At 71.8% G+C, this 57671-nt stretch carries 46 protein-coding genes, 1 tRNA gene and 2 pseudogenes (1 of these 49 running past the window's edge); 31 read left to right on the plus strand and 18 right to left on the minus strand.

All coding sequences use genetic code 11. The features are described from left to right. From AB0G35_RS20580 to AB0G35_RS20590, 3 genes are all read right to left on the minus strand, one after another. On the minus strand, positions 1-799 hold a 799-nt coding region (locus AB0G35_RS20580; protein ID WP_360951111.1), incomplete at its 3' end, for an AMP-binding protein. Positions 800-946: 147 nt separating this feature from the next. Further along, positions 947-3277: a SulP family inorganic anion transporter gene (locus AB0G35_RS20585; RefSeq protein ID WP_360951114.1), complete on the minus strand. Its 2331-nt coding sequence runs from the start codon at positions 3275-3277 to the stop codon at positions 947-949. 300 nt (positions 3278-3577) lie between these two features. Continuing rightward, positions 3578-4564, minus strand: coding sequence for an ATP-binding protein (locus tag AB0G35_RS20590; RefSeq protein WP_360951117.1), 987 nt, complete (start codon positions 4562-4564; stop codon positions 3578-3580). A 101-nt stretch (positions 4565-4665) separates the two neighbouring features. On the opposite strand from AB0G35_RS20590, the gene AB0G35_RS20595 reads away from it, so the two are divergent. After that, the gene (locus AB0G35_RS20595) at positions 4666-5523 is read left to right on the plus strand and encodes an oxidoreductase (protein ID WP_360951120.1); all 858 of its coding nucleotides are present in this window, start codon (positions 4666-4668) and stop codon (positions 5521-5523) included. A 390-nt stretch (positions 5524-5913) separates the two neighbouring features. Here AB0G35_RS20595 and AB0G35_RS20600 read toward each other — a convergent pair whose 3' ends face one another. Next, the gene (locus AB0G35_RS20600) at positions 5914-6798 is read right to left on the minus strand and encodes an HAD-IB family hydrolase (RefSeq protein WP_360951123.1); all 885 of its coding nucleotides are present in this window, start codon (positions 6796-6798) and stop codon (positions 5914-5916) included. 525 nt (positions 6799-7323) lie between these two features. On the opposite strand from AB0G35_RS20600, the gene ssd reads away from it, so the two are divergent. The 7 genes and pseudogenes from ssd to AB0G35_RS20635 form a co-directional block, all read left to right on the plus strand. After that, the gene (ssd, locus tag AB0G35_RS20605) at positions 7324-8523 is read left to right on the plus strand and encodes a septum site-determining protein Ssd (RefSeq protein ID WP_360951126.1); all 1200 of its coding nucleotides are present in this window, start codon (positions 7324-7326) and stop codon (positions 8521-8523) included. Further along, entirely contained in the window at positions 8520-9686 is a 1167-nt protein-coding gene (locus tag AB0G35_RS20610) for a TadA family conjugal transfer-associated ATPase (RefSeq protein ID WP_360951129.1), read from the plus strand. Before ssd ends, AB0G35_RS20610 begins: the two co-directional genes overlap by 4 nt. Further along, positions 9683-10702 (plus strand): type II secretion system F family protein, encoded by a 1020-nt coding sequence (locus AB0G35_RS20615; protein WP_360951132.1) that lies wholly within the window; start codon positions 9683-9685, stop codon positions 10700-10702. The genes AB0G35_RS20610 and AB0G35_RS20615 overlap by 4 nt, the downstream gene beginning before the upstream one ends. Then, a complete protein-coding gene (locus tag AB0G35_RS20620; RefSeq protein WP_360951135.1) occupies positions 10699-11637 on the plus strand; it encodes a type II secretion system F family protein in 939 nt (312 codons plus the stop codon). Before AB0G35_RS20615 ends, AB0G35_RS20620 begins: the two co-directional genes overlap by 4 nt. Positions 11638-11895: 258 nt before the next feature. Beyond that, the gene (locus tag AB0G35_RS20625; protein WP_261956479.1) at positions 11896-12087 is read left to right on the plus strand and encodes a DUF4244 domain-containing protein; all 192 of its coding nucleotides are present in this window, start codon (positions 11896-11898) and stop codon (positions 12085-12087) included. Next, complete coding sequence (locus tag AB0G35_RS20630) at positions 12074-12472, plus strand: TadE family type IV pilus minor pilin (protein WP_360951138.1); 399 nt, start codon at positions 12074-12076, stop codon at positions 12470-12472. The genes AB0G35_RS20625 and AB0G35_RS20630 overlap by 14 nt, the downstream gene beginning before the upstream one ends. Beyond that, positions 12447-12719, plus strand: a pseudogene (locus AB0G35_RS20635) (Rv3654c family TadE-like protein); the annotation flags it as partial. The gene AB0G35_RS20630 and the pseudogene AB0G35_RS20635, both read left to right, overlap by 26 nt. A 564-nt stretch (positions 12720-13283) precedes the next feature. Here AB0G35_RS20635 and AB0G35_RS20640 read toward each other — a convergent pair. Further along, positions 13284-15740 carry a DEAD/DEAH box helicase gene (locus AB0G35_RS20640; protein WP_360951141.1) on the minus strand — a complete coding sequence of 819 codons (2457 nt, stop codon included), beginning with the start codon at positions 15738-15740 and terminating at the stop codon, positions 13284-13286. Between the two features lie 80 nt (positions 15741-15820). Between AB0G35_RS20640 and bldG the strand changes: the two genes are divergently transcribed. From bldG to AB0G35_RS20675, 7 genes are all read left to right on the plus strand, one after another. Next, positions 15821-16162 (plus strand): anti-sigma factor antagonist BldG, encoded by a 342-nt coding sequence (gene bldG / locus AB0G35_RS20645; protein ID WP_004571875.1) that lies wholly within the window; start codon positions 15821-15823, stop codon positions 16160-16162. A gap of 109 nt (positions 16163-16271) precedes the next feature. Further along, positions 16272-16712, plus strand: a complete 441-nt coding sequence (locus AB0G35_RS20650) for an ATP-binding protein (protein ID WP_360951145.1) — start codon at positions 16272-16274, stop codon at positions 16710-16712. 576 nt (positions 16713-17288) lie between these two features. Beyond that, on the plus strand, positions 17289-19697 hold the full coding sequence (locus tag AB0G35_RS20655) for a sodium-translocating pyrophosphatase (RefSeq protein WP_360951148.1): 2409 nt from the start codon (positions 17289-17291) through the stop codon (positions 19695-19697). Positions 19698-19915: 218 nt separating this feature from the next. Continuing rightward, positions 19916-20509: a small secreted protein gene (locus tag AB0G35_RS20660; RefSeq protein WP_360951151.1), complete on the plus strand. Its 594-nt coding sequence runs from the start codon at positions 19916-19918 to the stop codon at positions 20507-20509. 99 nt (positions 20510-20608) lie between these two features. After that, positions 20609-22159 (plus strand): methyltransferase, encoded by a 1551-nt coding sequence (locus AB0G35_RS20665; protein ID WP_360951154.1) that lies wholly within the window; start codon positions 20609-20611, stop codon positions 22157-22159. Between the two features lie 104 nt (positions 22160-22263). Further along, on the plus strand, positions 22264-22461 hold the full coding sequence (locus AB0G35_RS20670) for a hypothetical protein (protein ID WP_360951157.1): 198 nt from the start codon (positions 22264-22266) through the stop codon (positions 22459-22461). Between the two features lie 164 nt (positions 22462-22625). Next, the gene (locus AB0G35_RS20675) at positions 22626-23030 is read left to right on the plus strand and encodes a hypothetical protein (RefSeq protein ID WP_360951160.1); all 405 of its coding nucleotides are present in this window, start codon (positions 22626-22628) and stop codon (positions 23028-23030) included. A 12-nt stretch (positions 23031-23042) separates the two neighbouring features. On the opposite strand, the gene AB0G35_RS20680 is transcribed toward AB0G35_RS20675, so the two are convergent. Together AB0G35_RS20680 and AB0G35_RS20685 are read right to left on the minus strand one after the other, a co-directional pair. Continuing rightward, positions 23043-23459: a DUF2752 domain-containing protein gene (locus AB0G35_RS20680; RefSeq protein WP_360951438.1), complete on the minus strand. Its 417-nt coding sequence runs from the start codon at positions 23457-23459 to the stop codon at positions 23043-23045. Between the two features lie 5 nt (positions 23460-23464). Further along, positions 23465-24061 carry a hypothetical protein gene (locus tag AB0G35_RS20685; RefSeq protein WP_360951163.1) on the minus strand — a complete coding sequence of 199 codons (597 nt, stop codon included), beginning with the start codon at positions 24059-24061 and terminating at the stop codon, positions 23465-23467. Between the two features lie 441 nt (positions 24062-24502). Between AB0G35_RS20685 and topA the strand changes: the two genes are divergently transcribed. From topA to AB0G35_RS20710, 5 genes are all read left to right on the plus strand, one after another. Next, on the plus strand, positions 24503-27361 hold the full coding sequence (gene topA, locus AB0G35_RS20690; RefSeq protein ID WP_360951166.1) for a type I DNA topoisomerase: 2859 nt from the start codon (positions 24503-24505) through the stop codon (positions 27359-27361). A gap of 120 nt (positions 27362-27481) precedes the next feature. Then, positions 27482-30931: a dTMP kinase gene (gene tmk / locus AB0G35_RS20695; RefSeq protein ID WP_360951169.1), complete on the plus strand. Its 3450-nt coding sequence runs from the start codon at positions 27482-27484 to the stop codon at positions 30929-30931. Between the two features lie 500 nt (positions 30932-31431). Then, complete coding sequence (locus AB0G35_RS20700) at positions 31432-32703, plus strand: DNA polymerase III subunit delta' (RefSeq protein ID WP_360951172.1); 1272 nt, start codon at positions 31432-31434, stop codon at positions 32701-32703. A gap of 413 nt (positions 32704-33116) precedes the next feature. After that, the gene (locus tag AB0G35_RS20705; RefSeq protein ID WP_360951175.1) at positions 33117-34706 is read left to right on the plus strand and encodes an alpha/beta hydrolase; all 1590 of its coding nucleotides are present in this window, start codon (positions 33117-33119) and stop codon (positions 34704-34706) included. A 117-nt stretch (positions 34707-34823) separates the two neighbouring features. Then, a tRNA-Thr gene (locus AB0G35_RS20710) sits at positions 34824-34897 on the plus strand. A gap of 70 nt (positions 34898-34967) precedes the next feature. Here AB0G35_RS20710 and AB0G35_RS20715 read toward each other — a convergent pair. The 6 genes and pseudogenes from AB0G35_RS20715 to AB0G35_RS20740 form a co-directional block, all read right to left on the minus strand. Beyond that, on the minus strand, positions 34968-36674 hold the full coding sequence (locus tag AB0G35_RS20715) for a hypothetical protein (protein ID WP_360951178.1): 1707 nt from the start codon (positions 36672-36674) through the stop codon (positions 34968-34970). A gap of 3 nt (positions 36675-36677) precedes the next feature. Next, positions 36678-37616, minus strand: a complete 939-nt coding sequence (locus AB0G35_RS20720; protein WP_360951181.1) for an ATP-binding cassette domain-containing protein — start codon at positions 37614-37616, stop codon at positions 36678-36680. 8 nt (positions 37617-37624) lie between these two features. Further along, entirely contained in the window at positions 37625-38323 is a 699-nt protein-coding gene (locus AB0G35_RS20725) for a hypothetical protein (RefSeq protein WP_360951184.1), read from the minus strand. A 227-nt stretch (positions 38324-38550) separates the two neighbouring features. Next, positions 38551-39975: an ATP-binding protein gene (locus AB0G35_RS20730; RefSeq protein WP_360951187.1), complete on the minus strand. Its 1425-nt coding sequence runs from the start codon at positions 39973-39975 to the stop codon at positions 38551-38553. 194 nt (positions 39976-40169) lie between these two features. Next, positions 40170-40847 (minus strand): response regulator transcription factor, encoded by a 678-nt coding sequence (locus AB0G35_RS20735; RefSeq protein WP_360951190.1) that lies wholly within the window; start codon positions 40845-40847, stop codon positions 40170-40172. Positions 40848-41705: 858 nt separating this feature from the next. Continuing rightward, positions 41706-42047, minus strand: a pseudogene (locus AB0G35_RS20740) (hypothetical protein); the annotation flags it as partial. A 66-nt stretch (positions 42048-42113) separates the two neighbouring features. Here AB0G35_RS20740 and AB0G35_RS20745 point away from each other — a divergent pair. From AB0G35_RS20745 to AB0G35_RS20755, 3 genes are all read left to right on the plus strand, one after another. Beyond that, complete coding sequence (locus AB0G35_RS20745; RefSeq protein WP_360951193.1) at positions 42114-42998, plus strand: glycerophosphodiester phosphodiesterase family protein; 885 nt, start codon at positions 42114-42116, stop codon at positions 42996-42998. 580 nt (positions 42999-43578) lie between these two features. Further along, positions 43579-44910: an acyltransferase family protein gene (locus AB0G35_RS20750; RefSeq protein ID WP_360951196.1), complete on the plus strand. Its 1332-nt coding sequence runs from the start codon at positions 43579-43581 to the stop codon at positions 44908-44910. Positions 44911-45351: 441 nt separating this feature from the next. Then, a complete protein-coding gene (locus tag AB0G35_RS20755) occupies positions 45352-46194 on the plus strand; it encodes an arylamine N-acetyltransferase (RefSeq protein WP_360951199.1) in 843 nt (280 codons plus the stop codon). 189 nt (positions 46195-46383) lie between these two features. Here the strand turns inward: AB0G35_RS20755 and AB0G35_RS20760 are convergent, their stop codons facing one another. Together AB0G35_RS20760 and AB0G35_RS20765 are read right to left on the minus strand one after the other, a co-directional pair. Continuing rightward, positions 46384-46776, minus strand: coding sequence for a RidA family protein (locus AB0G35_RS20760; RefSeq protein WP_360951441.1), 393 nt, complete (start codon positions 46774-46776; stop codon positions 46384-46386). A gap of 251 nt (positions 46777-47027) precedes the next feature. Beyond that, a complete protein-coding gene (locus AB0G35_RS20765) occupies positions 47028-47981 on the minus strand; it encodes a spheroidene monooxygenase (RefSeq protein ID WP_360951202.1) in 954 nt (317 codons plus the stop codon). Positions 47982-48147: 166 nt separating this feature from the next. Here AB0G35_RS20765 and AB0G35_RS20770 point away from each other — a divergent pair, with 166 nt between their 5' ends. Beyond that, on the plus strand, positions 48148-48744 hold the full coding sequence (locus AB0G35_RS20770; protein WP_360951205.1) for a TetR/AcrR family transcriptional regulator: 597 nt from the start codon (positions 48148-48150) through the stop codon (positions 48742-48744). A gap of 231 nt (positions 48745-48975) precedes the next feature. Here AB0G35_RS20770 and AB0G35_RS20775 read toward each other — a convergent pair whose 3' ends face one another. From AB0G35_RS20775 to AB0G35_RS20785, 3 genes are all read right to left on the minus strand, one after another. Further along, on the minus strand, positions 48976-50139 hold the full coding sequence (locus AB0G35_RS20775) for an alpha/beta hydrolase (protein ID WP_360951208.1): 1164 nt from the start codon (positions 50137-50139) through the stop codon (positions 48976-48978). A 232-nt stretch (positions 50140-50371) separates the two neighbouring features. Beyond that, complete coding sequence (locus AB0G35_RS20780) at positions 50372-52054, minus strand: bifunctional 3'-5' exonuclease/DNA polymerase (RefSeq protein WP_360951211.1); 1683 nt, start codon at positions 52052-52054, stop codon at positions 50372-50374. A gap of 138 nt (positions 52055-52192) precedes the next feature. Beyond that, entirely contained in the window at positions 52193-53341 is a 1149-nt protein-coding gene (locus AB0G35_RS20785; protein ID WP_360951214.1) for a crosslink repair DNA glycosylase YcaQ family protein, read from the minus strand. 309 nt (positions 53342-53650) lie between these two features. Between AB0G35_RS20785 and AB0G35_RS20790 the strand changes: the two genes are divergently transcribed. The 7 genes from AB0G35_RS20790 to AB0G35_RS20820 form a co-directional block, all read left to right on the plus strand. Beyond that, positions 53651-53896 (plus strand): chaplin, encoded by a 246-nt coding sequence (locus AB0G35_RS20790; RefSeq protein ID WP_360951217.1) that lies wholly within the window; start codon positions 53651-53653, stop codon positions 53894-53896. Positions 53897-54139: 243 nt separating this feature from the next. Next, a complete protein-coding gene (locus AB0G35_RS20795; protein ID WP_360951220.1) occupies positions 54140-54547 on the plus strand; it encodes a rodlin in 408 nt (135 codons plus the stop codon). A gap of 362 nt (positions 54548-54909) precedes the next feature. Continuing rightward, positions 54910-55143: a chaplin gene (locus tag AB0G35_RS20800; RefSeq protein WP_360951444.1), complete on the plus strand. Its 234-nt coding sequence runs from the start codon at positions 54910-54912 to the stop codon at positions 55141-55143. A 272-nt stretch (positions 55144-55415) separates the two neighbouring features. Continuing rightward, on the plus strand, positions 55416-55703 hold the full coding sequence (locus AB0G35_RS20805) for a hypothetical protein (RefSeq protein ID WP_360951223.1): 288 nt from the start codon (positions 55416-55418) through the stop codon (positions 55701-55703). A 209-nt stretch (positions 55704-55912) separates the two neighbouring features. Further along, positions 55913-56320, plus strand: coding sequence for a rodlin (locus AB0G35_RS20810; RefSeq protein WP_360951226.1), 408 nt, complete (start codon positions 55913-55915; stop codon positions 56318-56320). A 472-nt stretch (positions 56321-56792) separates the two neighbouring features. Beyond that, positions 56793-57200 carry a rodlin gene (locus AB0G35_RS20815; protein ID WP_360951229.1) on the plus strand — a complete coding sequence of 136 codons (408 nt, stop codon included), beginning with the start codon at positions 56793-56795 and terminating at the stop codon, positions 57198-57200. 144 nt (positions 57201-57344) lie between these two features. Continuing rightward, a protein-coding gene (locus tag AB0G35_RS20820) for a chaplin (protein WP_360951232.1) crosses the window boundary here: on the plus strand, positions 57345-57671 show its 5' portion. The gene runs 288 nt beyond the window's last position; the window shows 327 of its 615 coding nt (coding positions 1-327); the start codon lies at positions 57345-57347; its stop codon lies beyond the right edge, outside the window.

Raw genomic sequence — 57671 nt, forward strand, 5'->3', positions numbered from 1 at the left:
TGTAGAGGATGAACAGCGGGTGCTCGGCGTCGAACGCCTCGGGGGTGTGCGTCTCGCTCTGCCGGTCGACGATCTCGTGCCACCACACGTCGCGGCCCTCGTGCCAGGCGATGCCCTCCTGGCCCGTACGGCGCACCACGAGCACGCTGCGCACGTTCTCCGTGCCGGGCCTGGTCAGGGCCTCGTCGACGGCCGGCTTGAGGGCGGACGGCTTGCCGCGGCGGTAGCCGCCGTCGGCGGTGATCACCACGCGGGCGTCGGCGTCGTTGATCCGGGTCGCCAGCGCGTCCGCGGAGAAGCCGCCGAAGACGACCGAATGCGGTGCGCCCAGGCGGGCGCAGGCCAGCATGGCGACGACCGTCTCCGGAATCATCGGCATGTAGATGGCGACCCGGTCGCCGGCCTGCACACCGAGCTCGGTGAGGGCGTGGGCGGCCTTGGAGACCTCGCGCTGCAGCTCGGCGTAGGTCAGGGAGCGGCTGTCGCCCGGCTCGCCCTCGAAGTGGAGGGCGACCCGGTCGCCCAGGCCGTTCTCCACATGGCGGTCGACGCAGTTGTAGGCGACGTTCAGCTTGCCGTCGGCGAACCACTTCGCGAAGGGCGGGTTGGACCAGTCGAGGGTCTGGGTGGGCTCGGTCCCCCAGGACAGGCGTCGGGCCTGCTCGGCCCAGAAGGCCAGCCGGTCCGCCGCGCCCTGTTCGTACGCGGCAGCCGTGACGTTGGCATGCGCGGCCAGCTCGGCGGGGGGCGCGAACCGCCGTTCCTCTTTGAGCAGGTTGGCCAGGCTTTCGTTGCTCACGACTTCTCCCAATCAGGGGTGTCCGATGTGTCCCAGGCCATAGCTCATCAGCCCGCACCGGGCCCTGACAAGGGCTGTGGATAAATAATGGTGTAGACCTGTTGACTGCCAGTCTGGTCCGTGCCGACGCACGGGCTGCTACGCAGGTCAGACCCGGATCGGGGCCGCCTCGCCGCGGACCGCGCGGAACCGCCCGGTGGCCTCGTCGAGCACGTACGCCTGGGCCTCGCCGACGTGGAAGTACATCCCGTGCAGGGTGAGGCCTCCCTCGGCCACCCGGCGGGCCACGCAAGGGTGCGCCCGGAGGTGGTCGAGCTGCTGCATGACATTGACGAGCGCCAGTCGCTCCTGATCATCGCTCACCGGACGGCCGCACAGCGCGACTTCGCCCCGGCCCAGCCGCCCGATGCGCTGCATCCGGGCCAGGCTCGGCAGGCCGTGCCGCAGCCAGCGGGAGAGCGGGGTCGGCTCGCCGTCCTCGGGCGCCGTGGAATTCAGCAGGGCTCCCATGGCGCCGCATCCGGAATGCCCGCACACGGTGATCGAGCCGACCCGCAGGACCTCGACCGCGTACTCGATCGCCGCGCCCACGGAGTCGCACGAGGTGTCCGAGCCGGGCGGCGGCATCAGATTGCCGACGTTGCGCACGGTGAACAGGTCGCCCGGGCCGCTGGAGGTGATCATGCTCGTGACCAGCCGGGAGTCGGCGCAGGTCAGGAACAGCTGGGTGGGCCGCTGCCCCTCGCGCGCCAGCCGCGCCAGCTCCTCGCGCACCAGCGGAGCCGTATGGCGCTGGAACGCGCTGAGCCCGCCCAGCAGTTGGCTGCCGCTCGCCGGGGCCGGCCCCTGGTCCGGGTCCGGCCGGGTGCACTCGTGGTGGCGCCACGGCGTCCACGGCCGGCAGGAGTGCGCATCGTCCGGCTCGGTGACCGGACGGGCCGAGCGGCCGCCGAGGGTCACCCAGCCGCCGTGCGCCCGATGGGCCGCCGACCAGGACTGCAGCGCCTCGTAGGCGGCGTGGTCCATGAAGGAGCCGCACAGTTCGATGACGACGTCGGTGTGGGCCGGGACCAGCGCCAGCGCCCGGGTCAGCCGCGGCACCGCCAGGAAGGTCAACTGGCCGCTGATGCGCACCCGGTAGCCCTCGTCCTCCTTCGTGACCGTGACGCGCGTGTGGGTCAGCCGGCGCAGCGCGAGGAAGCCCGCGACGGCGATGCCGGTCAGTACGCCCTGGAGGACGCCGAGCAGGACCACGCCGCCCAACGTGGCCGCGTAGACCGGGAATTCCCGGTGCCGCTGGACGTGCCGGATGTGCGCGAAGCTCACCATCCGTACGCCGACCACCATCACCAGGGCGGCCAGTGCGGCCAGCGGGATGAGCTCCAGGGCGGCCGCCGTCAGGCCGGCGCACAGCAGCACCCACACGCCGTGCAGCACGGTGGCCCGGCGGGTGGCGGCGCCGGCCCGCACATTGGCCGAGCCGCGGATCGCGCCCCCGGAGACGGGCAGCCCGCCCAGCAGGCCGGAGACGGTGTTGGCCGCCCCCTGGGCGGCCAGTTCGCGGTTGAGCCGGAGGCGGCCGGTGGGGGCTTCGGGCCGCTCGGCGGCGAGCCGGTCCACGGCCACGGCGGACAGCAGCGACTCCATACTGGCGACGAAGGTGACGGTCAGCACCGCGGCGGCCAGGGCCGGAACGGACGCCTCCGGCACCACCGGGAGCGCCGGTACCTGCCAGGACGGCAGCGCCACGCGCGGCACCGCCGAACCCGCGCCGACCGCCGTCGCGGCGGCCACCGCGACCAGCGGCGCCGGCAGCGCCCGCGCCCACCGTCCGGCACGTCCCGGGAGCCGCCCCCAGCCGGCGAGTACGGCCACGGTGACGGCGCCGATCAGCAGCGCGGTGGTGTGCGGGTGCGCCAGCTGGCCGGGGAGGGCGGCGATGTTGTCGAGCGCCGAACTGTCGGGCCGGCCGCCGAGCACCACATGGAGCTGACCGATGGCGATGGTGGCCCCGATGCCGGCCAGCATGCCGTGCACGATCGCCGGGCTGACGGCCAGCGTCGCCCGGGCCACCCGCAGGGCGCCCAGGGCGAGTTGGGTCAGGCCGGCCAGGACCGTGATGGCGCAGGTGGCCCGCCAGCCGTAGCGCTGGACGAGGTCGGTGGTCACCACCAGGAGGCCGGTGGCGGCTCCACTCACCTGTAGGGGCGCGCCGCCGAGCAGACCGGCGACGATGCCGCCGACGACCGCTGCGATCAGCCCGGCCTGGAGCGGGGCTCCGGTGGCCAGCGCGACGCCGAGTGACAGCGGGACGGCGAGCAGGAAGACGACGGCCGAGGCGGAGAGGTCCCGGAGCCAGGCGGCCCGGCCGGTCCGCTTCGTGCGGGGTTCCCCGGGGTGGATGCGGGGGTCGGGAGGAACGGCTTCCTGGTACGGGGAGCGGGGCGGCTGCGGCGGCGACTTCTCGATCTGCGACATTCCCGTCTCCTCCGGGGCGACGCGGTCGCGCGGGGCGCGATCGTGGGCGGCGGTGTACTGCGGCGGGTCGCGAGCCGGCCGGCGGTCGTCGCGGTGGGTGACGTTCCGGTGACTCTCAAGCGGCGGTAAACGAAGCGTAATGACGCGTAAAGGTTCAGAGAAGACTTTGCGGGCATTTGCCCCAATTCGCCCCTCCATCGGGTGAAGATCTGGGCGCCGTGGTTGCCGGGGCCGGGAAACCGGGCCGACCGGCCCGGTGGGCCCGGCGCGAGCCGTGCGACGACTCGCGCCGTCCGGCGATCAGGCCGGCTGCGGGGTGGCCGTCCCCTCGAAGAGGACGAACGCCGGGTCGACCTGGGCCGCGAGGTCGACGCCCGTCTTGGCGTTGCCCCAGCTCTCCGCGTTCTTCAGGTGGAAGTGCACCATCTGGCGCGTGTAGCGCTCCCAGTCGCGCTGTCCGTAGGCGGCATCGGCCGTGTCGTGCAGCGTCTCCAGGGCGCGGCGGTTGGCCTGCTCCAGATAGGCGAAGCGGGCCGGGCGGCCCTTCTCCAGGGCGCGCACCCACTCCGAATGCCCGACCGTCACCAGCAGGTCGTCGCCCACCGCCTCGCGCAGGAACGCGAGGTCGTCCGGGCCCTGCACCTTGTTGCCCACCACCTTCAGGGGGACGCCGAAATCCCGGGCGTACGCCTTGTATTGGCGGTAGACCGCGATGCCCTTACGGGTCGGCTCGGCGACCAGGAAGGTCATGTCGAAGCGGGTGAACATCCCGGAGGCGAAGGAGTCGGAACCGGCCGTCATGTCGACCACGACGTACTCCTCACGGCCGTCAACGAGGTGGTTCAGGCACAGTTCGACGGCGCCGACCTTGGAGTGGTAACAGGCCACGCCGAGGTCCGATTCGGTGAACGGTCCGGTCGCCATGAGCCGGACCGGAGTGCCGTCCAGCTCCACCGTCCGCGCGCACGCGTCGTAAACGGGGTTGTCCTCGCAGACCCGGAGGAGGCGCGAACCCTCACCGGGCGGGGTCGTCTTGATCATGGCCTCGGCGGACGGGATCCGCGGGTTGCTGCCACGCAAGTAGTCCTTGATCAGCGGGAGGTGGGCGCCCATCGCGGGGAGCGCGGCGGCCTCCGCCTCGTCGAGGCCGAGGGCGGCGCCCAGATGCTGGTTGATGTCGGCGTCCACGGCGACCACGGGGACCCGGGCCGCGGCCAGATGACGGATGAACAGGGAGGAGAGGGTGGTCTTGCCACTGCCGCCCTTGCCTACGAAAGCGATCTTCATGTTCACGAAGGGTAATCCGGCCGTTCCTCTGAGTGAGAGGTCTGCGTGAAGAAGACCACTCCTTCGAGGGGTTCGGGCCGCCGGTGCGTAGGGTCGTACCCATGGCTGGAAACTCCCGGGGGACGACCCCCGCACCCCCGAAGGCGGGCGACGATCCGCTCGCGACCCTGGCCTCGCTCCCGGGAGTCGCCGACTCCGTGGACTCCGTGCGCAAGGGCGTCGACCGGGTCTACGGGCACCGGATCATGCGGCGCCGCAGCAACGAGGTCAGCTCCGAGGCGGCGCTGCGCGGAGCGCGCGGTTCCGCGGCCCTGGCGGGCGCCGACTGGGCGCTCGAAGAGGTCAGGCGCCGGACCGACTTCGGCGTCGGGGGGGAGCCGCGGACGGTCGGCGCGGCGCTGCGGCTGACCGCCGAGGCCGGCCAGCTGCTGAGCGTGTGGCGGCAGTCGCCCCTGCGGGTGCTGGCGCGGCTCCATCTCGTGGCGGCCGGCAAGGAGGCGGCGGACGACACGGTGGGGCGGCCCCGGCTCGCCGCGGAGCCCGTGGACGAGCCGCTCATCGAGCTGCCGCTGCCGGACGCCGACGAGGTGGCCGGGCGGCTGGACGGGCTGTCGCGGCTGCTGCTGGCCGGTACGGAGGCGCCGGCTCTGGTGCTCGCCGCAGTGGTGCACGGCGAGTTGCTGGCGCTGCGGCCGTTCGCCTCGCACAACGGGCTGGTCGCCCGGGCCGCGGAGCGGATCGTGCTGGTCGGCAGTGGACTGGACCCCAAGGCGATCTGCCCCGCCGAGGTGGGGCACGCGGAACTGGGCCGGGCGGCCTACGTGGCGGCCCTGGAGGGCTATGTCTCGGGCACCCCGGAGGGCGTCGCCGGGTGGATCGCCCACTGCGGGCGCGCGGTGGAACTCGGCGTACGGGAGAGCACGGCGGTCTGTGAGGCCCTTCAGCGTGGCGCGGCATGAGCGGCCGGGGCGCGGTATCCGGCCGCCGAGGGCCGCGGTATCCGACTCGGTAGCCGGAATTCCGGAACGCATTGCTTGATTCGGGCCCGAACACAGGGTTGCGGCGGTACCAATCGGTGGTACCGCCGCTGGCACGTCTGCCGGGTTACCAGTGCGTGCTCGAATATGTGCCCATCAGGTCGGAATCTTCGTCCGGTTACCTGGTGTGGCTGGCCCGTAATCGACGGGTCGGCGTCGCGTGGGTGCCCGGCATTCATGCATCGGTCCGTGGGCCACTTGCTGATTAAAGGTTTTCCTCTCGGATGTCCTTGGTCTCGCGGGCCGTTAAGTCCTTTGTACTACTCGTGCCGGGCAAGCGGAACCCCGGGTCGCAGATCTTTACGTTTGGCTTCAAACGCGGTCAATACGGGCGGCGCGGCCGATCCGGCCGATACGAGCGAGGCGCGGCTTCGAGGTTTTCCGCCGGCTCGCATACCAGACCAGGGTGGCGGTGGCGGCCGCCGCGCTCACCGCGGCCATGGCGGCGAGCACCGGCCGGGAGGGCATGGACAGCGCGGGCAGTCGCTGCTTGAGCGGAACCGGCCGGTTGAAGGAGAGGATCGGCCATCCCCGGGTGACGGCCTCGCGGCGCAGCGCACGGTCCGGATTGACCGCGAACGGATGTCCCACGGCCGACAGCATCGGGACGTCGGTCGCCGAATCGCTGTACGCATAACAGCGTTCCAGGTCGTAGCCCTCCGAGTCGGCGAGCTCCCGGACGGCCTCCGCCTTGGTGGGGCCGTAGGCGTAATACTCCACCTCTCCGGTGAATCGGCCGTCCTCGCCGACGACCATACGGGTGGCCACGACACGGTCGGCCCCGAGGAGTTCCCCGATCGGTTCGACGACCTCGGCGCCGGAGGTGGAGACAATGACGACATCACGGCCCGCGGCGTGATGCTCCTCGATGAGCGAGGCCGCCTCGTCGTAAATGATCGGGTCGATCAGATCGTGCAGTGTCTCGGCGACGATCTCCCGCACCTGGGCCACATCCCAGCCGCGGCACAAGGAGGAGAGATATTCCCGCATCCGCTCCATCTGATCGTGATCGGCGCCGCCCGCGAGGAACACGAACTGGGCATACGCAGTGCGCAGTACGGCCCGCCGATTGATCAGGCCGCCTTGGTAGAACGACTTGCTGAAGGTCAGCGTGCTCGACTTAGCAATGACGGTCTTGTCCAGGTCGAAGAACGCAGCAGTACGGGGCGTCGAGTGAGGCACGGAGTGGTTTTCCACGGGGCGAGCATAGGCGGCCCACCATTCGGCGTAAGGTGTGGCGCGTGGGTTTGCCTGAGAAGGCTCTCGGGTACACCATGGAAGTCACGGATCGTTCGCGACCGTGCTAACCCGGTCCGGCTCCTCCCCCCCCGAGTCGGCCGTGGGGACGACCCCCGCTCTCCCCCCCGGCGGGGGTCGTCGCATGTCCGGGGGCCTTTTCCGCCGTGAGGCATTGATCCGCCCCTCTTTGCGCCCGTTCGGCGCCGGCGTTCACGACGCCTTCCTCCCCTTACGCACCGTAGTCAACGCGCTGCTCTGAGGAAGCCCAGGCGGGTCGCCCCTCGTGCGCCCCTGGAGTGCCTCGCGCGGCCCTCTTCCGTCACGGAAGTGGCCGCCGGTCGCTGGAATAGGTGACGGGGATATTCACAGGCGCGGAGTTGTCCACAGATTCAGACCAAGATCCACACGGATTTCCCGACCCCTGCATCGTAAAAGTCCGCGAGTTCGCGGAGTGCGAGTCGCGTAGCGATAGGGGGACGGGACATGGCTGGAACGACGCCATCGGAAGGGCCGGTCCGGGCCGGCGGAGAGTGGGGCGGCCCGCTGATCATCACCGAGGACGAACGGCTCCTCGACGACCTGCTGCGGCTGTGCGCGGCGGCCGGTGCGCTGCCCGAAGTGGCGCACGGCCTGCCGGCCCGCAAAGGGAGCTGGGAGGCGGCGCCCCTGGTGATCGTCGGGGCCGACTGCGCGGGCCGGTTACGCGGTGCCGCACGCCGCCCGGGAGTGATCCTCACGGCGCCGGGTACCGACGATCAGGAGACCTGGCGGCAGGCCGTCGCCCTGGGCGCCGAGAGGGTTCTGGGCCTCCCCGACGGGGAGCGCTGGCTGGTCGACCGGATCGCCGACGCGGTCGAGGGGGACGGGCCGCCGGCCCTGACGGTGGGCGTCATCGCCGGCCGCGGCGGTGCCGGGGCGAGCACCCTGGCCGCCGCGCTGGCCGTCACCGCCGCGCGGACGGGGCGGCGCACGATGCTCGTCGACGGCGACCCGCTGGGCGGTGGGCTGGACGTCCTGCTGGGCGGGGAGAAGGAGAAGGGGCTGCGCTGGCCGGCCTTCGCCGAGTCGCGCGGCCGGGTGGCCTGCGGCGCCCTCGAAGAGTCCCTGCCCCGGCTGCACTCCCTGCGGGTCCTCAGCTGGGACCGGGGCGCCGAGGTCGCCGTACCGCCGCCGGCGATGCGGGCGGTCGTCTCCGCGGCGCGCCGGCGCGGCGGGGTCGTGGTCGTGGACCTGCCGCGCCGCGTCGACGAGGCGACGGCGGAGGCGCTGGCCCAGGTGGACGTGGGGCTGCTGCTGGTTCCCACGGAGCTACGGGCGGTGGCGGCGGCCCAGCGGGTGGCCGCCGGGTTGCAGCCCCTGCTCGGCGATCTGCGGCTGGTCGCGCGCGGAACCCCCGACCGCCATGGACACGGCCTGCCCCCGACCGACATCGCCCGGCTCATGGATCTGCCGCTGGCCGGTGAACTCCCCTGGGAGCTGGGCCTGTTCGCGGACCTGGCGCGCGGTCTGCCGCCGGGCTCCCAGGCGCGCGGGCCGCTGGCGCGCTTCTGCGGGGAGTTCTGGTCCCGGGCGACGCCGGGCCGGGAGGGCGCCCCGCCTCCGGGAGCGGACCGGAAGGGCGCGCCCGGTGGCGCAGATCCGGGGGCCGCGCACCCGGGCGGAGCGGACGGAGGCCGGCCGTGAAACAGGGCGAGGGCCTGCTGGAGGCGGTGCGGCGGCGGCTCGCCGAAGAGGGGGCGGAGCCGACGCCGGCGCGGGTGGCGGTGGCGCTGCGCGAGGAGGGACGGCTGCTGGGGGACACCGAAGTGCTGGGTGTGGTCGGGGAGTTGCGCTCCGAGATGGTGGGCAGCGGACCGCTGGAGCCGCTGCTGGCCGCGCCCGACGTGACGGACGTGCTGGTCACGGCGCCGGACGAGGTGTGGGTGGACCGCGGCGCCGGCCTGGAGCGTACGGACGTCCGCTTCCGGGACGGCGCGGAGGTCCGCCGGCTCGCCCAACGGCTCGCGGCGGTGGCCGGGCGGCGGCTGGACGACGCCCGGCCGTGGGTGGACGCCCGGCTTCCGGACGGCACCCGGCTGCACGCCGTCCTGCCCCCGGTGGCGGTCGGCGGGACCTGCCTGTCCCTACGGGTGCTGCGGCCCAGAGCCTTCACGCTCTCCGAACTGGTGGCGGCCGGCACCGTCCCGCCCGGCGGCGACCGGCTGCTCCGGGCGGTGCTGGGGGCCCGGCTGTCCTTCCTGGTCAGCGGAGGTACGGGCTCCGGCAAGACGACGCTCCTCAGCACGCTGCTCGGCCTGGTCGGCCCGGCCGAGCGGATCGTCCTGGCCGAGGATTCGGCGGAGCTGCGCCCCGACCACCCCCATGTGGTGCGGCTGGAGACCCGGCCCGCCAACCAGGAGGGTGCGGGACGGGTGACGCTGCGGGACCTCGTACGGCAAGCGTTGCGGATGCGGCCGGACCGGCTGGTGGTGGGCGAGGTGCGGGGCCCGGAGGTCACGGACCTGCTGGCCGCCCTCAACACCGGCCACGAGGGCGGTTGTGGCACGGTCCATGCCAACGCCGCCTGCGACGTCCCCGCGCGCCTGGAGGCGCTCGGCTCGACCGCGGGCCTGGACCGGGCCGCGCTGCACAGCCAGTTGGCGGCCGCGCTCTGTGCCGTCCTCCACCTCGTACGCGACCGGGCCGGCCGCCGCCGGATCGCCGAGATCCACGTCCTGGAGCGCGATCGCGACGGCTGCGTGGTGACCGTCCCGGCGGCCGTCTGGAGCCCGGACGGCTTCCAACGGGCCCCAGGCTGGGACCGGTTGAGCCGCCTGTGCGAGCGCGGCGGAGGCGAGTGGCCGTGAACGGCTCCGTGACGGCGCTGGTGGGCGCGGTGCTGTGTGCGGGCGCCGCGGCCCGGCTGGCGGCCGGGAGGCGGGAGGAGGTACGGCGGCGGGCCCGCGCGGTCCTCGGGGGCGAAGCCGGCGACCGGCCTGCCCCGGGGCGGGCCCGGTGGCCGGCGGAGGTGCGGACGTGGTGCGCGGGACGGGTGACCGACGGGGAACGCCGCTGGCGCATCGGCCGCCGGGCCGACGTCGGACGGGAGTTGTGGTGCCTGCCCGCCGGGCTGGCCTTGGGCGTCCTGGGCGGGTCCGTACTGCCGGTGCTCGCGACACCGGTGGCGGCCCATCTCGTCCGGCGGTGGCTCGCCGGCCGTCGGGCGGAGCGGGCCCGCGAGCGGCGGACCGCCGAGCTGATCGGGCTGTGCGCCGCAGTGGCGGGGGAGTTGCGGGCCGGCCGGCAGCCGGCCCAGGCGCTGTGCGTCGCGGGCGCACCGCCGGCGCTGGGCCCGGCGGGCGGGGCGGCGACGGCGGCCGCGCGCTACGGCGGGGACGTGCCCCGGGCGCTACGGGCCGCGGCGCGGCAGCCCGGGGCAGAGGGGCTCACCGCCGTGGCGGCGTGCTGGCAGGTGGCGGTCGAGGGCGGTGCGGGGCTGGCCTCCGGACTGGAGCGGATCGCGGCCGGCCTCCGCGCCCGCCGGGAGCTGGGCGCGGAGTTGCGGGCCCAGTTGGCCGGGCCCCGGACGACCGCGCTGATGCTCGCACTGCTCCCGGTGGGCGGCCTCCTGATGGGCACCGCCCTGGGGGCCGACCCCCTGGGGGTACTGCTGCACACCCCGGCCGGCTGGGGCTGCCTGGTGCTCGGCGGGCTCCTGGAGTGGGGCGGGGTGGTGTGGACGGCCCGGATCGTCGCGGAAGCGGAGGGCGTCGCGGAAGCGGAAGGAAAGGACGGTGCGGAACGTGCGGATGGCGCGGGTGGCGCGGGAGTGCGGAACGACGGCGCGGGCGTACGGAACGTCCGCAGAAGGGACATGTCGTGAGTGCGGTGGTGGGCGCGGGGATCGATGCCGCGGACGTTGTCCACAGGGTGGGGATGACGGTGGCCGTCGCCATGGTGGCGCTGTGCGCGATGGCGACGGGGTGCGGAATGGCGGTGTGGGAGGAGGGGCGTCGCCGCCGGGCGCTACGGAGACGGGCGGCGGCCGTCCTGGGCCACATCCCGGACGGGGACGCCGGTCGCGGCGGCGGCGGTCGTGGCGGCGGCGGTCGTGGCGGCGGTGAGGGGCCCGGCGGGGCGGGCTGGCTCCCGGGGAGCGGATGGCGCGCAGGGCGTCCCCGAGCGCAGGCCCGGGGACGTCCGGCTGGAACGGGCGGGCCGGCGAGATGGGCCGGGTCCCTCGGGGCCGCGGTCTTCGTGGTCCTCCTCATCGGCGGGGCGGCAGGCGCAGTGGCGGGACTCGTCGCGGGCTTCCTCGCGTACCGCAAGCTGGCGCGCCATCAGGAGGCGCAGGCCGCACGGTCGGCGGCCGAGGAGGTGCACCGGCAACTGGCGTCGGCCGCCGACCTGTTGGCCGCCTGCCTGGCAGCGGGGGCCGGACCGCGGGAAGCGGCCGAAGCGGTCGGCCGGTCCCTCGACGGGCCGGTGGCCGAACGACTGCGGCGAGTGGCGGCGGAGCTACGACTGGGAGGCGAACCGGCCGTCGTCTGGCGGCGGTTGGCCGCACTGCCCGGCGCCGAGGAACTCGCCCGCTGTATGGAGCGCGCCGGGATATCCGGCGTGCCGGCGGTGGAGTCCGCGTCCCGGATCGCTGCCGATCTGCGCGCCGAGCGGGACCGAGCCGCGGCCGCCCGGGCCCGGCGGGCCGGAGTGCTGGTCACCCTCCCGCTGGCCGGGTGCTTTCTCCCGGCGTTCCTCCTGCTCGGGGTGGCACCGGTGCTGATCGGACTGGCGGACGGCCTGCTGGGGCGTAACTGACCGCGAAAGCTGACCGCGAAAGCCGAGCGCGAGGGCTGACGAAAGGGCCTGACAGCGAGGCCTGCCAGCGGGGCCTCACAACGAGGGAGGACGTGAGGCGACGCCGCCAACAACGACAACAACAACGCCCGACAACAACAACGCCCGACAACAACAACGACGTCCGACGACAACAACGACGAACCAGACGACGACAACAACAACGACCCAGACAACGACGACGACCGGCCGGGAGGCGGCCGGGGAAAGGGGGTTGGAATGTTCCGGCGATGGAGGAAGCGGCTGCGCGGGAGGGCGGCCGATGACCGTGGGATGGCCACGGCCGAGTACGCGATCGTCACGCTCGCGGCCTGTGCGCTGGCCGTCGTGTTCTACCGGCTCATCACGAGCGGCACCGTGCGGGCGGCGCTGCGGTCCTTGATCGAGCAGGCGCTCCATGCACCGTCGTGACGGTGGAAGGACCCTCCGGGGGGCCCGTGCGGCCCCGCGGAGGGGGCGCGACGCGGGCTCTGTGACCGCGGAGACGGCTCTGGTGCTGCCGGTGCTGGTGGTGGTCGTGGCGGTGCTCATCTGGGGGCTGATGGCCGCCTGTGCCCGCATCGAATGCCTGGACGCGGCGCGGGCCGGAGCCCGGGCGGCGGCCCGGTCGGAACCGCGGACGGCGGTGCTCGCGGCCGCGCGGCGCGTGGCGCCCCGGGGCGCACGGGTGGCGCTGGCCCGGGAGGGCGATCTGGTGCGGGTGCGGGTCGAGTCCGCACTGCCCGGTGTCGGGGAGCTGACGGTACGGGTCGGAGGGGAGGCGGTGGCTCTTGCGGAGGAAACGACGGGGCGATGAGGGCTCGGCGACGGTCTTTACGGTCTTCGCCGCCGCCGCGCTGTGCGCGGTCTTCCTGGCCCTGATGGGGCTGGGCCAGGCCGTCGCGGCACGCCATCGGGCGGGCGGCGCCGCCGACCTGGCCGCATTGGCGGCCGCGGACCTCGCCGTACGGGGCCCCGCCGCAGCCTGCGCGGCGGCGGGCCGGGTGGCGGCAGCGCAGTACACGCGGCTGGTGCGTTGTGCGGTCTCCGGCGCGATCGCGGACGTCTCGGTCGAGGCAGGCAGCACACCCTTTACCTCCCGGTCACGCGCCCGCGCCGGACCGGCGACGCCAACGACGCCCCCTGCCCGTACGGGGGCCCGGGGGTCTGCTGCTCCTACAGAGGCGCAGACCTACAGAGGCGCAGAGGACGTCCGCTGCCCACCCGGCGGCGCCCGAGACGTCCTCCGCCCGCCGGGTGGCATGAGCACCGGCCTTCGCCCACCCGCCACACATGCGGCCCGACGCCCCAAGGGCCACGCACTGCCCGTCCAGGGCGCCACCCACTGCCCGTCCAGGGCGCCACCCACTGCCCGCTCAGGGGACGCCCTGGGCCTCTGCGGTTCGTACGGCGGCGCAGGTCAGCAGGGGACGTGCACCGCCCCCGGAGGGACGCGCACCGCCCCCCGGAGGGACGCGCACGGCCCACCGGGCGGCACGTGGAGCCCCCGTCGCCCGCCTGGTGGTACGCAACCCGGGCCCGGGCCCGGGCCCGAGCCGGGGCCGGTGCTCGTGCAGGCGAGCGGAGGGCACCGCTTGCGTCGTCGGGAGGGCGGTGGCTCCGCCCCGCTACCCGCCCTCCGCCGGCGGCGTCGGTGCGCCGCGGAGGAGTTCGGCGAGGAGGCGGATGGCGGCGCGTTTGTGGAGGGGGTCGTTGCCGTTGCCGCATTTGGGGGACTGGATGCAGGACGGGCAGCCGGCGTCGCACTCGCAGGAGGCGATGGCGCTGCGGGTGGCGGCGAGCCAGTCGGCGGCCGTGTGGAAGGCGCGTTCGGCGAAGCCCGCGCCGCCCGGGTGGCCGTCGTAGACGAACACGGTCGGCAGCAGGGTGTCCGGGTGCAGCGGGACGGACACCCCGCCGATGTCCCAGCGGTCGCAGGTGGCGAAGAGCGGCAGCATGCCGATGGAGGCGTGCTCCGCGGCGTGCAGCGCGCCGCCGAGCTCCCGGGGACCGACGCGGGCGGCGTCGAGCTGGTCCTCGGTGACCGTCCACCACACCGCGCGGGTGCGCAGCGTACGCGGCGGCAGATCGAGCTTGGTCTCGCCCAGGACCTCGCCGGTGATGAGCTTGCGGCGCAGGTAGGACACGACCTGGTTGGTGACCTCCACGGAGCCGAAGCACAGCCGGGCGTCCCCCCAGGGGAGCTCGGTGTCGGTCTCCAGGATGGAGATGGCCGTGGTGTCGCGGGCGGTCGTGGAATACGGCGGGCTGGCCTCCTCGACGAGCGCGACGTCGTCGTCCAGGTCGAGGTGGCGCACGACGTACGTACGGCCCTGATGGAGGTGGACCGCGCCGTCGTGCACGGTGGTGTGCGCGGCGGCGGCGTCCACGGTCCCCAGCAGCCGCCCGGTGCCGGCCTCCACGACCTGCACCGGCGCACCTCCCTGGCCGCGGATGTCGGTGAGGTCGGCGGCCCGTTCGCGGCGCGTCCAGTGCCAGGCGGTGGCGCGCCGCCGCAGCAGGGCCGCGGCCTCCAGTTGCGGCATCAGCCCTTCGGCCGCGGGCCCGAAGAGCGTGAAGTCGGCCTCGGTGAGCGGGAGTTCGGCGGCCGCGGCGCACAGGTGCGGGGCGAGCACGTAGGGGTTGTCGGGGTCGAGGACGGTCGACTCGACGGGCCGGTCGAAGAGTGCCTCGGGGTGGTGGACGAGATAGGTGTCCAGCGGGTCGTCGCGGGCCACGAGCACCGCCAGCGCGCCCTGCCCCGCCCGCCCGGCCCGGCCGGCCTGCTGCCACAGGGACGCGCGGGTCCCCGGATAGCCGGCGATGACCACGGCGTCCAGGCCGGAGACGTCCACACCCAGCTCCAGCGCCGTGGTGGCGGCCAGGCCCAGGAGCGCGCCGCTGTGCAGGGCGCGTTCCAGGGCGCGGCGCTCCTCGGGCAGATAGCCGCCCCGGTAGGCGGCGATCCGCGCGGGCAGCGAGCGGTCCACCTCCGCGAGCCGTTCCTGGGCGATCAGCGCGATCAGCTCCGCGCCGCGCCGGGAGCGTACGAAGGCGACCGTGCGCACGCCCTGGACGGCGAGGTCGGTGAGCAGATCGGCGGTCTCGGCGGTGGCCGTGCGGCGCACCGGGGCGCCCTGTTCGCCGTGCAGCTCGGTCAGCGGCGGCTCCCAGAGCGCGAAGACCAACTCGCCGCGCGGCGAGGTGTCCTCGGTGATCTCCACCACGGGCAGACCGGTGAGCCGGGTCGCTGCACGGGCGGGCTCGGCGGCCGTGGCGGAGGCGAGCAGGAAGACCGGCTCGGAGCCGTAACGGGCGCAGACCCGGCGCAGCCGGCGGATCACCTGGGCGACGTGCGAGCCGAAGACGCCGCGGTAGGTGTGGCACTCGTCGATGACGACGTAGCGCAGCGCGCGCAGGAAGGAGGACCAGCGGGGGTGGGACGGCAGGATGCCGCGGTGCAGCATGTCGGGGTTGGTCAGCACGTAGTTCGCGTACTGGCGGACCCATTCGCGCTCCTCGACGGGGGTGTCGCCGTCGTAGACCGCGGGCCGGACGGCGGTGCCCAGCGGGGCGGCCAGCTCGCGTACGGCACGCCGCTGGTCGGCGGCCAGGGCCTTCGTCGGGGCCAGGTACAGCGCCGTGGTGCCCCGGCCGTTGGGGGCCTCCGAGCCGTCCAGGAGCGTGGAGAGGACCGGCGCGAGATAGGCCAGGGACTTGCCCGAGGCGGTGCCTGTGGCCACCACGACCGACTCGCCGCGCAGTGCGTGTTCGGATGTCCGTGCCTGGTGGGCCCAGGGGCGCTCGATTCCGGACGAACGGATCGCGTCGATCACTTCCGGCCGGATCCGATCCGGCCAGTCGGCATGGCTGCCGATCCGCGGGGGCAAGTGCTCCGTATGAGTGATGCGCGCAGCGCGGGTCGCGCCCCGGGCGAGACGTTCGAGAATCATGCCTGGGGAAGGGCGCGCGCCCGCATCCGGCGGGAGTCGATTGGAGGCCATCGGCACCGAGTGTGTCACCGGAGTGACGGACAATGCTCTAAGGGCGTCGTGCACGCCTGCTGGTAAGTGATTGAATGCCATCGCGGCTGCCAGATCCGCCCCTACTTCGGTGGGGAGGCCCCAGGGGGGCGACCGCTCGATAGCAAGGTGCTGGAGGATCCGTGGACCTGTCCCTGTCGACCCGGACCGTTGGCGACCGTACGGTCGTCGAGGTCGGTGGCGAGATTGATGTATACACCGCGCCCAAGCTGCGGGAGCAGCTGGTCGAGCTTGTGAACGACGGAAGCTACCACCTCGTGGTGGACATGGAACGTGTCGACTTCCTCGACTCCACTGGGCTCGGCGTCCTGGTCGGCGGACTCAAGCGGGTGCGCGCCCATGAGGGCTCGCTGCGCCTGGTCTGCAACCAGGAGCGCATTCTCAAGATCTTCCGTATCACCGGTCTGACCAAGGTGTTCCCGATTCACACCTCGGTCGACGAAGCCGTCGCAGCCACTGACTGACGGCTTACCGGTCCCCCGCGCCGACAGGCGCGGGGGGAGGAAGGAGTGGGGGGTACCGGACGGGTGTCCGGCCCCCTGCGTCGCACGCCCGCATATCGAGGGGGATGGCATGGCCACCGTCGAACTCCGTTTCAGCGCCCTTCCCGAGCACGTCCGCACCGCGCGACTGGTCGCGGCTGCCGTGGCGCGGAGGGCCGGGGTGGACGAGGCCGTTCTGGACGAGGTGCGGCTCGCGGTCGGCGAGGCCTGCAGCCGGGCCGTGGGGCTGCACGAGAGCCATGACATCACGTCGCCGGTGCGGGTGCTGCTGATCGAGGACGAGAAGAAGTTCTCGATCGAGGTCGGCGACGGCGTGCCCGGCGGGCCGACCGCAGCGGGCGCCCGCGGCGCCGGCGAGGCCGAGGGCGCCGCCGAGAGCGACGCCGAGGGCGAGGACGAGATGGGCCTCGCGGTCATCAGCGGGCTGGTCGACGACGTCGAGGTGACCGCCGGTGAAGAAGGCGGCATGATCCGCATGAGCTGGCCCACGACGACGGCAACCATCTCCTAGCCGGGCCTACGGGCCGCCCTCTGCCGCGGCCCGTACCCGCCTGTACCGGTAGCCGCCCCAGGCGTCTGCCGTCTTCCGTGACGTACCCCTGCACGCCGGCCTACGAGGTGACCTACGGGTCTCCGGGGCCGCGTGCCCCCGCCCCCCATGCGTTGCGATCAGGACTCGATCTGACGGCTCCTCATGGGCCCGCGTGGGTACGTGAAGAGACGGCTGTGGCCGGTGGGTCACCCGTTCGGCCGCGGCCGGGCGGCTCAATTCTCTCGGGGGTCCCGCGTGCCTCGCATGGCCCAACCGCCGGGACGGCGTCCTTGAGCAGCGGCGATCAATACGTGATCAAGCGGCGATCGGTACGACGAAGAGATCATCTGCCGGCGGTCAGTGAATTCAGTGCATTCCTTCGTCCGGGCGAATTCCGGATGCCGTCTGCCTTTTGATCTTCGCGACTACCGGCGAATTCCCTTTGAGGCGCCCTGTTTTGATCAACCGGCGCTCCCTACAATCCGTCCACATCTCTTGCTCAGGACGCCTGAGCGTGCTTCCGCGCGCCCATGTGCCAAACGTCAAGGAGGACGAATGGCGGGGCCTTACACCCCTCAGTTGCTTGACACCCCCTCTTTTCTGGCCGGGCCCTCACTGACCGCGGGCAACCGCGTCATCGTGCTGGTGATCGCCGTGGTGGCGCTGGCGGCACTGGCCGTCGCGGCGGTGCTGGTCCGCCAAGTGCTCGCGGCCGGTGAGGGAACCGACAGTATGAAGAAGATCGCGGCGGCGGTGCAGGAAGGCGCAAAGGCCTACCTGGCACGGCAGTTGCGGACCCTCGGCGTATTCGCGGTCGTGGTGTTCTTCCTGCTCCTGCTGCTGCCCGCGGATAACTGGTCGCAGCGCGCCGGGCGCAGCGCCTTCTTCCTGATCGGCGCGGCATTCTCGGCGGCCACCGGCTATATCGGCATGTGGCTCGCCGTGCGCAGCAATGTGCGTGTGGCGGCGGCCGCTCGGGAGGCCACTCCGGCCGAGGGTGAATCCCGGAAAAAGGATCTTACGGCGGTATCCCACAAGGCGATGAAGATCGCTTTCCGTACCGGCGGCGTGGTCGGCATGTTCACCGTGGGACTCGGTCTGCTCGGTGCGTCCTGTGTGGTCCTCGTCTACGCGGTCGACGCGCCCAAGGTGCTGGAGGGATTCGGTCTCGGCGCCGCACTGATCGCGATGTTCATGAGGGTCGGCGGCGGCATCTTCACCAAGGCCGCCGATGTCGGCGCCGACCTCGTCGGCAAGGTCGAGCAGGGCATCCCCGAGGACGACCCGCGCAACGCCGCGACCATCGCGGACAACGTCGGCGACAACGTCGGTGACTGCGCCGGTATGGCCGCCGACCTCTTCGAGTCGTACGCGGTCACCCTGGTCGCCGCCCTCATCCTGGGCACGGCGGCCTTCGGTGACGCGGGTCTGGCCTTCCCGCTGCTGGTGCCGGCCATCGGTGTCGTCACCGCGATGATCGGCATCTTCGTCGTCGCGCCGCGGCGCCGGGACCGCAGCGGCATGACCGCCATCAACCGCGGCTTCTTCATCTCCGCGGGCATCTCGCTGGTCCTGGTGGCCGCCGCGGTCTTCATCTACCTGCCGTCCAGCTACCGCGACCTGACCGGCGTCAGCGACCCCGTGGTCCTGGGCCACAGCGGTGACCCGCGGATGCTGGCCCTGGTCGCGGTCGCCGTCGGCATCGTGCTCGCCGCGCTGATCCAGCAGCTCACCGGCTACTTCACCGAGACCAACCGGCGGCCCGTACGGGACATCGGCAAGACCTCGCTGACCGGCCCGGCCACCGTCGTCCTCTCCGGCATCTCGGTCGGCCTGGAGTCGGCCGTCTACTCGGCGGTGCTGATCGGACTGGCCGTCTACGGGGCGTTCCTGCTGGGCGGCGCGTCCATCACGCTGGCACTGTTCGCGGTGGCGCTGGCCGGCACCGGCCTGCTGACCACCGTCGGCGTGATCGTGGCGATGGACACCTTCGGACCGGTCTCCGACAACGCCCAGGGCATCGCCGAGATGTCCGGCGACGTCTCCGGGGACGGCGCGCAGGTGCTGACCGACCTGGACGCGGTCGGCAACACCACCAAGGCCATCACCAAGGGCATCGCCATCGCGACCGCCGTACTGGCCGCCTCCGCGCTCTTTGGCTCCTACCGGGACGCGATCGCCACCGCCGTACGCAACATCGGCCGGGCGGCCGGCGGGATGGGGCTCAGCCTGGACATCTCGCAGCCCAACAACCTGGTCGGGCTGATCCTCGGGGCCTCGGTCGTCTTCCTGTTCTCCGGGCTGGCGATCAACGCCGTGTCGCGGTCGGCGGGTTCGGTGGTCTTCGAGGTGCGCCGGCAGTTCCGGGAGAAGCCCGGGATCATGGACTACACCCAGACCCCCGAGTACGGGCGGGTGGTCGACATCTGCACCAAGGACGCGCTGCGCGAGCTGGCCACCCCGGGCCTGCTGGCGGTGCTCACCCCGATCGCGGTCGGCTTCTCGCTGGGCGTGGGCGCGCTGGGCTCGTTCCTGGCCGGGGCGATCGGCACCGGCACCCTGATGGCGGTCTTCCTCGCCAACTCCGGTGGCGCCTGGGACAACGCCAAGAAGCTGGTCGAGGACGGCCACCACGGCGGCAAGGGCAGCGAGGCGCACGCCGCCACCGTCATCGGCGACACCGTAGGAGACCCGTTCAAGGACACCGCCGGACCGGCGATCAACCCGCTGCTGAAGGTGATGAACCTGGTGGCGCTGCTGATCGCGCCGGCCGTGGTGAAGTTCTCGTACGGCGCGGACAAGAACACCGGCATCCGGATCGCGGCGGCCGTGCTGGCGCTCGTCGTCATCATCGGTGCCGTGTACGTCTCCAAGCGGCGCGGGATCGCCGTGGGTGACGAACACAACAACTCCGGGGAGCCCGACGGCGTCGCAAAGTCGGCCGAGACGGCGGTGGCGTCCTAACCGGGACCGACCGTCGGAAGGGCTCGCGGACCGCTCAACTGGGCGGGTGGACGGCGCATTTTGCAGGCGCCGGCCACCCGCCCTCGGTCTGTCCGGATGGCCCTGCGCTCCTTGGTGCAAATGGCTGCAATGAGGGCCGGGCCGGCTGCCCGACCCCGGAAGCGGGCCGTTCGGACGTGTATGTTCCGGGGCCGAGAGCCATGGAAGGGACCAATCCGGTGAACAAGAAGCTTGTGGCTGCACTGTCCGGCGGGGCGGCACTGATGCTCGCGCTGACCGGCTGCAGCGAGGACAACAGCAAGAAGCTCAACGACTGGGCGAAGAGTTTCTGCGACCCCGCGCAGGCTCCGTTCAAGCAGATCCAGGACGCCAACGCCGCCATGCAGAAGGCGGACAACGCCAACGCGGACTCCAAGAAGGTCCAGCAGACCGACTCGGCGGCCTTCCAGAAGATTTCCCAGGCGTACGCCTCGCTGGCCAAGTCCCTGCAGCAGGCCGGTGCGCCGCCCACCGACCAGGGCAAGCAGGCGCAGGAGAACGCGGTCAAGGAGCTCAACTCGCTGTCCAAGGGCTACGCGGACCTCCAGAAGCAGGTCAACAACCTCGACACCTCGGACAAGCTCAAGTTCGCCGACGGGCTGCGCGACCTGTCCAACGGCATCAACAAGCTCAACAAGCAGAGCGAGGCCGCCTTCAAGAACCTGGAGGCCGGTGACGTCGGCGCCGCGATGGCGAAGCAGAAGGGCTGCCAGAACCAGGCCGCGTCCGGGTCGCCGGTGCCCACGCCGTCCAAGAAGTCCAAGCAGTCCTGACGCCTCCGCAGGGCCTTTCGCCGGCCCGGCGACGCGCCCGGGAAGGGCGTGCCGCCGGGCCGGCGCCGATTGTCAGTGGCAGCACGGACAATGGTCGGTGTGAGTACGCACCTCCCCACCGCAGATGTCCAGGACCCCGAGAGCAACGCCCGCACCGCCCGGCTGCGCGAGGCGCTGCTGACCGCCGCCTTCACCGCCGACGGGCTGCTGGACCTGCTCGGCGCGCCCGCCTACGCCGCGCTGGCGCGCAACGAGACCGTCCCCGCGCTGCGCGCGACCCGCGGCGACAGCCCGCTGGCGACCCTGGTGCGGCTGTTCCTGCTGCAGCGTCCGGTGGAGCTGGGACGGGCGCGGGCGGCGCTGCCCGTCGAGGACTGCATCGCCGACGGCTGGGTGGTCCAGGACGGCGACACCCTGCGCGCCACGGTGGACGTCCGCCCGTACGGCGGTCCCGAGGGGCAGGACTGGTGGATCGTCTCCGACCTGGGCTGTGCGGTCGGCGGCGCCGGCGGCATCCGGGGTGCCGGGGAGGCCGAGCGCGCCCAGCTGGTGCTCGGCGTCGGCGGCGCGTCCACCACCCTCGCCGGGATCACCGTCCGCCGGCCGGTCGGCAAGGCGCTCGACCTCGGGACGGGCTCCGGCATCCAGGCGCTGCACGCCGCCCGGCACGCCACCCAGGTCACCGCCACCGACCTCAACCCCCGCGCCCTGCGGATCACCGCGCTGACGCTGGCGCTCTCCGGGGCGGGCGCGGTGGATCTCAGGGAAGGTTCGCTGTTCGAGCCGGTCGGGGACGAGACGTACGACCTGATCGTGTCGAACCCGCCGTTCGTGATCTCGCCCCTCGGACCGGACGGCGCCCGGCTGACGTACCGGGACGGCGGGATGGGCGGCGACGACCTGTGCCGGCTCCTCGTCCAGCAGTCCGCAGCGCACCTCAACGACGGCGGGTACTGCCAGATGCTCGCCAACTGGCAGCACGTCGAGGGCGAGGAGTGGCAGGACCGGCTGCGCTCCTGGGTGCCGCGCGGCTGCGACGCCTGGATCGTGCAGCGCGAGGTGCAGGACGTCACCCAGTACGCCGAGCTGTGGCTGCGGGACGCCGGAGACCACCGCGCCGGCGACGAGGAGTACGCGGCGCGGTACGACGCCTGGCTGGAGGAGTTCGCGGCCCGGAGGACCAAGGCCGTCGGCTTCGGCTGGATCACGCTGCGCAAGTCCGGGTCCGACGCCGCGTCCGTCACGGTCGAGGAATGGCCGCACCCGGTCGAACAGCCGCTGGGGGACGCCGTCGTGGCCCACTTCGCGCGCCAGGACTACCTGCGTGCCACGGACGACGCCGCGCTGCTGGCCGGGCGCTTCCGGCTCGCCGACGGCGTGGTGCAGGAGCAGGTCGGGCTGCCGGGGGCCGAGGACCCCGAGCATGTGGTGCTCCGTCAGAACCGCGGGATGCGGCGGGCGACGAAGGTGGACACCGTCGGGGCGGGCTTCGCCGGTGTGTGTGACGGCACGCTGCCCGCCGGACGGATCCTGGACGCCATCGCCCAACTCGTCGGCGAGGACCCGGTGCTGCTGCGGGACCGCACGCCGGCCTCGATCCGGATGCTGGTCGAGCAGGGCTTCCTGGAGCCGGTCGTGGAGGAGGAATAAGAGGAGTAAGTCGTGGAGGAGGAATAAGGGGCTCGTACAGGACGGGCGGAAGCCGTTCATCCGGTGTTCGCCGGGATGCCGCCCCGGGGTGCCACGCTCCCCGCATGGAGAGTGGACCCGAGGCATTCGCCGGTGTGGCGTTCGCGCTGTTCGGCGCCGGACTGCTGGTGTGGACGGGGGCGTGCGCCCGGACCGGCACACCGGTCGCCGACGGGGCCAGCCGGCCGGTCGCCGCGGTCACCGCGTTCTTCGCCGGTGTGCTGTTCCTGGTCACCGGGGCCTGGCTGCTGCTGGCGCTGTAGCCGGGCATCGGGCGTCGGACGGTAGGCGCGCGGTGGTACGTCCAGTTCCAGACAGTTCTGTAACAGATGGCTGATCTGTGACGGTACGCGGAACGTCCGCGGGCCGTCCGTCATGTTCCTCGGTGAAGGTCACCACGGCCACCACACCGACAGTGAGGAACTCCATGAACCGCGCACTCCGCTACGCCACCGTCGGCGCCATCGCCGTCTCCCTGATCGCCGGGGGCTCGGCCGCCGCCTTCGCCGCGCCGCACGACCTGCACGCCGCCAAGCCGGTCGTGGCCACCGCGCCGGCCACCGCCTCGCTGACCGCCAAGGCCAGCGTGAACACCGTCAAGGCCTGGCAGGAGTTCCGGATCTCCGGCGCCGCCAAGGGCATCAAGGCGGGCACCAAGGTCACCGTGCAGCAGAAGCAGGGCACGAAGTGGGCCTCGCTGCCCGCGCAGTCCCCGGTCGGCAGGACCGGTGCCTACTCGGTGCGGGTCAAGCTCGGCATCAAGGGCGTCAACCAGCTCCGGATAGCCGTGGGCAGCACCGTCTCGCCGGTGGTCTCCGTCACCGTCCGCTGACCCCGTAGGGCGTCAGCCCACGAGATTGCGGACGAGCATCCACACCGCGGCGATGCCGAACACCACGGCATTGCCGCGGCCCGTCAGCCGCAGCCGGTAGGCGCGTCCGCGCAGCCCCTGGACCAGCCAGCGCAGCAGGGCGTACGCGATCGCCGGCACGCCCAGGACGAGCAGCACGGCATTGTCGTGGAAGGCCCGCACCACATCACCGTGCAGCAGGTCGTACGCCATCCGCGTGCCGCCGCACGCCGGGCACAGCACCCCGGTCATCAGCCGCAGCGGGCAGGGGATCAGCACCTGCCCGGGGTGGTGCGGATTGGTGTGCCAGAGGTAGGCGGCGGCCGCCGCACCGGCGGCGAGGGCGAGCGCCGCCCGCCGGACGGTGCGGCTCCGGATCGCCGCCCCGGAGGGCGGCCCGGCCTGGTCCACGCCGCTCACACGCTCAGCGACCGTGCGTAGTTGACCTGGTTGAGTACGAACATCACCTGCTCGCGGGACTGCACCGGGATCATCGTGGAGTGGTGCCGGCCCCCGCTGGCCACCGTGACCTGCACGAACCCGGTCGTCGTCCGCTCCTTCATCAGCAGGAAGAGCAGACCCAGCAGACAGAAGACGAAAAAGATGATGGCGAGCACGACCGCGTGCGCCGGCATCTTCTCCTCGGTGCGCGACATGTCCGTCGCGGTCCACACCGCGCCCTTGAGCGGCATCGACCCCGTGGGCGTCACGATCGTGTCGCCGCTCACCGCGATGTCCCCGAGCGACAGCGCCATCCCGCCGGGCTGCGGCCCCGGCTGGAAGCCGCCGGGCCCCGGCGGCGGTGCGGCCGGAGCGCCGGGGGGCGGGAAAGCGGGCGGCGGGGGCGTCGAGCCGGGCTGCGGATAGCCGTATCCGGGCTCGCCGGGGCGGCCACCCTGTGGATAGCCGTAGGCGGAGTCGGCCGGGCCGGGCGGCGTGGCGTACGGATTCTGGCCGGGCTGAGCGGGCTGGCCGGGCTGCTCCGGTGGCGGTCCGGGGTACTGGTTCGCCATGGGTGAGATTCCCCCCGAGGGTGTGCGTGACGACGGCGGGTTCCCGGCCCGAGCGGTGGGCCGTGCCGTGTCCATCCTGCGCCCATCCTGCCAGCCCGCTCACCCGGCGTATCAAGACGGCGACGGGATCCGGGGCCGCCTTGTGACAGTCGTCGCGGCGGCACACGGATCATGAACCGCCTCGCGCGCCGGCCTTCGGCCGGAGCCGCCGGGCCGTCATGATCCAGATGGCGCGTGCCGGACCCCGGGCGGGCGGCTCGGGCGGTCCGGGCGGCATGAAGGCATGTAGTCGGGTTACCGTTCGAGTGGCGTTGCGGGGTTTTTCCGTTTGACACGGGGGCGGGAGGTACCGTCACACTCCGCAGCGTCAAGCGTCACCGCAGTGCGCCCCCGCATCCGGCCGGGGGGCATTTTCCGCGTCGACCGGAGAGAAGAGCGAAGTTGTCCCCGACCAGCGAAGCCACGAAGGGCGGCGGCCGCCGACTTGTCATCGTCGAGTCGCCTGCCAAGGCGAAGACGATCAAGGGCTACCTCGGCCCTGGCTATGTGGTCGAGGCCAGCGTGGGGCACATCCGTGACCTGCCCAACGGTGCGGCGGAGGTCCCGGCGAAGTACAAGGGTGAGCCGTGGGCGCGCCTCGGGGTGAACGTCGACGCCGATTTCCAGCCCATCTATGTGGTGAACAGCGATAAGAAGGACCAGGTCAAGAAGCTCAAGGAGCTGCTGGCCGAATCCGACGAGCTCTACCTCGCCACCGATGAGGACCGCGAGGGCGAGGCCATCGCCTGGCACCTCCAGGAGATCCTCAAGCCCAAGGTCCCGGTCCACCGCATGGTGTTCCACGAGATCACCAAGGACGCGATCCGCGAGGCCGTCGCCAATCCGCGCGATCTGAACCAGAAGCTGGTCGACGCCCAGGAGACCCGCCGGATCCTCGACCGCCTCTACGGCTACGAGGTCTCGCCGGTCCTGTGGAAGAAGGTCATGCCGCGGCTGTCGGCCGGCCGGGTGCAGTCCGTGGCGACCCGTCTCGTCGTCGAGCGGGAGCGCGAGCGCATCGCCTTCCGCTCCGCCGAGTACTGGGACCTGACCGGCACCTTCTCCACCGGGCGGGCCGGCGACGCGAGCGACCCCTCGACGCTGACCGCCCGCCTGAACACCGTCGACGGCCGCCGCGTCGCGCAGGGCCGCGACTTCGGCCCCAACGGGCAGCTCAAGAACAACGAGGTGCTCCACCTGGACGAGGCGAACGCCCGCGCGCTCGCCGCCGCCCTGGAGAACACCGACTTCTCGGTGCGCTCGGTGGAGTCCAAGCCGTACCGGCGCTCCCCGTACGCGCCGTTCCGGACGACCACCCTCCAGCAGGAGGCCAGCCGGAAGCTCGGCTTCGGCGCCAAGGCGACCATGCAGGTGGCGCAGAAGCTGTACGAGAACGGCTACATCACCTATATGCGTACGGACTCCACCACGCTCTCGGACACCGCGGTCGCCGCGGCCCGGGCGCAGGTGACGCAGCTGTACGGCGCCGGCTACCTGCCGGACAAGCCGCGCACGTACGCCGGCAAGGTCAAGAACGCCCAGGAGGCGCACGAGGCGATCCGCCCCTCCGGCGACCGCTTCCGCACGCCCGCCGAAACCGGGCTGACCGGCGACCAGTTCAAGCTCTACGAGCTGATCTGGAAGCGGACCGTCGCCTCCCAGATGAAGGACGCGACCGGTAACTCCGTCACCGTCAAGATCGGCGGCACCTCCGCCGACGGCCGCGACACCGAGTTCAGCGCGTCCGGCAAGACCATCACCTTCCACGGCTTCCTCAAGGCCTACGTGGAGGGCGCCGACGACCCCAACGCCGAGCTGGACGACCGCGAGCGCCGGCTGCCGCAGGTCGCCGAGGGCGACCCGCTGGCCGCCCGGGAGATCACCGCCGACGGGCACGCCACCAAGCCGCCCGCCCGCTACACCGAGGCCACGCTGGTCAAGGAGCTGGAGGAGCGGGAGATCGGCCGCCCGTCGACGTACGCGTCGATCATCGGCACCATCCTCGACCGCGGCTACGTCTTCAAGAAGGGCACCGCGCTCGTCCCCTCCTTCCTCTCCTTCGCGGTGGTCAACCTCCTGGAGAAGCACTTCGGCCGGCTGGTCGACTACGACTTCACCGCCAAGATGGAGGACGACCTCGACCGCATCGCCCGTGGTGAGGCGCAGGCCGTGCCGTGGCTGCGGCGCTTCTACTTCGGCGAGGGCGAGGCCGAGGGTGCCGCGTCGGACGCCGGCAACGGCGACGGCGACCACCTCGGCGGGCTGAAGGAGCTGGTCACGGACCTCGGCGCGATCGACGCCCGGGAGATCTCGTCCTTCCCGGTCGGCGAGGGCATCGTGCTGCGGGTCGGCCGCTACGGCCCGTACGTCGAGCGCGGCGAGAAGGACAGCGAGGGCCACCAGCGCGCCGACGTCCCCGAGGACCTCGCGCCCGACGAGCTGACCGTGGCGTACGCGGAGGAGCTGCTCGCCAAGCCGAGCGGCGACTTCGAGCTGGGCATGGACCCGGTCAGCGGCCACCAGATCGTCGCCAAGGACGGCCGCTACGGCCCGTACGTCACCGAGGTCCTCCCCGAGGGCACCCCGAAGACCGGCAAGAACGCGGTCAAGCCGCGCACCGCCTCGCTCTTCAAGTCGATGTCCCTGGACACCGTGACGCTGGCGGACGCGCTCAAGCTGATGTCGCTGCCGCGCGTCGTCGGCAAGGACCCCGAGGGCGTGGAGATCACCGCGCAGAACGGCCGCTACGGCCCGTACCTGAAGAAGGGCACGGACTCGCGCTCCCTGGAGAGCGAGGAGCAGCTCTTCACCATCACCCTCGACGAGGCGCTGGCGATCTACGCCCAGCCCAAGCAGCGCGGGCGGGCCGCCGCCAAGCCGCCGCTGAAGGAGCTGGGCACCGACCCGGTCAGCGGCAAGCCGGTGGTGGTCAAGGACGGCCGGTTCGGTGCGTATGTGACCGACGGCGAGACCAATGCGACGCTGCGGCGGGACGACGACGTCGAGACGATCACCCCCGAGCGCGGCTACGAGCTGCTGGCGGAGAAGCGCGCCAAGGGGCCGGCGAAGAAGAAGACCGCCAAGAAGGCGCCGGCGAAGAAGACGGCCGCCAAGAAGGCGCCGGCGAAGAAGACGGCCGCCAAGAAGACGGCGGCGAAGAAGACCGCGGCCAAGAAGACCACCGCGAAGAAGACGACCGCCAAGAAGGCCACCGCGAAGACCGCGGCGGCCAAGAAGACGGCGGCCTCGGCGGACGACTGAGGCGCCGCGCCCCTGGTGAGGCGCGGTCTGCGGGCGGGCACGACGGACGCGTTCCGTCGTGCCCGCCCGTTTGTTCGGGCGGGCGCCCGGTGGTGCGCGCCCTCCCGATAGGCTGGCGGGATGACACGTGCCGAGCAGCCAACGGTCGTGACCCCCACTGCTGGCGCCCTGGCGGCGGATTCCCGCGAGCGCGCCGTACGAGCCCTGCTGCGCTTCCCCCCACTGAAGCGGCTGTGGAGCGCCCAGTTCGTCGGGGGCATCGGCGATGCCTTGTCCATGCTTGTCCTGGTGGTGCTCGCCCTGCAGGCGGCGCTGTATGTGCCGCTGGGCGGTGAGGCCGTCTTCGGCGGCGGTTATCGCGGCGCGGCCCTCGCCGTCACCGCGGTCTTCGGCGCCCGGATGCTGGCGACACTGCTCTTCGGGGCCGTCCTCCTGGGCCCGCTGTCCGCGCTCACGGCGCCTTCCGGGCCGCTGGACCGCCGCTGGACGATGATCGGCGCGGACGTGCTGCGGCTCGCGCTGCTGGTCATCGCCCCCCTCTGGATCGACTGGACGCCCGGCAACGCCCTGGCCTGGGTGCTGGTCACCGTCTTCGTCACCGGTGTCGCCGAGCGCTTCTGGACCGTCTCCAGGGAGAGCGCGGCGCCCGGCCTGCTGCCCGCGCCGCCCCCCGAGGGCACCGTGGTCCGGCCGCTGCCGGACAACCTGGACGCCCTGCGCCGCCTCTCGCTGCGCACCACCTTCGTCTCGCTGCCGATCGCGGCAACCGCCCTGGTGGTCGTCACCCTCATCAGCAAGCTCCTGGGAACCGGCATCGACTGGTTCCACCTCCACCAGGTGGCGCTCGCCTCCTACGTGGCGGCCGGCCTGTTCGCCGCCTCCGTGTCGATCCTCTACTTCATCGAGCTCCCCGGTGGGCAGACACCGCGGCCGCGCTCCCCCCTGGAGGGGCTGCGCCGCCCGAAGGCCGCCACCGCCGCGCAGGGAGAGCCGGCCGGCGCCGCCAAGGGCCGTACCGGCGCCATCCCGCTGCTGGTCACGGCGTGTGCGGCGGTCGCCGCCGGGATCGCCGCGGCCGTCTCGCTGGCCGTGCTGCACGCCTACGACCTCGCGGGCGGACCGGCCTCCTTCGCCCTGCTGGTGCTCGCCCTCACCGGCGGTACGGCCGCCGGCATCCGTGGCGCCCACCGGGTGCTGCCCGCCCTCTCCCGGCGCCGGCTGCTCGCCCTCGCGGTGGCCGCCGCCGGCGTCGCCCTGCTGGCCATGGGCCTGGTCCCGGACCCGACGACGGTCCTGGTCCTCGCGCTGCTGGCCGGCGTCAGCGCCGGCATCGCCGCCAATACGGGACACGTCCTGCTGGACCAGGAGGCCGAGGAGTTCCGCGCCGCCCGTACGACCGAGCACCTGCACGCCGTCGTACGGCTCGCGATCGCGCTGGCCGCCATCGTGGCGCCGCTGCTCGCCGCCCTCATCGGCCCGCACCACCTGGGCAACGGCACCTTCGCCTTCGCCTACGGGGGCGCCGCCTACGCCCTGATGCTCACCGGCGCGCTGCTGCTGCCGGTCGCCGCCTGGGTCCTCGGCAAGGTCGACGACCGGCACGGCGTTCCGCTGCGCCGCGATCTGCGGGAGGCGCTGCGCGGCGGCGACCCGGCGCAGGCCCCGGCACCCACCGGCTTCTTCATCGCCCTCGAAGGCGGCGACGGGGCCGGCAAGTCCACCCAGGTCGAGGCGCTCGCGGAGTGGATCCGCAACAAGGGCCACGAGGTCGTGGTGACCCGCGAACCGGGCGCCACCGCCATCGGCAAGCGACTGCGCTCGATCATCCTGGACGTCGCGACGACCGGGCTGTCCGACCGGGCGGAGGCGCTGATGTTCGCCGCCGACCGCGCCGAGCACGTCGACAGCGTCATCCGGCCCGCCCTGGAGCGCGGCGCGGTCGTCATCTCCGACCGGTACATCGACTCTTCCGTCGCCTACCAGGGCGCCGGACGGAACCTCGCACCCACGGAGATCGCCCGGATCAACCGCTGGGCGACGGACGGCCTCGTCCCGCACCTGACCGTCCTGCTCGACATCTCCCCGGAGACCGCCCGGGAGCGCTTCACCGAGGCCCCCGACCGGCTGGAGTCCGAGCCCGCCGAGTTCCACCAGCGGGTCCGGGCCGGCTTCCTCACCCTGGCCGCCGCCGACCCCGCGCGCTATCTGGTCGTCGACGCCGGACAGGACCCCGAGGCCGTCACCATCGTCGTACGGCACCGCCTCGACCAGGTCCTCCCGCTGTCCGAGGCCGAGGTCAAGGCGCAGGAGGAGGCCCGTAAGGCGGCCGAGGAAGAGGCCCGCCGCCGGGCCGAGGAGGAGGCCGCGCGCAAGGCCGAGGAGGCGCGCCTGGAGCGGGAGCGCCAGGAGCAGCTCGCGAAACTGCGCGCCGAGGAGGAGGAGCGCAAGCGCCAGGAGGCCGAGCAGGCCAAGGCGCTGGAGGCCGCCCGCCAGGCCGCGGAGGCCCGGCAGCGTGCCGAGGAGGCCCGCCAGGCGGCCGAGGCCGAGCGCCAGCGCCGGGAGGCCGAGGAGCGGGCCCGCCAGGCCGAGCAGGAGCGGCTGCGCAAGCAGCACGAGGAGCAGGCCCGGCTGCGCAAGGAGGCCGAGGAGCGCCGCCTGGAGAAGCAGCGCAAGGCCGAGGAGGCCCTGCTCCGCGCCGAACAGGCCCGGATCGCGGCAGCGGAGGCGGCTGCCGCGGCGGAGGCGAAGGCGGCGGCCGAGGCGGCTGCTGAGGCCGAGGCGGCGGAGGCGCCCACCAAGGAGACGCCGGTGGCCGACCTGCGGAAGCGGCTGGGGGTCGAGCACGGCGACGGCTCCTCGCCCGGGGCCGGTGCGTCCGGTTCGGGGTCCTCCGGGGCCTCGGGATCCTCCGGGTCGGGAGGGCCTGAGTCGGGAGCGTCCGGTTCCGGTTCGGCGGGGGTCGATCCGCGCGAGCGGACGGAGTCGCTGCCGCGGCCGGAGCGGCGGGGCAGCGACGTGCCCGGCGCGGCGGACGAGACGGCGGTACTGCCACCGGTCCGGGACGCCGGCCCCGAGGCGGGCTCCGGCCACGGCGCAGGACACGCCGACACCGACGCCGAGCAGACGGCCGTCCTGCCGCCCGTACGGGACACCCGGCAGGGTGGCCAGGACAGCTGGCCGGGGGGCCCGAACAGCTGGCACCAGGGCAGCCGGCCGGAGCAGCACAACGACCGGCAGGGCCCGAACGACCGGCAGGCGCGGGACGCCCGGGGCGAGGACCCCACCGAGCGCGTGCCGTCGTGGATGTTCCGCAAGGAGACCCCGAACGGCGCCGCCGCCCCCGAGTCCGGCACCGAGCGCACCCGCGAACTCCCGCAGATCGACCCGTCGACGGGCCGTCCGTCGGAGACCCCGCCGCGCACCCGCCGGCGACCCGAATGGGCGGAAGAGACCCCGCTGGACGATCTGCCGACGCTCGCCGACGAACTGCTCGGACCGCGCGAGGGCGAGGACGCGGACGACGGCGCGGGCGACGAAGGCCGCCGCGGGGGCCGGGGGAGGCGCCGCTAGCCCGGTACGGAGCCTTGCGGGAGCTAGGAGCAGGAAGGGGCCGTGGCCGCGGTGGGAACACCGTGGCCACGGCCTTTCTGCGGCCGTGGCCACGGCCTTTCTGCGGCCTTCCGTGGGTTCGTGCGCAGGCTCCTCCGCGGGCCGTGAGGGCTCCGTCCGACTGCCCGGACGCCTGCTTCCGCCCGCTTCCGGATTCGTTTGTCAGTGGGTTGCACCACAATGGGTCAGGTCGCGGGCGACGCGCGGACGGCGATCCCGGCCGCGGTCGGTGACCGGCGGCCGGCTGGCGGCGCAGCGGGCCGTCAGCGAGGCCCGGCGACCCGGCGGTCGGAAACAGGCGAGACGACCGGCGGTCGGCGACAGGAGAGACGACCGGCGGTCGGAAACAGGGAAGACCACCGGCGGTCGGAAACAAGGAAGACCGGAAGCGAACCGGAAGAGCCGGAAGAGCCGGAAGAACCGGAAGAACCGGAAGAATCGGAAGAGGAACGGCGGCGGCAATGGCGGTATGGGACGACGTGGTCGGCCAGGAGCGGGTGACGGCTCAGCTGGCCGCTGCCGCGCGGGACGCGGACGCCCTCGTCACGGCCGAGCACGCGGCCCAGCAGGCGCCCTCCGGCGCCCGGCCGGAGCCGGCAGTGCCCGATGCGGTGGACCGGCCCGGGGAGCGCGGCGGCGCCTCCCAGATGACCCACGCCTGGCTGTTCACCGGCCCGCCCGGCTCCGGCCGGGCCACCGCCGCCCGCGCCTTCGCCGCCGCGCTGCAGTGCGTCAGCCCGGACCGCGCGCTCGGCGGCGCCCCCGGCTGCGGCTTCTGCGACGGCTGCCACACCACCCTGGTGGGCACCCACGCCGACGTCGAGATCGTCCGTACGGACCTGCTCTCCATCGGTGTGAAGGAGACCCGTGACCTGGTCCGCCGGTCCTCGCTCTCCCCGGCCGGCGGCCGCTGGCAGGTGATCGTCCTGGAGGACGCCGACCGCCTCACCGAAGGCGCCGGCAACGTCCTCCTCAAGGCCGTCGAGGAGCCCGCGCCCCGTACGGTCTGGCTGCTCTGCGCGCCCTCCATCGAGGACGTCCTCCCCACCATCCGCTCCCGCTGCCGCCACCTCTCGCTGCGGACCCCGCCGGTCGCCGCGGTCGCCGATGTCCTCGTCCGCCGGGACGGCATCGAGCCGGAGGCCGCCGACCGCGCTGCCAGGGCCACCCAGGGCCACATCGGCCGGGCCCGCCGCCTGGCCACCGACGAGCGCGCCCGTGCCCGCCGCGCCGCCGTCCTGAAGCTCCCGCTCCGCATCGACGACATCGGGGGCTGCCTCAAGGCCGCCCAGGAGCTGATCGACGCCGCGGGGGAGGACGCCAAGCAGGTCGCCGAGGAGGTCGACGCCAAGGAGACCGAGGAGCTGCGTGCCGCGCTCGGCGCCGCCGCCGGGACGGGCGGCCGGCTGCCCCGGGGCACCGCCGGCGCGATGAAGGAGCTCCAGGACAAGCAGAAGCGCCGCGCCACCCGTACCCAGCGCGACAGCCTCGACCTTGCCCTGGTCGACCTCACCGGCTTCTACCGTGATGTCCTCGCCCTCCAGATGGGCGCTTCGGTCCCGCTCGCCAACGACGAGGTGCGCGACAGCCTGGAGCGCATCGCCGCCGGTTCCACCCCCCAGCGCACCCTCCGCCGGATAGAAGCGGTGATCGCCTGCCGCGAGGCCCTCGACCGCAACGTCGCCCCCCTCCTGGCGGTCGAAGCGATGACCGCCGCCCTCCGCTCCGGCTGACACCGGCCCCGACCTCCCCCGCCCGCAGAGCCGCAGCGGCTCCCACCACCCCGACGACCACCACCTCGACGACCACCACCGCCACCCGCCCCCTCCTTCAGCCCCACCAAAGCCCGCAGAGCCGCGAAGCCCGCAAAGCCTGCAAAGCCCGTAAAGCTCACGACAGGGCACCCCCAGCACCGACGACCCACAGACCCCCCAGCACCGACGACCCACAGCATCACCAAGGCGCCCACCACCAAGGCACCTGTCACCAATGCACTTGCCACCAAGGCGCCCACCACCACGAGGTATTCACCACCCCCGACCCCAGCTCCCCGGCTACCAGCCCCAGCTCCCCCGGCTACCAGCCCCAGCTCCCCGGCTACCAGACCAGGCTCCAGCTTCCAGGGACCGCGACCAAGGGACCGTCCATGGCCACCAGCCGTCTGCTCCGCACCTCCGCCGTCGTCGTGGCGGTCACCGCTCTGCTGATCTCCGGCTGCTCCTCGGGCAGTTCGTCCCCCCAAGCCCAGGCGTCCCCCGGCCGTACGACGGAGGCCGGCGCCCAGCGGCCCGCCGACGACGCCACCCTCCGGCCCCTGCCGGCCGCGATCCCGGCCGATCTCCGCCCGTACTACGACCAGAAGCTGACCTGGCACCCCTGCGGCGTCGCCGGCTTCGAGTGCGCGACGATGAAGGCGCCCCTGGATTACGCGCACCCCTCCGCGGCCACCGACCTGAAGCTCGCAGTGGTCCGTAAGAAGGCCACCGGCCCCGGCAGCCGGCTCGGCTCCCTCATGGTCAATCCGGGCGGCCCCGGCGGTTCGGCGATCGACTACCTCCAGCAGTACGCACCGCAGCCCGCCTCGGTCCGTGCGCGCTACGACATGGTGGCGATGGACCCGCGCGGCGTGGCCCGCAGCGAACCGGTCGAGTGCCTCACCAACCAGCAGATGGACCGCTACACCCAGACCGACCAGACCCCGGACTCACCGGCCGAGGTCAACAAGCTCGTCACCGCGTACCGCGCCTTCGCCAAGGGCTGCCAGGACCGCTCCGGCAAGGTGCTCCGGCACGTCTCCACGATCGAGGCCGCCCGCGACATGGACGTCCTGCGCGCCGTCCTGGGCGACAAGAAGCTGACGTACGTCGGCGCCTCCTACGGCACCTTCCTCGGAGCCACCTACGCCGGCCTCTACCCCTCCCGCACCGGCCGCCTCGTGCTGGACGGCGCCATGAACCCGGCGCTGGACTCCCGCACGATCAACCTCGACCAGACCAAGGGCTTCAACACCGCCTTCACCGCGTTCGCCGCGGACTGCGTCAAGCAGAAGGACTGCCCGCTCGGCCACAAGAACGCCGCGGACGCCGGCAAGCGGCTCGCCGCCCTGTTCAAGAAGCTCGACGCCCACCCGGCGGAGACGGGCGAGGCCCGTAAGCTCACCGAATCCCTGGCCACCACGGGCGTCATCGCCGCGATGTACGACCAGCGTGCCTGGCCCGTCCTGCGCGAATACCTCGCCCAGGCCGAGGCGGGCAACGGCCGCGGGCTGCTCACCCTCTCGGACAGCTACTACGAGCGTGACCCCGGCGGCAACTACGCCAACCAGATGTACGCGAACCCGGCCGTCAACTGCCTCGACCTGCCGACCCCCTTCGCCGGCCCCGACCAGGTCCGCGCCGCCCTGCCCACCTTCCGCAAGGCTTCCCCGGTCTTCGGCGAGGCCTTCGCCTGGGCCGCGCTGAGCTGCGGGTACTGGCCGGTGAAGCCCACCGGCACGGCCCACCGCATCCCGGCCAAGGGCGCCGCCCCGATCGTCGTCGTCGGCACCACCCGCGACCCGGCCACCCCGTACGCCTGGGCCCAGGCCCTCGCCGCCCAGCTCTCCAACGCCACCCTCCTCACCTACGAGGGCGACGGTCACACCGCCTACGGCCGCGGCAGCAAGTGCATCGACAACGCGATCAACACCTACCTCCTGACCGGCACCACCCCGCCCAAGAACAAGCACTGCACCTGACCGCCCCTCCCACCCCGCCGAGTGACCCACCCCACACCCTCCCCGCCCACCTCTGACCAGCCCCGCAATCGGTTACGGACCACCCCTCAGGGGTGTGTAGACTGGGCCGCGCACCACGCCGCCTTAGCTCAGTTGGCCAGAGCAACGCACTCGTAATGCGTAGGTCTCGGGTTCGAATCCCGAAGGCGGCTCCGTGGAAGAGCCCAGGTCATGATTGATGACCTGGGCTTTTTGCTGTGTTCGGGGGCGGTGGCCGGCGGCTCAGTTGGGGGGCGTGCGGCGGAGGGTGGTTGTGGTGAAGGTGGTGGCCAGTAGGGCGGCGGTGGCGGCGAGGGTCAGGAGGGGCTGGGTGAGGGTCGGGGCCTGGTCGGGGGCATGCAGGGCGCCCATGTAGTCGAAGACGGGGAGTCCGTTGGCGACCGTGTACCAGAGCGGCAGGTAGACCGCCTGGAAGAGGCGGTGGGTACGGCTGAGGGTGCCCAGGGCGAGGGCCAGGGACGGGACGAAGAGGGCGCCGGCGAGCCAGGAGGTGACGGCGGACCAGTCGGCCGCGGCGAGGAGCCGGATGAGCGAGCCGAGGCCGGTGGCCGCGGTGAGGGTGAGGCCGGCGGCCCATTCGGCGAGGAGCCGGCGGCGGGCGGCGGGGTAGGCGCCGAGCATGCCGTGGACGCCGCTTTCGTGCTGCTGGGTGCCCAGCCGGGACCAGATCAGGACCGGCCAGATCCAGGCGAGCGGCAGCATGACGCGGGTGGCGCCGTGCACCGTCGAGGAGCACAGTCCGCCGCCCAGGAGGAGCGCGGCGCCCAGCCACCACCACCAGCGCACGCCCTGGAGGAGGATGCGGAGCTCTCCGGACCAGAGGGGCAGGGGTAGGGAGGGAGCGGTGCGGGCTCGGCGGGAGGTGTCCGGCCTGGGGGCGGTGGTCCTGGTGGTGACCTGGGCGGTGGTCCTGCGGGTGGTCTGGGCGGTGGTCCTGCGGGTGGTCGGGGTGATGGTGCTGCTGGTGGTCTGGGTGGTGGTGTTTCTGGTGGTCCTGGTAGTGGTCCGGGCGGGGGTGTAGCGGGGGAGCCAGAGGGCTGGGAGGACGGCGAGGGCGCAGGCGAGGAGGAGCAGGAGGGTGCGCCCGAGGAGGTAGCCGGCGGTCGGGGTGAAGCCGTGCCAGGTGAAGAGGCGGAGTGGCTGGTCGAGGTAGGTCAGGCCGAGGCTGAACTCGCCGTTGACCGGTAGGTGTTGGGCGACCATCTCCGCGTGCATCGAGCGGGCGACGCTGTGTACGCCGATCCCGTCGAAGGGCAGTCCGGGCCCCTGGCCGGCCGTCGCGAGGACCAGCCAGACGCAGAACCACACCACGTTGCCCAGTCCGGTGCGCAGCAGCGGAAGCGCTTCGAAGAGCAGGGCGAGGGCGGCGGTCACGGCGAGCAGGGGGAGGGCGATGAGGACGAAGGGCTGCCAGAGCGCGAGGAGGTCGGGGGTGGCGGACTCGCCGCGGGTCAGCTGCATGATCAGCGCGGTGAGGGCGAGCACGGCGAGCAGGGAGGACAGCACCATGAGGTTGCTGAGGAACTTGCCGGCCAGGTAGGTGGACGTACGCAGCGGGGTGGCGGCGAGCAACTGACCGACGCGGGTGGTGCGGTCGCGGTCCAGGGCATCGCGGACGAGATAGAAGCCGCCGAGGCTCAGCCAGAGGCCGGCGGCCAGGGCCGTCGCCATGCCGACGTAGGCACTGTTGTAGATGCCGCGGTGATCCCCGATCTGCATGATCACCCAGTGGGCGTCGGAGTCTGGTACGGCCAGGTAGCCCAGGGCCACGGCCGCGGCCAGGACGACGGCGTACGCGGGCCGGCGGACCCGGTCGCGGAAGTCGGCTGCGGAGAGGGAGAGGAGGGTGGGGAGGGGTGGGAAGGGGTGGCGATGGGGGGCTTGGTGGGGTGTGAGGGAGGGGGAAGGGGAGGGGCGGGTGGTGTGCATGGATCAGCCTCGGGGGGTGCCTGGGTGGACGCCTCGGCGGGTGAGGGCCGGGCTCTGGGGCGGCTGGGGCTGGAGTTCGGGTCGGCCGATGAGGGACAGGTAGGCGTCCTCCAGTTCGGGCGGCAGCGGTACGGCGCCCTCGTACGGCAGCTCGGATGAGAGCAGGCGGATGCGGACGCCCTCGGTGGTGCGGACCATCCGGCTGACGGTGTAGCGGTCGCGCACCGCGGGCACGGTGGCGGGGTCGACGAGGACCTCCCACACCTGGCCGGCGACCGAGCGCAGCAACTCCTCGGGCGTCGCGCGGCGTTGCAGCCGGCCACCGGCGAGGACCGCGATGTCGGAGGCGACCGATTCGACGTCGGAGACGATGTGGGTGGAGAGCAGCACCGCCCGGTCCACGGCCAGATCACTCAGCAGATTGCGGAACCGGACCCGCTCCTCGGGGTCGAGCCCCGCGGTCGGTTCGTCCACGATGATCACTTGGGGGTCGGCGAGCAGGACCTGTGCGATGCCCACGCGGCGCAGCATGCCGCCGGAGTACGCGCCCAGCGGGCGCCGGACCGCCTCGGTGAGGTTGACGAGTTCCAGGAGTTCCTCGATCCGGGCCTTGGCGACCCTGGCCGGGATGCCTTTGGCGGCGGCGAGATAGCGGAGGAACTCCCGGGAGGTGAGGTTCGGATAGACGCCGAAGGCCTGGGGGAGGTAGCCGAGGGCGCGGCGCAGGGAGTCGGGCGCGGCCACCGCGTCGGCCCCGTGGAAGAGGACCTTCCCGCTGGTGGGGCGGGTGACCGTTGCGGCGATGCGCATCAGGGACGATTTGCCGGCCCCGTTGGGGCCCAGGAGACCGAGCAGTCCGGGGCGTAGACATAACGTCAGGTCGTCCAGGGCCGGCTTGCTACCGCGGCGGTAGTGCTTGGTGATGTGGATGAGGTCGAGCATGCGGGCGGTTAGTTCTTCTCGTTGTTCGGGTGGGACGACGACGGGTGGGATGGGTGGGGCTGGGCGATCTGGTGAGTCTGGGGGGCCTGGTGGGGCTGGGCGATCTGGTGGGACTGGGCGGCCTGGCGAGCCTGGATGGCCTGGTGGGGCTGGGCGGCTTGGGGGGTGTGGACGGTCTGGTGGGCATGGCCGGGCTGGCGTTCCTGGTGGGACTGGCGAGCCTTAAGGACGCGGTGGCCGTCCTTGGTGACCGTGATGCCTTTGGGGACCTCGACCGTGAATCGGGCGTCGCAGAGGGCTAGTCCACTGCATCCGGCGTCGATGTCGAGGGTGTCGCCCTTGAGCGTCCACTTCAGGTGCACGGTGCCCGCGGCGGAGTCGAACCAGCGGGTGACCTTGATGTCCTTGCGGTCCGTCGCCACCAGTTTCGTCGCGACCTCGTGGGTCAGCAGCTTCAGGGACGTGCCGGTGTACGGGAAGCGCTTGGATTCGGGCTTCGCGGATTTGGCGTCAACGGAGCAGCCGGTGAGGCCGAGGGCTGCGGCGAGGGCAACGGCAACGGCAGCGACAGCGGTGGTCGGTGTGCGGGATGAGCCGGTGCGGGATGAGCCGGTGCGGGATGTGCCGGTGCGGGATGTGTGGGTGTGGGATGTGTGGGTGGGTGTGGGGGTGGGCGTGGGCGTGTAGGTGGGAGTGCCTGAGTGCATCGGAATCTCCGGGTCGGTGCGCGTTCGGCTGGGGAGCGGTGGCTCCGAGGAGAGGATTCCGGGGGCCGGTGGCAGGCACATCTGCCGATCGGCAGATATCGGGCGGTGGATGCCGGCGGATGAGGGCGGACGCGGGCGGATGCGGGCGGGGTCGGGCGGATGAGTGGGGGATGCGCGGGGATTTCGAGGCGGGGTGCCGGGGGGAGTTCTCGACGAGGGTGAACTACTCAGTGAGTAGGCCGTGTTGCCGGTAGGAGGCAGCGCACGTGCCAGCCCTTTCCGCTGCCGTACGGGCCGGCTTCCAGGGTGCCGCCGAGGGCGCTGACGCGTTCGGCGAGGCCGGCGAGGCCGGTGCCGCCGCCCTGGCGGGTGCCCGCGGTGGGCGTCGTGCGACCTGCGGTGTTGGTGATCGAGATCTCCAGGGCGCGGTCGGCCGCCTGGTCGACGGAGACCGCGACGCGATTGACGGACAGCTCGACCCGATTGACGGATACCTCGACCCGGTCGGCCCGCGGCGCATGGCGCCGTACGTTGGTCAGCGCCTCCAGCACTACTCGGTACACGGTGTCCTCGGCCTCACGGGTGAGGCTGCCGGTGTCGGAGAGGGCCAGTGTGACCTCGGCGGATGACATGGACGAGAAGCGGTCGACGAGCTCCGGCAGGTCGGCCAGGCCGTGGAGACGGGTGGAGGGAAGTTCGCTCCCGTCGCTCTCGCCGCTTCCAACGTTCCCCTCGGTTCCCTTGATCCTCTCGATCCTCTCGATCCCCTCGATCCCCTCGATCCCCTTGTTCTCCTCGGTCCCCTCGCTTCTCTCGTTCCCATTGCTCCATTCCCGCCCATTGCTCCATTCCCGCCCCTCCGCGGTACGTAGCGCCGCGACCGTACGGTCCATGGATTCCAGGGCCCGCAGCCCGGCCTGCTCGATGCGTTCGAGCAGTGCGCGGTGCTGTTCCTGCTGTTGCTTCTGTTGTTCCTGCTGTTGCTGTTGCTGTTGCTGTTGCTGTTGCGATTGCGATTGCGGGTGCGGGTGCGGTTGCTGTTGGTGGGTGTCGGGCTCGTTGGTGCTGGTCGAGGGTGGGGCCTCGGTGAATTGGGCCGCCTGTACTTCCAGGACGATGCCGGTCACCTCGTGGGCGACGAAATCATGCAGGTCGCGGGCGACTTCGAGGCGCTGCTCGCGGCGGGCCAGCGCCACCGCGTGCGCACGGCGGGTGTCCAGCGACCGCAGGTAGAGGCCGACACCGGTCGCGCAGGCCGCTGGGAAGAAGGCCAACGAGGCGGCGAAGATCGATTCCTTGAGCCCGGTGTGTGGTGCGTGCAGGGTGAAGCGCAGGGGCAGCAGCACCGCCGCGGCGCCGATCAGGCCGCCGACCAGGCCCACGCGGGAGCCGGGCACCTGGCGTACCGCCCGCCCCAGGAGGACGAGCAGCGCCACCGTCTCGAAAGGGAACCAGAGGAGGACGAGGCCGGGCGGTCCGAAGTACGCGACATCGGTGGCGAGGGAGAACAGCGCGGTACCGCCCGCCACATGGGCGAGGTCGAACCGGCGTATTGGCCAGGAGAGCAGTGAGACGACAGTGGCCAGAGCGGCCAGGATGGCGAGCGGGGCGGCGTCGGGCGGGGACAGGAGGGCCGGGCCGAGCAGCAGCACCGCGGCCGTTATTGCCCATGCCCGGCGGAAGCGGCCATTCCGTCGATCCGGTTTGCCTTGGTGCGGGATGTGAGGACCTCGCTCTGCGCCCCGGGGCTGCCAAGGCGGGGGCATGGGAGGAAGCATGGGCGGGGGCACGGGAGGAGGCGCGGATCGGGGCGTGGACGGGGGCACGGACGGGGGCGTGGGCGGGGTCATTGCGGCGGCCCCGGAGTGCGGCCGGTGGCGTAACCCAGTTCCCAGGCCCGTACGGCAATTCCGACCCGGTTGCGGACCTGCAACTTCCGCTGAATGCTGGCGATATGGGTTTTGACCGTGCCCGCGGAGATGAACAACTCGCCGGCGATATCGGCATTGGTCTTTCCCTCGGCGACCTTCCCGGCGATTTCCCGCTCCCGCTCGGTCAGCACGGAATCACGGTGCCGGGGACGACGGCCCGACGCATTTCCCGTGACGTGCTGCAACAGCCGTACGGTGATCGACGGGCTGATCAGGCTGTCTCCGGCCATCGCCGCCCGCACCGCCTCGATCAGCATCGCCGGACCGGACCGCTTCAGCAGAAAGCCCGAGGCACCGAAACGCAGTGCGGGATAGACGTATTCGTCGAGATCGAAGGTGGTGACGACCACGACGCGCACCGGGTGCGCCGAGGAGGGGTCGGCCAGCCGACGGGTCACTTCCAGCCCGTCGAGGCGTGGCATCCGGATATCGACCAACGCCACATCCGGCGCGAGAGTCCGGCCCAACTCGACGGCGGCCACTCCGTGCGCCGCTTCCCCGACCACTTCCATGTCGGGCTGGCTTTCCACGATGCGGCGTATGCCCCGGCGGACCATCTCCTGGTCGTCGGCGATCAGCAAGCGAATGGTCACGGGCAGGAATTCTGCCGGATGGGGGAGAGCAGATGGGGCCGAATCGGCGTGCGGCGGTGCGGCGTGCTGCGGTGCTTCGGTGCGGCGGCGCTTCGGTGCGGCGGTGCTGCGCCGTTTCGGTGCTGCGGTGCTTGCAGGTTTCTCGGCAGGCTCATGTCTCCCTGCCGTTCCGCCGGAACTGCCGGAGCCGCGGGAGTGGCAACGCAGTAATGGCAGCCAGTCCGGGGCGTCGAGCAGGAGTCGGAGGAGCCGGAGGAGCCGGAGGAGCCGGTGGCCGAGGCCCGTGCCGCGGTGCCGGGGATCGACGAAGAAGAAAAGAGTCCAGCCACCAGACCGCCACCAGGCCGCCACCACGGCGGGCCCGTCACCACGGCGGGCCCGTCACCACGGCGGGCCCGTCACCACGATGGAAGGAACGCAGCCGCGACTCCCTCGGCACTGACGGAGCCGTGGAGGTAACGGCTCGGCACTCCCGGAGTCGCCGGCGCAGCGTCTCGGCACTCCGGCGTCTCGGCACTCCGGCGTCTCGGCACTCCGGCGTCTCGGCACTCCGGCGTCTCGGCACTCCGGCGTCTCGGCGTACGACGGGTTGGGGCGCTCCCATGCGCCCCCAACCGCGCCGCAGGGCCGTAACCGCCCCGGGACGTATCGCGCGCACCACGCCGTAAGGCCGTACCGCACGCACCACGCCATAAGGCCGTAAGGCCGTACCGCAGCCTGGCGCCGTACCGCAGCCTGGCGCGCGGCCGTACCGCACCCCCGGCGTACCGCAGGACCCGGAGCACGGCGAGACGACCGGGCGCCGCCTCTCGGGTACGGCTGCCGGGTCACCGGAATGGACGGGTGGCCGCCGGCCTTTCACCGGTCTCGTCGCTCGCCTCGCTCCCGCCTTCCCACCCCCGCCCTGACCTGGAGAAACCGCTGGAAAAGCGCTGAGACGAGCCACCGGCCCAACGGCCCGCACGCGACGGTCGCCGGACCGTTCGCGTGGCCGACCCGCCGGGCCACAGGCACGTTGAACAGAAAGGCCCACCCGGCCCGGGCCGCGTGAGGAACCCCAAGCCCCAGCGGGCGAGAGCCGCGTGGCCGGGGCCCCACGAGGGCTGCGTGGTCGGGCTTCAGCAAGGGCTGCGCAATGGGCTGCCGCAAGGGCTGCGCAATGGGCTCCCGCGAGGGCCGCGTGGTGGGCTCCCGCGAGGGCCGCGTGGTGGGCCTCGTGGAGCAGCCCTACCTGCTCGGGCCCGTCCGACGCCTGGAGGCTGCCGCATGTTTCGGAGATCGCTGCGGATACCGGCCGTCGGAGTCGCGTACCTGGTGACGGCGGCGATGTCGTCGGCGGCCATGGCGTCGGGGCCGGAGGAGTACGCGGACGTCGCCGTGACCAGTGGGGCCCGGGCCGGGCCCGGCACCCCCGCCGCCATGGTCATCGCCCATCGCGGCGCCTCCCGTTACGCACCGGAGAACACGCTGGCCGCCGTGGACGCGGCACATCGCCGCGGCCTCATATGGGTGGAGAACGACGTGCAGCGCACCAAGGACGGCCGGCTGGTGGTGATGCACGACACCACGCTCAAGCGGACCACCGACGCCGCGAAGGTGTATCCGGGGCGGGCGCCCTGGCGGGTGGCGGATTTCACGGCCGCCGAGATCGCGCGGCTGGATGCCGGCAGCTGGTTCGGCAAGCGGTTCGCGGGGGAGCGGGTGCCGACCCTCGCCGGCTACCTGCGGCGTCTGGACCGTAATGGGCAGCGCCTTTTGCTGGAGATCAAGTCCCCTAAGGACTATCCCGGAATCGAGGCCCAGGTCGTCCGGGAACTACGGTCCCGCGGATGGCTGGATCGCGACCATGTCCGGAGCCGACTGGTGGTGCAGAGCTTCAGTGTGGCCAGTGTGAAGACCGTGCACGAACTGGTGCCACAGGTGCGTACGGGGATCCTGGGGGCACCCGATGTGCGCAAACTGGCGGCCTACGCGCGCTTCGCCGACCAGATCAACCCCCGTATGTCCGCGCTGAGTTCGCGGTGGCTGGCGGCGGTCCACCGGCTGCGCGGTCCGCACGGGCGCCGCTTGCAGGTCTACGCCTGGGACGTGGCGAAGAACACGAACACGCGGTCGGCGCGTGCGCGGGGAATCGAAGGTGTTATTGAATAGCGGGTGACGGCTGCGATGGTGCGCCGGCCGGCTCCGACCCCTGACGGTCCGTGAAGGTGCTGTGGAGGGCAGATGGGTGCCGGGTGGCCGCGTCAGGCGGGGATTTACGTGATTCCCGCCGCAGAGCTAAGGTGCCTGAGATGTTCGACGCCGCCACCCTTCCCGTAAAAGAACTAAGACGCAGGATTTGGCTTTTGGGTTCCGATTTGCGGCCCGGCGCGGGCCAGCGTCCGGCTCCTCCCGTGGGCTCGTTCCGGGAGGCTTCTTGAACAACGATTTTCCGGTATACGGCCAACGGCGGGTCCCGCTCCCACCGCCGCGGCAGACGCCGAACGGCACGAACGACGGTTCCGGCTCAGGCACCTCGTACGGTGCCGGTTCCGGCTCAGGCACCTCGTACGGTGCCGGTTCCGGCGCCTCGTACTCCGCTTCGCCCTCCTCCTCGCACTCGTCGTCCTCGTACTCCTCGCCCGCGTCCTCGTCTGCGCCGTCCTACGCGTCCCCGGCAGCAGTAACGGCCGCGACGACAACTACGGCGACGGCCGCGGCAACGATGGCGCCGACCGTCACGGAGTCATCCGTGTCCGAACCCTCCATGGGTGAACGGGCCGTGGCCGAGCGGGCCATGAGTGACGGGTCCGTGGTGGAAGGACGAGAACGTGCTGCGGCGGTACCGGCAGGACCGGCGGCACCGGCGGTACCGGCAGGACCGGCACCACCGGCGGGCGGTCGGGCCCCCGGCTCGGCCTCGCACGCCAAGCCGCGGGGCCGCACCAGGGGCCGAGGACGGGGACGGGGCGGCGCCGCGAACGACGGCACCGCCGGCACCGCCGGCACCGCCGACACCAAGGCCGGTGCCGGGGCCGCTGCGGCCGGCGGCGCCAAGGCGAAGTCGCGCGATGCGTTCTTCGACAACGCGAAGTACCTGGCCATCGTGCTGGTCGCGATAGGGCACTCGTGGGAGCCGCTCCGCGACGGCAGTCGGTCGGCGGCAGCGCTGTATATCACCGTCTACGCGTTCCATATGCCGGCCTTCATCATCATCTCCGGCTATTTCTCGCGCAGTTTTGATATGCGCAAGGACCGGTTGCAGCGGCTGATTACCGGCGTCGCGGTCCCGTACATCCTCTTTGAAGTCGCCTATACCTTCTTCAAGAAATGGGCGGATGACGACCCGCATTACCCGATAAGCCTTACGGACCCGTGGTATCTGACCTGGTTCCTGCTGGCCCTCTTCATCTGGCGGCTGACCACGCCGCTGTGGAAGATCGTGCGCTGGCCCGTGCCGCTGGCGCTCACCATCGCCGTCCTCGCGTCGCTCTCCCCGGACATCGGCGATGACCTCGACCTCCAGCGGGTGCTGCAGTTCCTCCCGTTCTTCGTGATCGGACTGTCGCTGCGGCCCGAACACTTCAAGCTGGTCCGCCGCAAGAAGGCCCGGATCGCGGCCGTCCCCGTCTTTGCGGGCGCCCTGGTCTTTGCGTACTGGGCGGCGCCGCGTATGAACGCCGCCTGGTTCTACCACCGGGACGCGGCACAGGAATTGGGCGCACCGTGGTGGAGCGGTGCGGTGATGACGCTGGCGATGTTCGGCTGCTCGCTGGTACTGGTGGCGTGCTTCTTCGCGTGGGTACCGGGCCGCACGATGTGGTGCACGGCGCTGGGCGCGGGCACCCTGTACGGCTATCTGCTCCACGGTTTCCTGGCAAAGGGATCGCGCTTCTGGAACTGGTACGACGTGCACTGGGTCCACACCCCGTGGGGCGCGGTGCTGCTCACCCTCGCCGCCGGCACCCTCGTCACGCTGCTCTGCACCCCACCGGTCCAACGGATGTTCCGCTGGGCCATGGAGCCGAAGATGACCTGGGCCTTCAAAAAGGACCCGGTGGGCATGGCTCGCGAACGCACCTGACCACCCTTGAAAGGGACGACGCCCGGCCGGCCGTGCACACCCGTGCCCGGCCGGCGCGTCGACCACGACGACCACCACCACACAGTCAGGGCCACCAGCGCAGTCAGGAGAGTTAGCGCACTCAGGAGCATGAGCGCACTCAGGACCTCAGCGACGATCAGCGGCTAGGACAACATCAGCCACCAGGGGCGCCTGCGCTGCCGGGAAACCGGCGCGCAGGCGCCCCTGGCGCTACTGGGGCGCCCCGTACGCGCGGGCGCCCCGTACGCGCGTACGGGGCGCCCGCGCGTACGGGACCTCGTCCGGGACGCCGTCGCCCTCGACAGCCGTCGCAGACTAGGCGCCTCGGGGCAAGCCTTAGACGAATAGCCGATCCCGCAGCCGCGGCAGACCTCTTACGCTCGGGAAGGCAAAAGGCAAGGCCAACGGGGAGGGCGAAGCGTGACTGCCAATGCTGTTTGGGGCGGCGACCAGTTGGATCTGGAGGCGTATCTCGCCCGCATCGGCTACGAGGGCGACCGCCGGCCCACCCTGGAAACCCTGCGCGCACTGCACGCCGCCCACCTGTCCGCGTTCGGCTTCGAGAACCTCGAAATCGTGGTGGGCCGCCCCGTCCTGCTCGACCTGGGCTCCTTGCAGGCGAAGATGGTCGCGCAGCGCCGCGGCGGCTACTGCTACGAACAGAACCTGCTCTACGCCGCCGCCCTGGACCGCCTCGGCTTCCAGGTCTCCGGCCTCTGCGCCCGACCCCGCATGGGCGACCGGCGCATCCGCCCGGCCACTCACGCGCTGCTCAAGGTCGAGGTGGACGGTGAGGGATGGATCACCGACGTCGGCTTCGGCGCCGAAGGGCTGCTCGAACCCCTTCCGCTACGGGACGGCGTCGAGTCCCGCCAAGGGGAGTGGGCCTTCGGCCTGGTCCACGAGAGGGAGACGGAGACGGGCCCCGAGGCCTGGGTGCTCCGGACGCGCCACGCAGACGACTGGTTCGACCTCTACGCCTTCGGAACCGAACGGCGCTTCCCCGCCGACTACGCGGTCTTCAACCACTACATATCCACCCACCCCGGCTCACCGTTCACCGGCCAGATGGTGGTGCAGCGCCCGAGCCGCGAGCTGCGCAGGACGCTGATCGGCCGGGAGTACGCCGTGACCCGCCCGGACGGCACCCGCGAGGCACGCGAGGTGCGCTCGCAGGAACTCCCGGAACTCCTGGCCACCGAGTTCGGCATCACCGTGTCGGCAGCAGACGCTGAAGCCCTGGTGACATTCCACGCCCGCTAGGAGCACACGCCCCTAGACCTAGACCTAGACCTAGACCCAGCCCTACGACCCACCGCCTACAACCCACAGGCCACCGCCTACGACCAACAGGCCACCGCCTACGACCAACAGGCCACCGCCTACGACCAACGAGCCACCACCTCCCACCCACCAGGTACGAGCGACCTCTCACCGGCCGTCGACTGTCAGCTACCGGACCACGGCAATCCCTTCGATCTCCACCAAGGCCTCCTCGTCCCAGAGGCGGGTCGCGCCGATCACGGCCATCGCCGGGTAATCGCTGCCGACCAGACGCTTCCACGCACGGCCGATCTCCCGGGCGTGCCGGCGGTAGTCCGCGACATCGACGGCGAAGACGGTGAGCTTGGCGAGGTCCGACGGGGCGGCCCCGGAAGCGGCAGCGACGTCCAGGAGGTTCGTCAGCGCTCGCTCGAACTGCTCGACGATGCCGTCCCCCACGATCCGGCCCGTACCGTCCAGTGCGGTCTGACCGGCGAGGAAGACCAGCGTTCCCGGCGCGGCCCGGACGGCATGGCTGAACCCGGTGGGCGGTGCGAGGTGCGGTGGATTGATCCGTTCCATCTCTCGTGCAGCCCCCGCCGTCGCGGTACGTCCGTCCCCGGCGCCGTTCGTTCCGTGCTCGGGCTCACCGCTCATGTCAGTCTCCGCACTCATCTCAGCCGGCTCCCTTCCCCCGCCAACTCGTACCGCACTCGGGCTTGCCCTCGCACGCGCGCTCGCACACCAGGGATGGAAGCCCGTTCTGTCCCTCTCCACCACCACAACTGAACCGAGCCGCGGGCATCAGGGCAGGGCCTGACCCGCGCCACTGTCTATGCCTGGTGGGTGGCAGCAGCGGCATCTGCCGTATCAGCAGCCGCCAGTGGGTCCCGGCCGTCCAAAGTGCCGTGGGCGGCATAGGGGAGGCAGCGCACGAATCCGGCCTCGTGGTGGAACGGTGCTGTCTGGTGCGCCTGGATCGCGGCCTTGTGATCAGGCTGGGTGGAGCCGTAGGCGTAGCGGCGCATGGCGTCCACGTTCTGCCATATGGAGAACGTGCTGACGAAGCGGGGCGGTCTGGCCAGGGCGAGGGACGCGAGCAGCGCGGGATCGGCTGCCGCCCGCCCGGCGGCCCGGGAGTTGGCGCGGAGGAACGGCAGGGCGCGACGCAGGCGGAGTTGTCCGAGGGTGAGGACGGCGACCGGGGCGGAGGCCGGGCCGGCCGCGACGCCGCCCTGCCGCTCGCCGCACCCCTGCCCGGGGCTCCCCTGCCCGGGGCTCTCTTGTCTGTGGGGTTCCTGTCTGCGGGTTCCCTGTTCCCGATAGTCCTCCTGTTCCTGATAGTCCTCCTGTTCCTGATGGTTCTGCTCGCCGTACTCCCGCGCGGTGCGTTCCCGCTCGCCGTATTCCCGCTCGCCGTATCCCTGGTCGTCATTCGCTGCAGGGCCAGGGGCAGGGCCGGGGGTGGAGTCGGGTTGCACCTCCACCGGCATGGCGCTCCATGATCCGGACATCCGGATGGGCCGCAGTCGTACGTGCCAGCCGTCTGCCAGCCGTTCCGCCAGCGGGTTCCTCGCCAGGAAGCCGTCGAGCGCGTCGTCGTCTTCCCAGGAGGCGAGCAGTGCGACCCGGCCGGGGTGAAGTCTGGGTGGGCCGGCCGCGATGGCTCCGGTGAGGGTTGTCTGGGCGGAGCGCAGCCCGGGAACGTCGCCCGGATGCAGACGCTCGCGGAGGAAGGCGGGCACGGAGCGCGCCCCCACGTCGGCGACATGCAGGGAAATGATCACGGCGACCCCCGTCTCCGGGCCTCTCACGTTGAGTCGGCCAGTAGGTTACTTCCACGTATACCAAGCGGTACACGATCTAGTATCGTTCATCGCGGCGATGATTGCGAGAGGAATCGAGCAGTCGAAACCAGCCAAATCGGCTAAACAGGAGGGGGCGGGGAGTCGTATGAGGGAGATCGATCGGGGGCGCGCGGCGCGTGCCGAAGCCAGGACGCGTATCGAGGACACCGCCGCCCGGTTGTTCGCCGAGCGCGGCTACGCGGGCACGACCATCGGGGAGATCGCCGCCGAGGCCGGGCTGAGCAAGCCGATGCTCTATCGCCACTTCGACTCGAAGCAGGAACTGCACCTGGCCCTGCTGGAGCGGCACCGCGACGAGCTGGCGGCCGCCCCGGTCCAGCAACTCCTGCAGGGAGAGGGGGATCTGGACAGCCGGATGCGGGCGATGTACGACGCCTGGTTCGGCTACGTGCAGAGCCATCCCTACATCTGGCGGATGATGTTCCGTGACACCACCGGGGACGCGGAGGTGCAGGACTTCCACCGCGAACTGCAGCGCAGACAGCGCGAGACGGACATGGCGCTGCTCCGGGAGTTCGCCCCCGGCCTTCCCGAGGGCGAACTTGAGCCGCTGGCCGAGGCGATCCGCAGTTCGCTCCACGGGCTCGCCCTGTGGTGGCTGGACCGGCCCGACCAGCCCCGTGAGCTACTGGTGTCGGCGATGACCCGGATCACTCGTGGCCTGATGTCAACCGTCGGGTAGTCGGGGTGGGGGTGGGGAGGGAAGCGGCGACCCCTCCACCCGGCCCGGGCCTCACCGCGCAAGCCCCACTTCGCAGCCCGCACGATGCAGCCCGCCGCCCAAAGAAAACCGCAGCCCGCAGCCCGCCGCCTGCTGCCCACAGGAAACCGCAGCCCGCCCCCGCTGTGCGCCGCCCGCTGCCCGCCGTCCGCCACCCACAGAAAACCGCCGCCCGCCGCCCGCCGCCCGCGTTCAGGCCACCCCCACCCCTTCCGCCAGCTCCGGATACAGCGCCGAGCGCAGCTGCCCCTTCCAGTGCGCCTTCATCTCCTTGGCGAGGCGGGTGGCCGGGGCATGCAGCTCGAAGCCGTGCCATGCGCCGGGGACGTTGTGGACCGTCACCGGCACGCCCGCGTCCATCAGGCGCCGGGCGTACGCCAGACCGGTGTCGCGCAGCGGATCCAGATCGCAGACCAGGACGTACGCGGGCGGCAGGCCGGAGAGGTCGGTGGCGCGGGCCGGCGAGGCGTAGGGGTCCGGCACCGTCGTTCCCTCGGGGAGGTAGTGCTGCCAGGCCAGGCGCACCGTCCGAAGGCTGTTCCCCCACGGGTTCGGCGGGGCATCGGCCCCGGAGTCGGCGGACGCGTCCTCCGGAACGGCCGGGAGGGGCTGCTCGGCGACGCGGTCGTCCACGTCCGGTACGCACATCGACTGATAGGCCAGCGTCGGGCCGCCGCGGTCGCGGGCCATCAACGCGACGGCCGCGCTCAGCCCACCACCCGCCGAATTGCCGGTGACGGCGATCCGGGCCGGGTCGATCCCCAGACCGTTCGCCTGCTCGGCCGTCCACTCCAGGGCCAGATAGCAGTCCTCCACCCCGGCCGGGTAACGGTGTTCCGGGGCGAGACGGTATTCAACGGTGACGACAATGGCGGGAAGTTCCCGGCAGAGCGCGATCGCCGACCGGTCCTGACCGGGCAGTGAGCGGCCGATGGCGTATCCGCCACCGTGGAAGTGCAAGACGGCGGGCAGAAGACCCTCCCCAGCCACCGCGCTCACCGACCCCTCCGGGCCGCCTGTGCTCTCCGAGTCCTCCGGGCCACCTGTGCTCCCCGAGTCCTCCGGGCCCTCTGTGCCCCCCGAGCCCTCCGAGCCGCCTGCGCCCTCCGCGCGCTCTGGCCGATAGACCTCGACCGTAAGGGTGCTCCCGTCCGGCCGCGTGATGTCGTACCGCTTGCTGCTCACCCCGGTCCGATCGGCCGGACGCAGCGCCAGCAGCTCGCGGAAGCCCTCGCGGGTGGCCTCGATGTCCTCGTACGGATCCGCGAACGGTCGCAACATCCCCAGGTACGGGACCAGTTCGGGGTGCACGGCCAATCCGGGCGGGACGGTCATAGAGAGTTTCTTCTCAGCCATATGCCTTCTCCTATCAGCGTTGGCGTGCGGAGGGGTCGATATGACGAAGCCGGTGGCGACGAACGGACGAACGGACGAACGGACGAACGGACGAACGAATGAACGGAGGGGATCGAGGGGCCAAGGGGACCAAAGCACATCAAGGCCGGCCAAGAGATCACGAGAGACGCTGGGCATACCAAGGGATAGGAGAAGCGGAATGCGCGCAAAAGGGGGGAGGCATGCACGGCCCTCACTTCGCATCCGCGTAGCACTCCACCACCGCCGTGGTGAAGGGGAAACGGACGGGGGTCTCGCCGAACGCCGTCCGGCCCGCCGTCCCGGCCGCTGCCGTGATGGCCGCGGACACCGCGGCCGCCTCCTCCGCCGGGCAGTGCACGATCACCTCGTCGTGCTGGAAGAACACCAGCTCGGCGCGGAGGCCGCCCGTCCACAGCGCCCGGCGCAACGCGGCCAGCAGCAGCAATGCCCAGTCGGCGGCGCTGCCCTGCACGACGAAGTTACGAGTGAACCGGCCACGGGCACGGGCGGCCGCCGAACCGCCCCCGTACCCCGCGGGCGACTCCTCCTCCTGGGGCAGACCCGCCTCGTCGGGCGGTGCCATGGAGGCGGGCGGGCAGGTGCGGCCCAGCCAGGTGCGTACCAGGCGCCCCTCCTCACCCGCGCGTGCCGCCTCGTCCACGTACGCCACCGCCGCCGGATAGCGGCGGCGCAGATCGGCCATGTGCTTGAGCGCGTCGCCCGACGTCTGGCCGTAAATCGCCCCCAGGAGCCCGAGCTTGGCCCGGTCGCGGTCGCCGCCGAACGCGCGGGCGGCCAGGTCCGCGTAGAGATCCTCGCCGCTGCCGGCCACCTCCATCAGCCCCCGGTCGCGGGAGACGGCGGCCAGCACCCGCGGCTCCATCTGGTCCGCGTCGGCGACCACCAGGCGCCAGCCCGGGTCGGCGCGCACCGCCCGGCGGATCACCTTCGGGATCTGCAGCGCGCCGCCGCCGTTGGTCGTCCAGCGGCCGGAGACCGTGCCGCCGGGCAGGTACTCGGGACGGAACCGGCCGTCGTGCACCCACTGCTGCAGCCACGCCCACCCATGGGCGGTGTGCAGGCGGTAGAGCTTCTTGTACTCCAGCAGCGGCGCCACCGCGGGATGATCGACCTGCTGCAGCTCCCACTTGCGGGTCGAGGCCAGGGAGATCCCGGCGCGGCCGAACGCCTTGATGAGGTCGTTCGGCAGATCGGGACGCACCCGCGCACCCGGCCCGAACGCCCGGGACACCTCGTCCGCCAGCTCCGCCATCCGCCGGGGCTCCAGCCCGCCCGGAAAACGCTCGCCCAGCAGCGCGTCGAGCAGTGCCCGATGCACGTCCGCACGCCACGGCACCCCCGTACGCCCCATCTCCGCGGCCACCAGCATGCCCGCGGACTCGGCGGCGAGCAGCAGCCGCATCCGCTCCGGATGCCCGGCCCGCTCCGTACGCGCCACCTGTGCGGCATAGACCTCCGTCAGCGCCGTCAACTCGTCCGTACCGGGCGGCAACGGCACCGGGCCCGGTTCGAAGAGGGACGGCTGGGTCTCGGCCGTACGCGGGGGCGCGTCCGGTGGTACGGGCAGGGAACGCAGCCGTGCCCAGGCGGCGGCCAGCGAACGCGGCTGCCCCGACTGGCCCTCCTCATGGCCGATCAGCAGCGCCTCGGCCGCTTCCACGTCGTAGCACCGCTCGACGCGCACCCCGGCCGCGAGCAGTCGCCGGTAGGTCTCGGCGGTGGACCGCCACACCCACCGCTCGACCTCGGGCCGAGACCGCACGGCCTCGGCGAGCGACGGCTCGCTCACCACCGGCCCCGCCGGCCGGCCGTCCGGAGTGAGCGGGCAGAGACGAGCACCCCCGTCGCCCGTCTCCACCACCGCCCATCTCATGTCCTGAGTCTTGCACCAGGGTCTGACAATCGCCCTGACCTGCACATTCGCCCCACGGCGGCAGGGCAACTCCCCGCGCGGCGACCGTGGTCACGCCCCGGCCCCGGCCACGGCCACAGCCACAGCCACGGACACGACCTACCCCACCCGCACCACGAGCCGCCGTTCCCGGCCCGTGCAGCGGGCGAGGTGGGCCGCCTCCGCCTCCAGGCCCGCGGCCGGTACCGCGCCGTGCTCCGCGAACAGCGTCACCTCCACCGCCTCCTCGGTGAACTCCCATACGCCCGCCACGCGGCCCTCGTGCACCACCACGGGCGAGATCCAGCCCCCGCTGCGGCTGACCGCCGTGCGCCGCGCGGCGGCGATCAGCCGGGTGTCGGCCGTGCCGGGCCCGAGGACGTACTGATCGAATCCGGCCAGCAGCCGCACCTCCTGCGACGGTTCGGTACGCGCCAGCGCCGCGGCGTCCTCACTCCGTACGTACGCCGGGCCCCCGCCGCCGGCCCCGCCCGCGCTGCCGCCCTCGCCCTCCACCTCGACCCGGGTCAGCCGGTCGCCGAGCGACTCGAACCACCCGCGGAGCACGGCCTTACGGGTCGCGCCGCGCAGCAGCCAGGCGTCGAACGTGGCCGGTGCGGCCGGACCGTGGGCCGCCAGGTACGCCGAGATCACCGCCGGCGCGGCCTCCTCCGGGTGCGGCACCCCGCACCATCCGGGCAGCCAGGAGCGCGGCGAGGTGAACGTGACGTTCTGCCCCCGGGGCGGGCCCTGGCACAACCGGCCCGTCCAGGCCAGCGGTTTGAGGACGGTGCCCCAGCCGGACGCCAGCTGCTCGTCCAGACCTTCGAGGCCGGGCCGCGCCAGCACCGCCTCGATCAGCTCCTGCCGGGTCAGCACCTGCCCGTCCAGGATCTCGTCCACGGCCTCGCCCAGGGCCGCCATCTGCCGGGGGCCCACCCCGAAGGCCCGCTGCCAGGCCGGCTTTTCCCACGTACGCGCCGCCCCCAGCAGCGCGAGATACGCCGCCAGCCCGTCGGCCGGCAGCAGGTGCAACGTGCCCCGCATCGCCCAGGTCCTGACCAGCGAGCGGGCGGCGAGCGCCTCCTGAACGGCACCGTGGCGCGGGGACTTCTGCCGTATCGCCAGGGCGAGTTCGGCCGCTGAGGCAACCTGCGCCTGTACGCCGGCCAGTTGACCGACGAGCCGTTCCACCGAGGCGGTCGTCCGCGGTGCCAGGCTCTGCTGCCGCAGCCGCCACGCCAGCACCTGCGCATGTGTCACCTTCATACCGCCATTGGACCGGACACCACTGACAACCGGTCCTGACCAGAGGCGGGTTGGCGGGGAGCTGCCTCAACGCGTGCAAGGATGACGGCGGGCGAACCAGGCGGCGGCGGCGAGCACACGGCCGGACGACCAGGCCGGCAGGAGGCCCCGACGGCCATGCGGCGCACGCCCTCCGCACCCGCCCCAGATGTGCGAGACGTCCCTTTCACCCGTTTGAGCCGCTACTTTTGCCCTAGTTGATGCGTTGAGAAGCTTGTCGCTCTAAGCGGCGCGCACGTATCTGAATGCTGCTCAGTGAAGAGGTTCACCGTGAAGTCTGTCTCGAAGGCCGTCGTCCTGTCCGCTGCCGCGGGCATCGCTGTCGTGGGCACGGCCGGTATGGCCAGCGCCACCGGCGGTGCCTCCGCCGCGGGCGGCGCCCTGAACTCCCCCGGTGTCATCTCGGGCAACAACATCCAGGTTCCGATCTCCATTCCGATCAACCTGTGCGGCAACACCGTCAATATCGTCGCCCTGCTGAACCCGGCGTTCGGCAACGTCTGCATCAACCGCTGAGCGCTGTACGGAGGTTGAGGGGCCGGGCCGCTGACGCGGGCGGTCCGCCGCAAAGGCCGGTACGCATTCCCGTACCGGCCTTTGTGTTGCCCTCGGCGCATCCGAGGTCGAAAGGCCGCCCAGATGCAGTGATATGTGTCTATCGTTCCGCGGCATTTGGGTGAATCGGCGAAACTGCACCCCCAGAAGCGAGTTGACCAGGGAGCTCCGGATACGGGCATTCCGCTTCGAGAAGGGTATATCGTGATCAAGAAGGTCCTGGCCACGACGGCCGTAGCCGCGTCCGTCGTCGGAATTTCGGCGACGATCGCCCCCCAGGCGATGGCGATCGGAAACCACCACGGCACGTCGACGGTCAATGGCAACGGAGCCAAGAGCGCGTTCGGCAACTCCGTCACGCACGGCAGCATGAGCCCGCAGCTGGAGCTCGTCCAGGGCTCGCTGAACAAGCCCTGTCTCGCCCTGGGCAAGCTGGACGCCCAGATCTTGGGGGGTCCGGTCCCGATCGCGGCGCAGGACATCAACGTGCTGTCCAGCTCGCAGAACCAGCAGTGCACCGACAACTCGTCCCAGGCCAAGGGCGACGATCCGCTGTCGCACATCCTCAGCGACATCCCGATCCTGTCGGGGAACGGCGTCGGCAACCACTGAGCCGGCAACGGCCGCAGGCCCGGACCGCCGGCTCTCACATCCAGGGCGGTCCGGTCCTGCGGCGTCCCTTACGGACCGTAGGGACGGAAATTCGCGGTCCCCCTCTCGGCAGGAATTCGTATTCGGCGGGCACCTCGCCCGTTCGAACTCCGGTGTTTTTTCCGCGTCGTATGCGCGGTGGCAATGTCTCGAAACGGTCTTGCCCCCTTCGAGCGATTCCTCTGAAAACCTCCGGGCAAGGGTTTCGTCCACGACGGGCAATCGTTACCAATATCGGCAGCGGTGTTACGGGCGAGCAGCTCAGCGCCCGAGCGAACGCGACGGTCGTGTTCGCTACGGATCCGCTGCAGGAAGGGCAGAAAGTGAAGTACGCAAAGGCCGCATCGATCACTGCCGGCACGCTGATGGTAATGGGCTCGGCGGCGCCGGCCTTCGCCAACGCCGGTGCCGCGGGCGTCGCCAAGAATTCCCCTGGCGTGATCTCGGGCAACAACATCCAGGTTCCGATCTCCATTCCGATCAACCTGTGCGGCAACACCGTCAACATCGTCGCCCTGCTGAACCCGGCGTTCGGCAACAACTGCCTCAACCGCTGACTCGAAGATTCGAGCTGTGTCCTTGTGGCCCGGCCTCGGTGCACGGTCCCCCTGTGCATCGGGGCCGGTCGCCGTTCTTTTTCCGGTGCGCAATCGTCGAGTTGCCCGCACTTCTCGGGCGGTCCGGGCGAGAAGAGCGAAATTCCAGGGTTTCTCCGGACGGCGGCCCTCGTTAATCATGCTGAAAGCGGTGATGCGAGCAGCGAAGTGACCGCTCATGCGGCGCCGATCTCGCGGGACCGTCAAGCACCGCCCGAGAAGGGACAGTTGAAGTGAAGTACGCAAAGCCTGCTGCGGTTGTCGTCGGTTCCGTCCTGGCGCTGGGGGCTGCCGCGCCCGCGTTCGCCGCGCAGCCCGGAGCTCCCACGATGAGCCTCAACGGCGGGCTGAACGACGCGCTGAGCAACGACCAGCTTGACGGCCACCAGCTCGCGCCGCTCTTCAACACGGTCAGGACCGCGCGGGACAAGGTCAAGTCGACCAACACGAAGAAGCTGCTCCATGGCGTCAACGGCGCGGCCAAGCAGGCACGGCTGCTCGGTGGTCTGCCGCTCAAGTAATTCCTGCCGCGCGGCGTCGGCCGCCGGATTTCACGGGGCTCACCGCGCCCCGGACATTTCTCGTGCCGGCGCCGGATGCCGCTCGCGATGCCGGTCGGCACAGCGCATCAGGCCACCCGCTGTTTGAGTGAATGAGAACAACCAAAAACGTCCCGGCGAGTTGGGCAGATTGCCCGGCCCAAAAGTATCCCGAAACACGAAGGACCAACATGATCAAGAAGGCTCTGGCGACCGCAGCAGCGGCTGCGTCCATTGTCGGCGTGGCCGGCGCTGCCGCCCCTGCGGCGATGGCGATCGGTAACCAGCACGGAACGTCTACCGTCAACGGTAACGGCGCCACTCAGTACTTCGGCAATTCGACCACGTACGGTTACATGAGCCCGCAGATCGGCCTGATCCAGGGCTCGCTGAACAAGCCCTGCATCGCCGTCGGCAAGGTTCCGCTCCAGCTTCTCGCCGGAGCAGCTCCGATCGCGGTGCAGGACCTCAACATCCTGTCGTCGTCGCAGAACCAGCAGTGCACCGAAAACTCCACGCAGGCCAAGGGCGACGATCCGCTGTCGCACATCCTGGACAACATCCCGATCCTCTCGGGGAACGGCGTCCGCAACCACTGACCGGTCCGGTAGCGCCCGGGCCGCCCGGTCCTCCTTGTTCCGGGCGGCCCGGTTTTCCGCTCTCGGCCGGTATACGTAAAAAAGACGACCGGCACAGGAGCGGAAATGTTATTCGCCCGTGACTGAACTCCGGTGCACGGGGTCGTTAGCAAGGTGTGTGGAGGGAAGCATGCCAGTGCCCTTGCGGGATTGATGGGGCTGCCAGGGCATTGGCGTGCCGTCCGTAACGAAGCGGGGTCTGCGATGCCGTCCACCGGCAACGCGGACCCCGCTTCGTACGAAGGAATCGATGCACCGGCACGACGAGTCGCATTTTCCGTAGGCGAGGTGCGATGGAAGCGGCAGCGAGGGCAGACGGTGTTCCCGTAAGCCTGGTGCGGGCTGATCGGGTGATGGTGCAGAACTCCAGTAGGTATGGCGGGTTGTTCAAATAGGGCTTCCGTGTCGGGAGTTCCTTCTCCTGAAGGGTTTCGTGATGAAAAAGATGATCGCGGGCGCGGCTGTGGCAGCGTCGCTGGTCGGCATTTCTGCTGCGGCCGCTCCGCAGGCCATGGCGATCGGTGACCAAAAGGGCACCAGGACGGTCAACGCCAATGGGGCCAAGAGCGCGTTCGGCAACTCCGTCACGCACGGAAAGCTGAGCACCCAGCTCGGGCTCGTCCAGGGCTCGCTGAACGAGCCGTGCCTCGCTCTGGGCAAGGTCGACGCCCAGGCCTTCGCAGGTGTGGCCCCGCTCGCGCTGCAGGACATCAACGTGCTGTCCAGCTCGCAGAACCAGCAGTGCACCGACAACTCGACTCAGGCCAAGGGCGACGATCCGCTGTCGCACATCCTGGACGACATCCCGATCCTCTCGGGGAACGGTGTCGGCAACCACTGACGGCCAACGGTTTCGGCCGTATCACTGCTTGCCTCTCCGGGCGGCCGGCGCCGCGTACGCGCTGCCGGCCGCCCGGCCGTATTCGCACCACGGGGGGCTGCGGGCCCGGGCCCGTACGCAACGACTGCAGACGAGGGATGAGAGATGCGACAGAGCCTGAGGACCTGCGTGCTCATGGCCGCGGCGTCGAGCGTGCTCGGCGCGGGCGGCGGGACGGCGTACGCGGACGCCGGTGCCGGGGGGAGAGCCTCGGACTCCCCGGGGGTGCTGTCCGGCAACAGCATCCAGGTGAGCGTGGACACCCCGGTCAACGCGTGTGGCAACTCGGTCGACGGGGCGGCGGCGCTCAACCCCGCCATGGGGAACTCGTGCGGGAACGGTGCGGCGCCCGCGCCGGCCGTACCGCCTCCCCCGGTGGCGCAGCGGCCGCCCGTGCCGCCGGGGAAGCCGGCAGGGCCGGTGCGGCTCCCG

This window comes from Streptomyces sp. NPDC021749 (assembly GCF_040640655.1).
In the GTDB taxonomy this organism is placed as follows: domain Bacteria; phylum Actinomycetota; class Actinomycetes; order Streptomycetales; family Streptomycetaceae; genus Streptomyces.

What these genes read in the sequence shown, in the direction of transcription:
- AB0G35_RS20585 (WP_360951114.1), bottom strand. Translation starts at nt 3,277, where the DNA reads ATGTCGCAGATCGAGAAGTCGCCGCCGCAGCCGCCCCGCTCCCCGTAC.
- AB0G35_RS20590 (WP_360951117.1), bottom strand. Translation starts at nt 4,564, where the DNA reads ATGAAGATCGCTTTCGTAGGCAAGGGCGGCAGTGGCAAGACCACCCTC.
- AB0G35_RS20595 (WP_360951120.1), top strand. Translation starts at nt 4,666, where the DNA reads ATGGCTGGAAACTCCCGGGGGACGACCCCCGCACCCCCGAAGGCGGGC.
- ssd (WP_360951126.1), top strand. Translation starts at nt 7,324, where the DNA reads ATGGCTGGAACGACGCCATCGGAAGGGCCGGTCCGGGCCGGCGGAGAG.
- AB0G35_RS20625 (WP_261956479.1), top strand. Translation starts at nt 11,896, where the DNA reads ATGTTCCGGCGATGGAGGAAGCGGCTGCGCGGGAGGGCGGCCGATGAC.
- AB0G35_RS20630 (WP_360951138.1), top strand. Translation starts at nt 12,074, where the DNA reads ATGCACCGTCGTGACGGTGGAAGGACCCTCCGGGGGGCCCGTGCGGCC.
- AB0G35_RS20640 (WP_360951141.1), bottom strand. Translation starts at nt 15,740, where the DNA reads ATGGCATTCAATCACTTACCAGCAGGCGTGCACGACGCCCTTAGAGCA.
- AB0G35_RS20650 (WP_360951145.1), top strand. Translation starts at nt 16,272, where the DNA reads ATGGCCACCGTCGAACTCCGTTTCAGCGCCCTTCCCGAGCACGTCCGC.
- AB0G35_RS20655 (WP_360951148.1), top strand. Translation starts at nt 17,289, where the DNA reads ATGGCGGGGCCTTACACCCCTCAGTTGCTTGACACCCCCTCTTTTCTG.
- AB0G35_RS20670 (WP_360951157.1), top strand. Translation starts at nt 22,264, where the DNA reads ATGGAGAGTGGACCCGAGGCATTCGCCGGTGTGGCGTTCGCGCTGTTC.
- AB0G35_RS20675 (WP_360951160.1), top strand. Translation starts at nt 22,626, where the DNA reads ATGAACCGCGCACTCCGCTACGCCACCGTCGGCGCCATCGCCGTCTCC.
- AB0G35_RS20685 (WP_360951163.1), bottom strand. Translation starts at nt 24,061, where the DNA reads ATGGCGAACCAGTACCCCGGACCGCCACCGGAGCAGCCCGGCCAGCCC.
- tmk (WP_360951169.1), top strand. Translation starts at nt 27,482, where the DNA reads ATGACACGTGCCGAGCAGCCAACGGTCGTGACCCCCACTGCTGGCGCC.
- AB0G35_RS20700 (WP_360951172.1), top strand. Translation starts at nt 31,432, where the DNA reads ATGGCGGTATGGGACGACGTGGTCGGCCAGGAGCGGGTGACGGCTCAG.
- AB0G35_RS20705 (WP_360951175.1), top strand. Translation starts at nt 33,117, where the DNA reads ATGGCCACCAGCCGTCTGCTCCGCACCTCCGCCGTCGTCGTGGCGGTC.
- AB0G35_RS20715 (WP_360951178.1), bottom strand. Translation starts at nt 36,674, where the DNA reads ATGCACACCACCCGCCCCTCCCCTTCCCCCTCCCTCACACCCCACCAA.
- AB0G35_RS20720 (WP_360951181.1), bottom strand. Translation starts at nt 37,616, where the DNA reads ATGCTCGACCTCATCCACATCACCAAGCACTACCGCCGCGGTAGCAAG.
- AB0G35_RS20725 (WP_360951184.1), bottom strand. Translation starts at nt 38,323, where the DNA reads ATGCACTCAGGCACTCCCACCTACACGCCCACGCCCACCCCCACACCC.
- AB0G35_RS20745 (WP_360951193.1), top strand. Translation starts at nt 42,114, where the DNA reads ATGTTTCGGAGATCGCTGCGGATACCGGCCGTCGGAGTCGCGTACCTG.
- AB0G35_RS20760 (WP_360951441.1), bottom strand. Translation starts at nt 46,776, where the DNA reads ATGGAACGGATCAATCCACCGCACCTCGCACCGCCCACCGGGTTCAGC.
- AB0G35_RS20770 (WP_360951205.1), top strand. Translation starts at nt 48,148, where the DNA reads ATGAGGGAGATCGATCGGGGGCGCGCGGCGCGTGCCGAAGCCAGGACG.
- AB0G35_RS20775 (WP_360951208.1), bottom strand. Translation starts at nt 50,139, where the DNA reads ATGGCTGAGAAGAAACTCTCTATGACCGTCCCGCCCGGATTGGCCGTG.
- AB0G35_RS20780 (WP_360951211.1), bottom strand. Translation starts at nt 52,054, where the DNA reads ATGAGATGGGCGGTGGTGGAGACGGGCGACGGGGGTGCTCGTCTCTGC.
- AB0G35_RS20785 (WP_360951214.1), bottom strand. Translation starts at nt 53,341, where the DNA reads ATGAAGGTGACACATGCGCAGGTGCTGGCGTGGCGGCTGCGGCAGCAG.
- AB0G35_RS20810 (WP_360951226.1), top strand. Translation starts at nt 55,913, where the DNA reads ATGATCAAGAAGGCTCTGGCGACCGCAGCAGCGGCTGCGTCCATTGTC.